Here is a 51,065-nt window from a genome sequence, read left to right as displayed (position 1 = left end):
AAGAGGAAGGAGTTGCTGTCGCTTTAGTTGATGTCGACCTCAGTTCATACTTGGCGAAATGACGAGGTCAATTTAGCCTGTGCATCTGCTTGGAGTGAAGGCTATTTTGCTTGGGTTTTAAGTAATATTCGCCCTTTAAGGCAGCCAGTAAAAATTTTAGCTAAACGTAAAATTTATCAAGTTGAGCTGGATTTACCATAAATAACGTTGATTTTATCAATGGAGTCGTTAAGCTAAGAATAGCTATTGCAATGGCGATTTTAGAACAGGAAAGTTTAGTTATGTCACGTGTTGCTCGTTATCATGCCGATCGTACCAATCAGAAGCTCTATTTTGCACGTCTAGCGTGTCAACAGGCAGAGCAGACCGATCATGTGCAGCAGGTACAAGCTTACCGTGAAGCAGCTGTATTTCATTTACATGGCGCAATGTTAGCGTTCTTACAAGAATTGGTACGTTATTACCGTTTAAATGATTTGCAACCCACCTTAAAATCTATTGAGGAACATATGGCGGCAAAAGGACAGGTTTCCCCTGAAGTGTCCGTTTTGCAGCAATTGGCAAAAGATGGTTTTGTTGCAGAGTTAAAACGAGCTTATCGTATGTGCCAATACGCCCCAGAACCAAAAGAACCGACTCCTGAAGAAGAAACTTCTTCTAACCTTATTATTAAAGTGACACAAGGGCCTCAGTCTTGGTTGCCAGATGTTAAAATCTTGCGTGAATGGCACCGAGAATTAAGTCATTTAATTGATGGTTTTCGTAACGAAATGGTCGAGTTCTAAAATTAAACTGCCTAGATGCTTGAAATTTAGACTAGGTGTGCCTATATAAATAAGACAAGAGATGCAAAGTGCAAGGGTGCTTTGCCACCATGTTGAAACATGGAGGAAGTATATGTCTATACAGCAATTGAAAGAGTTATTTGGAAATCAAGAAGCAGTGTTGGAATTAGTTCAACTCGAAGGTGGCGAACTCGCCTTGCGTAATGCAGGTTCTGAGAATGAACCCTTGGTTAAAATTCAATTTAGCGATGAAGTCAAAGCAATCTTGGGTGAGCAGACTCCAGTTGTTGCTCAGCATATGATTCAGGCTGCATTATTTGGACTGCTGGAAAAGCAGGTAAACGAGTGGCAGGCTGAGGTATTAGACGAACAGCCTAAATTCTTGAGTTAAAAAAAGCGTACTCTTGAGTACGCTTTTTATATGGGTTAATGAATTGTTGACTGATGAGCAAGCTCGATCTGATTTAAGATGTGGTGACTCATATTCTTTGCCATTTCTTCTTTTGCATAGAACACTTCGCCAATATTTTCATCACGGATAACCGCTGCTTCTTCTTTGCTTTCTGCGCAAATTAATACCTGAATCTGAGGATTTAATTGCTTGGCAATCGCCACGATACGGTGAATATCTAAAATATCCATAGGTGAGATTACCAAGAGTCGTGCATGCATGATATGTGCTTGAATTAAAACACTTGGTTCAGTAGCAACACCACTCACAGCAGCAATATTTGCGTTACGTAGTTTTTCTACGATTTCACGATTCTCTTCTGCAATAACGACCTTAATATTCTCATTAATTAAATTTTCAGTAATGCGTCGTCCTACACCGCCATATCCCACAATTACGACCTGATCACGTAAGTAAGCTTGATCAACTTCATCGGGTAACATTGCCAATGGGTCACCGCTACGTTCAAGCAGTCGAGCTAAGTGAGAGCGTTCACGAATCCAGCGTTGTACAGGTTCAATCGCTGAGAAGATGAAAGAGTTAAGCGTAATTGAAAATAAAGCGCCTGCTAGAATTAGATTCTGAGCTTCTAAGCTTAATAAGCCTAAAGAAACACCCAGTGTCGCTAAAATAAATGAAAACTCACCAATCTGTGCAAGGCTTGCCCCGACTGTTAAAGCTGTATTGATTGGATAGCGGAAGAATAAAACCAATGCCATTGCAGCAAGTGTCTTACCCACCATAATAATCGCGATAACAGCTAAAATATGGAGCGGACTCTCAACAAGAATATGTGGATCAAACAGCATACCCACAGAAACGAAAAATAAAATCGAGAAAATTTCACGTAGTGGGAGAGTCTCTTCTTCTGCACGATGGCTAAAGTCTGATTCTTTAACGACCATACCCGCAAAGAATGCGCCTAAAGCCATTGAAACCCCAAAGATGGCATAAGAACCGTAGGCAATCGAAACTGCAGCAGCGACGACAGTCAGCGTAAATAGCTCTCGTGACCCTAAACGAGCAACAAATTGCATAATAATAGGTACAACGCGCTTGCCTACAATGAGCATAAAGGCAATAAAGCCAATCACCTTTAATAAGGTGATTCCAAGGGTTAACCAGATATTACCGTCTGCACCTGCTGGCGCTTTTCCACCGAGTAAAACAGCTGTAGCCGGAAGAAGCACTAAAACTAGCACCATCACTAAATCTTCGACTAACAACCAACCCACAGCAATTTTGCCGTTGACTGAGTCTAAAAGACCTCGGTCTCCTAATGCTTTTAATAATACAACTGTACTCGCACACGATAGACTTAAGCCAAAAACAAGTGCAGACCCGAAACTCCATCCCCATAGCATTGAAACGCCAATACCAAGTAAGGTTGCAACAGCGATTTGTAAAATTGCGCCAGGCAAGGCAATACGACGAACCAGTAATAAGTCTTTTAATGAAAAGTGCATCCCTACACCAAACATCAGGAACATGACCCCGAGTTCTGCAAGCTGGTTGGCAAGGTGGATATCTGCTTCTATACCGGGTGTATTTGGGCTAATAATAATTCCGGCAATTAAATAGCCGATAAGAGGGGGGAGTCGTAATCGGGCTGCAATGTAGCCAAAAATGAGGGCAACGCCGAAACCAACAGCAAGTAAAATAATTAAATCTACGTCATGCGGCACTAAAAACTCCTTTTACGTGAGTTAGGCTAAAAACAAGCATAAAAAATGCCAAGGCGGAATGTAGAGAAAGTTTAACAAAAAGGTAGGTATAAAAAAAATGCAAAAAAAACGACTTCATAAAGAAGTCGTTTTTTTTCGAGGCTAAAATTATTTGATTTTAGCTTCTTTGAAAATCACGTGTTGACGGATTTTTGGATCAAATTTTTTGATTTCCATTTTTTCCGGCATAGTACGTTTGTTTTTAGTCGTGGTATAGAAGTAACCTGTACCAGCTGAAGAAACGAGGCGAATCTTATCACGCATTGCTCAGACTCCTTAGATCTTTTGACCTTGAGCACGAAGGTCTGCAACAACCTTTTCGATACCCAATTTGTCAATAATACGCATACCTTTAGTGGTTAAACGAAGACGTACAAAACGTTTTTCGCTTTCTAACCAGAAACGGTGGTGGTGCAGGTTCGGCTCGAACCGGCGCTTGGTTTTGTTGTTGGCGTGTGAGACGTTGTTACCAACGACTGGACGCTTGCCGGTAACTTGGCAAACCTTAGACATGGTGTAACTCCATTGATTCAGCCAACAGCAAATCTGTGGCCAGTCATACTAAATGTAAACGGATGAATTCATTCAAGGGGCGTTTTATACCAAAAATACGATTAAAAGACAAGCGAAATTGGTAAAAACGAGGCATGATTTAGTATAACAGATCATGCCTTGATCAGTTAGCGCAACAAGGTTTTCGAAATGAAACGATGAATAGGCTTATTGAACGGTGGAAGAATGTATTTAAGGCTATAAAGTTTTGGATTTGACATCATCGAACGCTCATGAGAAAGGCTAAAAAAGCCCTCTGGTCCGTGATATTTACCCATACCTGATGCGCCAATTCCGCCAAACGGTAAATCATCTTGTGCAACATGGGTAATCACCATGTTAATTCCGAAATGCCCTGAATGGGTGTGCTGTGCAATATAGTCAGCACGCGCTTGATCATAGTCAAAATAATACATCGCTAAAGGACGTGGACGACTATTAATGAATTCGATGACTTCTTCTATTTGGTCATATTCTAAAATCGGTAGAATAGGCCCGAAGATTTCATTTTGCATAATATCCATTGCGGTCGTCACGCCAGTGACTAAAGTCGGTGCAATTTTGCGGACATCATCTAAAATTTCATTTTGCGGATTAATTTCAACAATACGTGCGCCTTGATCACGGGCATTTTCGAGATAACCCTGAATGCGGTTGTACTGTTTATCATTAATAATAGAAGTGTAGTCTTGGTTGTTTCTGAAATGAGGATACATTCCTGCCACAATCAATTTAAAGTTTTCGATGAACTCGGCAGTTTTGCCTCGTGGTAAGAAAATATGATCTGGTGCAACACAAGTTTGTCCTGCATTCCACAATTTACCTACAGCAATACGTTGGGCAACATCTTTCATATCCATAGATGCATGCACAAGGGCAGGAGACTTTCCGCCTAACTCGAGAATTACTGGAACTAGGTTTTGAGCTGCGGCTGCCATCACTGTTTTACCAACAGAAGTTGAGCCTGTGAAAATCATTTTGTCAAAAGGCAAATGACTAAACGCATCTGAAATAACGCCACCACCATTTACCACAGCAACTAATTCTTGTGGGAATGCTTCTGCCAATGCACTTTCAAGGACTCGGCCAAAGTTTGGTGAGGCACTAGAAATTTTGATCATGGCATGGTTGCCCGCAGCTAGTGCACAGATCAGAGGTCCAACCGAAAGTAATAATGGGTAATTCCATGGTGTAATAATACCAATCACACCCATAGGTTGATATTGTACCCAACCTTTTGCTGGCTGATGTAATACACTGATATGGCGCTTTGATGGTTTCATCCATGCAGTCAGATGTTTACTGTAATATTTGATTTGTTCCAAACTCGTGAGTAGTTCGCCAATTTTTGTTTCCATAACTGCACGATTGCCATAATCAAGGTTAATTGCTTCGGCAATCTGATCTTGATATTTTACCAAGACTCTTTTAAGACGAGCTAAACGATCAATACGCTCTTTAGCAGTGGGTACCGGATGACGTAAATAAGCGAGCTTTTGTTGTTCAAGCAAATCATGTAAATGCTTAACATCATAAGGAAGCTGAGTCTCTGGATTTGTTTTTGTTTGACTGTTCATCGGTACTTACCAAATATACTGATATACTTATTTTTTAGAGTAAATACTCTAAATAGTCAAGTCGGTTTATGTGTTTAAGTCTTAACCATGTGAATTATTAAAGGTTATTAAAATGTCTCTACCTAAAGCTCTGAAGACAAAAGACCGGATTTTACAAATCAGTTTGCAGCTTTTTAACGAGCGAGGTGAACGGTCGGTTACAACCAATCATATTGCGGCGGAGTTAGGTATTAGTCCTGGAAACTTGTATTACCATTTCCGGAATAAGCATGAAATTATTAAAGAATTAATGTACCAATATCAGGTTGAGACTTTGGAAATGCTTTCGTTACCTGAAGACAGACCATTAACGACCAATGATAAAATCAACTATTTTCAGGTATTAAGTGGTCAACTTTGGAGTTACCGTTTTATCCATCGTGATGTCTATCATTTAGTTGAAAGTAACGAAGACTTTAAAAAGATTTATCCTCGTTTTGCGGGACAGGTCATGCAACAGGGGCAAAAGATTTATCAAGCCTTTGTCGATGCCGGCCTTATGAAAATGACACCATCTGAAATTGAAGCGCTCATTATTAACTTATGGATTGTATTAACAAACTGGACAAACTTTTTATATATGTCTGGTCACATTAGTGACAATAACCACTTAGAAGAAAAATGGGTTTGGCAGGCATTACGTCAAATGGTTTTCCTTGAAGGTCCTTATCTTATGGGGGAAAGCCGAGCAACTTACGAGCAGTTGCTTGATTCACTGGGGCCTTCTGATCTATTCGCCAGCTTGTCATCGTTAAAAGATGAATAGTTGTACTTGCCTATTTAGAGCGCTAGAATACTCGGCTTATTAAAAATTTGACTCAATTAAGTGATATTAACCAAATGAATATGACCACTGCCAATACAGCCCGTTTACTGATTACTTGTGAAGACAAGCCTGGGATCGTACAGGCCGTATCGAGCTTTTTGTACCACCAAGGTGCAAACATTACCGCGCTTGATCAGTATGCGACGGAAGCTCAGGGTGGACGTTATTTCATGCGTGTTGAGTTTGAACTTGACCATTTACAGTCACGTAAAGATGCATTAATTCAAACATTTGCTGCCAACGTTGCTGAGCGTTATGGCATGCAATGGCGTCTTGCTTTCGTAAACGAAATTAAAAAGGTTGGTATTTTAGTTTCTAAAGTCGACCATGCTTTACTTGAGTTATTGTGGCGTCATGCACGTGGGTCGTTACCTTGTGAAATTACACACGTGATTTCTAACCACGAAGATTTACGTGAATCCGTTGAGAACTTCGGTATTCCATTTACTGTAATTAAAGTAACTAAAGACAATAAAGCTGAAGCTTATGCACAAATTGATGAAATGATGCAGGGCAATGATTTATTGGTTCTTGCACGTTACATGCAGATTTTAAGCGAAGATTTTGTTGCGAAATGGGAAATGAAAATCATCAATATCCACCATTCTTTCTTGCCAGCTTTCGTGGGTGCTAATCCATACAAGCAAGCTTATGAAAAAGGTGTGAAGTTGATTGGTGCGACAGCTCACTATGTGACGGCTGATCTAGACCAAGGCCCAATTATTGAGCAAGATGTTGAGCGTGTAAGCCATGACTATAATGTTGAGCAATTACGTGAGCTAGGTGAAGATGTTGAGCGTAATGTATTGGCTCGAGCAGTAAAATGGCATTTAGAAGACCGTATTATTGTTGATGGTAACAAGACGGTTGTTTTTTAAATAACGCTTATTTTAAAAAAGCACGCTTCATGCGTGTTTTTTTTATATTAAAAAAAAATATTGAAATGATATAACATAACAAAATTGAATGAATTTATGGTAGGATTCGATCTCTTCATAGTGAAATTAGCCTAGCTATATAAGTTAGATTAAACATTTTGTGAACAAGAGATATGCATTCATGTAACTATGAGAAAACAAAAGCAAAGACACTCAACTGATACAAATTAGTGATATTGAGCAAATGTTTTTCTCAAAAAATAGTTGCAAATGAAAACACTTCTCATTTATTATTGTGGCACTTTATTGTTCTATCCGATGTTTGAAATCGTTTCTACAAATAGAAAGCTGAAATCATCATCCATTAGGTAATTAGATTCTTATGAGTCAATCTTCCGCAGCCTTAAACTCTCCCAATCCGATGAAAAAGAAAGTCATCACGGCACTAATTGCGGTTGCAATTGGTCATATCGGGGTCTTATGGGCGGTCAGCCATATTAAGCCTGCTGAATTAAAGCCAATCGAGAAGAAGCCTTTACAGGTACGTTTCGTAAAAATTCAAGAGCAACCAAAACCACTGCCTCCTAAACCGAAGGAACCACCTAAAAAGCCGGAACCTAAGAAAGAGGTAAAAGAAGTTAAAGTTGTTGAAAAGCCTGTGACACCACCTAAAAAAGTGGAAAAAATTCAACAGGTGAAAAAGGCTGAAACACCAAAAGAAACAGTAAAGACAGAACCTAAAGTTGAAACCAAAGTGGTGACAACGACGACAACAGTTACTGAGAAAGTTGTTGAAAAACCAAAACCAGTGGTACAAGAAGCGCCTAAAGCTCAACCTGCCCCAGATCCATCACCGAAACGCGTTTCAATTGGTGGTTCGGGTGTACAGTGGAGCCGCTCACCACGTTTAACAGTTTCTTCAAAAGATTTACAAGGCGAAGCACGCTCTGTCATGGTACTCATTGAAGCCGATGAAAAAGGCAAAATTATTAATGTGCGAGTGACTAGAAGTAGTGGTATTTCAAGTCTAGATGACAAAGTAGTCCGTGCTGTTCGCGGTGCGAAATTTAAACCTTATATGGAAAATGGTGTTGCTTATCCAATTAAAGCAGAGCAACCCTTTGATTTAACCCCTTAAATGAATTTGAGTCCCAACGGCTAACCTTAATCAGGAGTTCAATATGAACTTTTCAATCTATTGGCAACATGCAGATGCAGTGAGTAAAACCCTGTATTTCATCTTATTGGCAATGTCGATTGCTACCTGGACAGTTTTCATCTTACGTTTGATGGGGACTCGCCAGCTAAAGCAACAAGCTTATGCTCAACTTTCTCAGGCTATCACTTCGCTAAAAGCAAAGTTACAACCTTTGAGTTTTGAACAGCGTAAAGCGGTTGCAGAGCAGGCATTACTTCGTCAGATTTCTGCTGAAAAGGCCAATGCTGATAAAGGTATTTCTGTTTTAGGAACGATTGCTTCAATTGCACCATTCGTAGGTTTGTTTGGTACTGTTTGGGGTATTTTCCATGCGCTGGTTGCCGTAGGTAAAAGCGGACAAGCAGGTTTGGCTCAAGTGGCTACACCAGTAGGTGAAGCACTGATTATGACAGGTCTTGGTCTTGCAGTTGCGATTCCAGCGGTATTGGCTTATAACATTTGTGTACGTGCAAACCGTGGTCTTGCTCACGACTTACAAGACCAAGCGCACAGCTTGTTAATTGACACGATGTTGCAGCAAGACTCAACTGTAAAGTCTGATGTTAAAACTGCACAGCAAAGTTACGTTGGAGGTCAAGCTTAATGGCTTTTCAATTGGGTGAAGACCACGATAGTGGCATGAATGAGATGAATCTCATTCCGCTAATCGACATTATGTTGGTGTTAATGATCATCTTTTTGGTCACAGCAACAGTTGCCAACCCATCGATTCCATTAACGCTTCCTAAAACAACTGCTGAAATTATTGATCCACCACCAAAAGCAATTACGATTAGTATCAATGCAAATGGTGAAGTGGCTTGGGATACTCAAGTAATTAGCCTAGATGAGCTTCAAAAACGTTTTCAAGAAGCAGGTCAAGGCGATGTTAAACCAACAGTTCAACTTCGTGCTGATAAAGAGTCGAAGTACGATACTGTTGCTCAGGTAATGTCTCGCGCCAGTGAAGCCGGACTGAGCGATATTGCCTTTGTAAGTGAAAACTAAAATTTAGTTTACTCAATAAGAAAGCAACCAAACTGGTTGCTTTTTTATTGCTCTGATTTACTGATCTTTCATCAGATGCTGGAATTTACTATATAGCTTGAGCAGTTTTGGTGGAATCGCAAAGTTGCAATAACCTTGTGAAGGATTCTTTGCATAGTAATTCTGATGATATTCTTCTGCTGGATAGAATGTCGGAACAGGGGACAGCTCAGTCACAATATCAAGATCGTCATTTTTTAGAGTCTGAATCGTGTGTTCCGCTGCCTGCTTTTGCTCTTCATTATAATAGTAAATAACAGAGCGGTATTGTGTGCCGATATCATTACCTTGACGGTTTAAAGTCGTTGGATCATGAGTCGCAAAGAACACGTCGAGTAACTGGGAGTAAGTTACTTGCTCTTCATCAAAGTCGACTAAGATCACCTCAGCGTGCTGGGTGTCTCCTTGACATACTTGCTCGTAAGTAGGGTTAGTCGTGTGCCCACCTGCATAACCACTCGTTACTTTTTCTACACCGCGTATTTGTAAAAATACAGCTTCGACGCACCAAAAACAGCCGCCGCCAAATAATGCCTGTTGCATTGTTTTTCCCTCTATTTCCTGCCTATTACAATAGGGTTTATGTATTTAAAATACAAAGTAAAGCATGTATAAAAAAGTAAAGAAAAGTGCATTACTTATTTCATTTAGCTTTAGGTAAACCTTGTCGAACGATTTGAGAGAAGTGTTCACTACTCTGATCTGAGAGCTGTTCAAAATTTTCAGTTCTTGGGTTGATATGCGCAATTTGATACCACTGTTTTAAACTGATATTCTGATTAAGTGCTTTAAGGTCATATAAATAATTAGGTAAGTAACCCGAAGCGATTAGACGATAATCTTTAGGAAGTTCATAGGGGTTAATTGCTTGAACCATATCAAAAATTAAAGTTGTACAGTTACTCGTAAGTGTGTTGTACCACTCAGGCTTTTTGCGTAGCTCATCCGATTTCTTAAGATATTCTAAAAATAGCGCTTTTTGCTCGCTACGCGGCATATTGACTGGGAAATTATAAACCTGCTCTTTACGGATGTTGCTACGCGTATAGACAATATCTTTCTCATCAGAAGCAATTAAGCTCAGTTCATATTTTCTAAAAAAACCGCCAATTGCCGAAAACTCTTCAGTTTTTTCTTTACGAATCTCGATTGAGAAGACTAGTGGTTGTTGGTGTGCAAACTCAAAACTTACAAGTGTATGAGCAATTTGTGGTCCCATCCAGTAAGAAGTAATGATATTTACTCCATTTAACTGGTTGAGGTCAAAAGTGCGGGTTTCCCATCGCACATCATAGGTTCCGTCAGGATGCCAGTTGAAGTTACGAACATTGTGCAAAGTGATCACATCGCCGTGCTTTTCGTAACTCAGTATATTGGCAACTTCAGGGTTCCAGTCTCGATCTTGACGTGCAGTAATCGAAAAATACCAAACAAGAGAGCAGGCAAACGCTAAAAGATAAATCAGGATATCGGTACGGCGGCTAATAATATGACCTTCAACATATAAGCCAGCCATGCTGAGTGCAAAAGCAATCCAGATGCCAATGAGTATGCGGCTGCCTAACCAGCCAAAAGGTTGTTGGACCCAAAGCGCTACGCATACCCAAATGCTAGAGAACACAATAAACAGCGTGAATAAACTATGTAATAGCCCAAAAAGTAGAGCAATAATAAATTCACGTGTTCCGATATTGTGCATAGGCATCCATAAAATTATTTTTTATAAGTAGCAAACTCGAATGAAGTTCCTGATTTTTCATCAACATGCTGTTCACTTGCGGTTTTATGAAACTCACTCGGTATTGTTGGATAATGTGCATCACCTTGTACATCTAAGTCAACATGAGTGAGCTCAAGACGGTCTGCAATCGACAAGGTTTGCTTAAAGATTTCACCACCACCAATAATGAACAAAGCTTGTTTTTCGGTATTCTTTACATCTTCTAAAGCTGCATTTAAGGCATCTTCAATTGAATACGCAACTTTAACACCGTCAAACTGCCAGTTAATGTCACGGGTAATCACCCAATTCACACGGTTTGGTAGAGCACGGCCCATAGACTCAAGGGTTTTACGGCCCATCACGACCACGCCACCTTGTGTGATTTCTTTAAAATGTTTTAAGTCGGCAGAAATATGCCATGGCAACGCATTGCCTTTACCAATACAGTGGTTTTTGTCCATTGCCACAACTTGGACAACTTCTACATTTTGCCATGCCATAATCTTATTCTCTAAACCGTAATCTAATGAAATTTAAGCCTTTGTTATACTGCAACTGGTGCTTTAATTGCCGGATGTGACTCGTAACCTACAATCTCGATATCTTCAAATTTGAAATCAAATAAGTCAGTTATTTCTGGATTTAGTTTCAATTGGCATAACGGTAAAGGCTCACGTGTCAATTGAAGTTTAGCTTGTTCAAAATGGTTGGCATAAAGATGTGTATCACCACCAGTCCAGACAAAATCACCTACACCTAAACCGCACACTTGAGCAATCATATGGGTGAGTAGAGCATAACTCGCAATATTAAAAGGCACGCCTAAGAACACGTCAGCACTACGTTGATAAAGCTGGCATGACAACTTGTTGTCTTGTACGAAAAACTGGAAGAGCGTATGGCAAGGCGGTAAGGCAACTTGTCCAGCTTCATTTGGGTTCCAGCCAGAAACAATTAAACGGCGTGAATTTGGATTGGTTTTAATTTCATTAATTAACCATTTAATCTGGTCAAAACCATCTTGGTTATAAGAGCCGTCTGCATTTTTAGTTGCGCCGAAATTACGCCATTGATGACCATAGACTGGTCCAAGTTCATGCTCTGGACGGCCAAAGCGAGCAGTTTGTTCTGCTGTTGCCCATTCGTCCCAAATTGAAACTTTATTGTCTTTTAGGTATTGGACGTTAGTGTCGCCTTTTAAAAACCAAAGCAACTCAATCACAATCGAGCGGAAGTGAACTTTTTTGGTAGTGAGTAAAGGAAAACCTTTAGAGAGATCAAAACGCATTTGATGACCAAATACAGAACGGGTTCCTGTGCCTGTACGGTCGCCTTTGTCACCGCCATTATCAAGGATATGTTGTAGTAGGTCTAAATATGCACGCATAACACTCTCGAGTTCGGATTAATTCCATAATATAGAAAGGGGGAGATAGCTCAGAAGATAAATAATTACTCAATAGAGCTGCTTCATCATGAACCACTGAAGATGATACCTGTTGTAGCTCAAGATGAAAATCTAAAATTAGTTCTAAGATATTTTTGCTGAATGTGTTTAGTTAAATCTTTTAGCACGATTTTGATAAATCGAAACAAGAAAAAAGCCAACCAGTACAAAGCCTAAAGCTTGTATGAGATGAATCCATTTATGCTGAAAAGGGAGCAAATACATCAAAATAATAATGATCAAAATAGGATAGATTTTGATTAAAACTCCCAAGCTTGATTTGCCTGATGTGTTGTTTGAAAGTTTGGTATTCAAGTAATGCTCAATATGTAAACCAAATCCGAAAATAAGGCTGAGTATTGTATAAATAGGAGGTAAGGGCTGAACTTGATTAGCAGCATAAACTGCAACACAAACAACGATAATGAAGATAAGTTTGATGTGACGTGGTGCGTTGTACCAATAAGCCAACATATATTGAGCCTATTTATTAAAAAGTGATTGAGGTGAAAAAATAAAAGCAGCAAGTGCCATAAAAGCGATTCCTTGCACACCCCAGATCAGCAAGTTCGGCATTGTTTTAACAAAAATAAGTGCAAATAAAAGAGCGATAGGTATCCACGTCAGCAGGCGATAAAGTAGGCCAGTTGGATTTTTTTGAGCAAAATGCAATTTAAAATAGCGACAGATTAAAAAAATAACCCCAGTTCCTGTAAACATTAGAATGGTATCTAAAGGCAGTGGTTGGTACTGATATAACCCAATACAGATCAACAGTGTAATAATTAAAATTACTAATTTTTTAAATGTCGGGACTTGAGTGTTAAACCAGAATTCCAGCATGTCGTATCTTCATTTTTAGGAGAGTAAAAACTGTAGCATAAAAAAGAAAAGAGGAGCCGAAACTCCTCTGATTTATCATATTAACTGTTCTTTTGTGGGCCCCAGTCATAAATTTTCTTTTGGTAGGCATACCACATCATCCAAAGGCCAATTAATAGCATTGGAACGGTGAGGATCTGACCTTTAGTCATCCAGCCAAATAAAATGAAACCTTGGTCGGCATCTGGTTGACGGAAAAATTCCATTACGAAGCGTGCAACACCGTAGCCCATTAAAAATAGGGCAGAAACCGCCATGCGTGGACGTGGTTTTGAACTAAACCACCACAAGACAATAAATAGGATTAAGCCTTCACAAATTGCTTGATAAATTTGTGATGGATGGCGTACCAGTTGTAATGGATCAGTTGGGAAGATCATACCAAATGGATAATTTGGGTCGGTTACCGCACGACCGTATAGCTCTCCACCAATAAAGTTACCAAAGCGCCCAAACATTAAGCCAGTCGGTACACATGGGGCAATAAAGTCGAGGGTTTGGAACCATGTTTTTTGATATTTTTTACACCAAAATAACATCGCAATCATGACGCCTAAGAAGCCGCCATGGAAACTCATACCGCCTGTCCAGACTTGGAATAGCCAAATCGGATTTTCAAGGAATTTATCAAACTCATAGAAAAGGACGTAGCCGACACGACCGCCCAGAACGACACCTAAAGCACCGTAAAACACCAGATCGGAAACCATTTCTGATGTCCAGCCATCACGCTGTTTGGCACGGTAGGAAGCAAGCCCCCAAGCACATAAAAATGCCAATAAATACATGAGTCCATACCAATGGACTTGAAGAGGTCCTAGATGTATTGCGACCGGATCGATATTAGGATAGGTCAGCATTGCTGCTCCTTGATCTTACGTTTTGACAGATTGTAGCGGAATGATGTGAAAAATGTTGTACATTCAATGTGTAAAGATAGGGAATAAGAAAAGATGTGTATTGTGGCTTTAGCATGGCATGTTCTGGATGATATGCCCTTATGTCTTATGTCAAATCGGGATGAGTTCTATCATCGACCAACAGCATTGTTACATCAGTGGCAACATACACCGATTATTGCTGGGCAAGATTTACAGTCGGGTGGTACTTGGATGGGCGTTACACCTCAAGGCCGATGGGCTGTCTTGACCAATTTTCGTGATGGACGAGATCAGAAATCATATGAAACCTCTCGGGGGCATTTAGTTCAGGCTTTTTTAGAGTCAGATTTATTGCCGATTCGATTTGCTCAACAATTAGAACAGCAGCAACAGAACTTCGCTGGCTTTAACCTGTTTATGGGAAATGCTGATCAAGCGGTTTATATGAGTAACCGTGGTGAAGCCCCGCAAGTATTAGCCAATGGTGTTTATGTGGTTTCAAATGGTTTGATGTCTGAACATTGGGAAAAAACCAGACATTTAAGAACACGTTTTACGCAAGAGTTTTTGCCTATGCTTCAGCACCAGACGGAAGAGTTAACTTTGCAACATGCTGCATGGGATATTCTTGAAGATGAACGTAAGGTCACAACGGCATTATTACCCAATACGGGCATTCAGCCAGAAATGGAAGAGTTATTATCATCGACTTTTATTCAAAGCCCTGTGTATGGCACACGTTGTTCAAATTTTTTAAGAATGACCAATAACGAATGGCTTTGGTTGGAAAAGACCCAACAAGGCGAGCATAGTGGGCAAATTGTTCAGCAACAGGTTCTCTTAAATCGATGATAATAAAAATGCCGATCAATTGACCGGCATTTTTAATCATCTAAGAATTAACCCACGATCACACCGCCATCTTTACGGGTAATCACAACAGTTGCTGAGCGTGGACGCGCAGTTTTGTTGCTTGGATCTTTCTGGGTTGCTGGCCAGTTACTTTCTGGTGTCGAGTAACTTGCAGAATCTTCGCCAGGGTGTTGAACATTAATGAAAATTGCTTTGTAGTCAGGTGTCATCGCAATACCTGTAATCTCACATTGCTTAGGTCCCACCAAGAAACGGCGCAAAGTTGAGTCTGTAACTTTAGCACCGACTAAAGTTTGCTGACCATTTGAGGTAGTTGCAGGAGCACCATCTCCAATCTGGCCTGGTAGCGCAGCAAGCATCATACAGTTAGTGACATCAGTATATGCGCCATCATCTGTTTGAATCCAAAGTACGCCACGTGGGTCGAACCACATACCATCTGGAGATGACAAATCATTGTTGTCTGTTAAACCAGATAGGTTGATGTTTGAAGCCATAGATGCTTCTGCACCAAATAGGTAAATATCCCATTTGAAGGTTTCAGCAGTCGTTTTGTCATCAGTTTCTTTAAAACGGATAATATGACCGTTAACGTTACCCTTTTGCTCTTTAGTGCCGTTGTAGAGGTCTGTGTAGTTACGTGGGTTTGCAGCATCGGTCGCGTAATCTTTACCACGATTTGAGTTATTGGTTAGGGTGACATAGACCTCGCCGTTTACTGGGTTGACCGTACACCATTCTGGGCGGTCCATTTTTGTAGCACCGACTGCATCGGCGGCTAAACGTGCAAATGTGACAACGTCAGCTTGAGATTTAAATGGGTAGGTCGTGTTGCTTTCATTTAAGCCATTTTTGCCATAAGCAAGTTCAATCCATTGACCTGAACCATCGTTATTAAACTTGGCAACATACAATTTACCTGCGTTCATGTATTTGTCGCCAACTGCATAACCGCCATTTATATCTTTAGCATCCCACACTGCGGTAGAGACGAATTTATAGATGTACTCACCGCGAGAATCATCGCCCATATAAAATGCTAATGGTTGACCTACAACGGCACGGCAAGCACTGTCTTCATGTGCAAAACGACCAAGTGAAGTACGTTTAACTGGGTTTTGACGTCTATCAAATGGATCAATCTCGACCATCCATCCGAATGTATTTGGACCGTTGCGGTAGTCTTGGGTAGCTTGTGCAGCTTTTACGTCGGCATTCCAGCGGTCATATAAGTCTTGTGACTCTACTTGACCAATCGCAGTTTCCCAACCGTAACGAGAACTTGCACCTAAATAAATTTGTCGTCCTTGTTCATCAACGTTAGGGATTAACTCACCATTTTTATCTTTTTCATAAATGATTTTGCCCTCGGTATCTTTTTTAGGGGCACCTTTCTCATCTTTCTCATAACGATAGAGCTCATCTTTTTTAACACCTAACCCATAACGCTTTAATGCAATTTTTTCTGCATCTGTACGTGCATATTCATCGCTACCTGAACGTTGGAAATAACCAATAAAGTTTTCTTCCGTGGTTAAGTATGTGCCCCAAGGTGTATAACCATTACCGCAGTTATTATGGGTACCGCGAGTTTTACGTGCATTAGGGGAGAAGCGAGTTGCGAGTAAGCCAGAACCAGCTGCTGCACCTTCAAAATCCATCTCTGTTGATGCTGTAATACGACGGTTAAAAGCAGAACTTTTATCAATTGTTACTTGTTGAGTTATTGGGTCTTTTTTAATGTGAACAATAGAAACGCCATGCGCATTGGTTTCACGAATGACTTCATCTTCAGGACGACGTCCATCAACTCTTGTTGGACCTTTTGGGTGAAGGAAGGTCTGGTTGATATATTCGTGATTCATGACTAACAAACCTTCAGCTGAAACACTTTCGTCAAAGCGGTTTGTTGAAGTATTTAAGCCAAAATAATGCATACCATCATGGCAGTCGCCAGAGCGAAACTGGAAGCTTGGACCAGATGGAATATTATTGTCGTCCCAATCTCCAACTTTTGGATTGATTGAGTCACCTAAAGCATAGATAACATTCGCTTCATAACCTTCAGGTACAGTCACAATATCATTATGGTTTTTCGCAACTGCGGTAAAAGTTAATTTTTCTGGTTTTTTATTTGGGTCTACAGGTGTGGTTCCACCGTTGTTAGAACCTGAATCATCATCGCTATCATTACAGCCTGTTAATGTAGAGGCTAAAGTTAACGCTACAGCACCACTTGCTGCTTTAGTAATTAAACTACGGCGACTGATGTGTTGTTCTAAAATGTCACGAAAGTGGATGTTGTCAGAAGTATTATTGTCCAGTTCTTGGTCTTCATGATATGGCGACAGCTCTGTCATGGGGAATTCCTAAGTAAATAAAGAGATTGTTCTAAAATTCTTCATGAGCTTAGTTTGTGAATGTGACGAGGTGTTGACGTTTTGATGATAAGTTAATGAAAAGTTCTGTAATTTTTCATTTAATTTTCATAAAAAGTAAAAGTTGAATGTAAAAATATTAAAGCTGACCTTAGCCAGCTTTAATATTTAAAGAGGTTATGAAAAATTATTTAGTTGTGACTGAAGGGGCAATTGGGTCTGCTGTAATATAGCCGACGTTAGCACTATAACCATTGTTGTAATTTTGGTTAATTAATGCCTTAACATCCTCAGGTACACTACTACTGTCGCCTGGATGTTGGAAGTTGCTCATGATGTAAGTCCAACCGTTGATTGAATCTACAGCATGTAAACCTGTTGACTCTGCACCTGCAGGTGTAGAAAGCAGTCGTGTTAACTCTTTGGTATCTACATTGTATGCCCACAAGAAGTTGTTCACGTGGTTACCTGAGTCTTCACCAATGAATAATGTGCGTAAAGTTTCGGAGAACTTCAGATTGTCTGGGCTAGCAATTTTGTCTGGATTCGCTGTATTACCTAAACTATCTTTCGCAGCAAGATCTTCACCCATGAGTAGCATATATGAGTAAAGAGGAACCCACTCGCTATTGATTGCGCTACCTTCGTTGTCTGTAAAGCTATTACCTAACTTGTGTGCAAGCACGCCACCAGCAGTAATCTTTTTAGAGAACGCTACATTATGTTCCGCAACATAACCTTTACCGCCAATGACCATTGAATCTTGAATATTAGCTAAAGCAGAGTAAGCAACTTTATCTTTAATATTTACGTTAGTACCTTCCATCTTGGTGAACGCCATACTTGCACCTTTTAGTGCTGCATAACGATGTGTTTCCAAGAAAGCTGCTGCTTTTTCCATGCCTGGTTTAAGTTTGACCCAGAGCTGTTTCTTTGCCAAAGTGATTTCAGTATAGCTCGCATCATTTGGATTGGTTGTTAAACTTTCCATGATGTCAGTTGACTTAATCCCACCAGCAACTAAATCCTCAATTTCTTTACTTGTCGCATGGCCAAGTTTGATCCATTGAATGCTAGCAGTTGAGGTTTCAGTTAGAGTATTGATGTATTTAGCAACATATAGTGTCCCTGCTGATAAATCTTTTTCTTTATCTGCAACGAACATGAAGAAGCCACCGTTGGTGTAGTCATCTCCCATAAGTGCTGTACGGTTGTCTGGCATAACATGGATAAGTTCGTGAGAAATACGCCCTAAACAATAGTGCTTTTTAATGCTACCTGTACCATCAAGGTTAACCGTTACTTCTGGCAAATGACCGTAGTTATATGGATTTGCTTTAGTTTCGTCACCAAAGAAGTATTTACCAAGATATTTTGGATCTGTACCGCCAATGCCTTGATTGAATGCATCTGGCTCGTATTCTTCACTTGATAAGTGAGTGTTCCAAGGCGATAAACTTGCACCACAAGTGATCCATAAGCCATGAACAGGAGCAGTATCAACATTGAAGTATTTTTTAAGTTCTAAGTGACCTGTTTTTTGGTCTTGATCTAAAGTTAAAATGGCAATTGGTGAAGGTAATTGACCGTAAGTATCACCACCTGCTTGGTCTTTAGAGTTGTATTCAAATTGAACGACATGGAACACTGGGTTTGCTACGCCTTCAACTTTCGCACCTTCTAATTGAATTAGAGATGAACCATCTGGACAGTCTGAAAAGAATTGACGTTCTTTACCAGCAACTGACTTATCCATAATAGGATTGCCATTAACATCAAAATAACCACCCGCGATAATCGTCCCACCACCAAGTTTTGGTACGCTATCACCAGTTTTAAAGAAAGGTTTATAAGCGAGTTGGTATTCAGTACTGGTTGAATTTTCCCAATCAATTTTTAATTTAGAATTCACTACAGTTGTTGCACGGTCTGCCGCAGTTGTTGGCGCTGGCATTGCTGTGAATTTTGCATTTTTAAATTTGCTTGGTTGTGGTGTGGGAGTGACTACTGAGCTGTCATCACTATCATTACAACCTGCTAATGTTGCTGCCGTAGCCATCGCTCCTAATGGTAGAAAAGGAATCCCCGAAAACCATTTTAAAATTTCGCGACGCGTTGGTTGAGTAGAAGCAGTTGTCATAAGAAATCCGTAAATTTTGTGGGTATATTTGTTGAGTTGATTCTATGGACTGAAAATGACACTTTTCTTACATTTTTAAGTCACTTTGAAGACAGTTTATTGCTTTGTAGATTAAAAAGTGTTCTACATAAAAAAGCCTGAACTTGTAGGTCCAGGCTTTTCCTTAGAAATCATTTTATTCAGCAGAGTGGGCTTTTCTTTTCTCAAGAATTTTACCGAAGAGGAGGCCAAGTTCGAAAAGCAACCACATTGGAATTGCTAACATCACCATTGAAATTGCATCTGGCGGTGTAATAAACATCGCTACAAAAAAACATCCAACAATAATAAAACGTCTTTTTTCAGCAAGGCTTTTTGTATTTACCACACCGATTAAAATAAGGAGAAGCGTAGCGATTGGAATTTCAAAAGTCAGTCCAAATACTAAAAATAACTTTAAGCAGAAGCTTAGGTAGCTATTAATATCCGTCATCGGTGCAACAGTTTCAGGCGATACACTAATAAAGAAATGTAAAATTGCCGGAAGAGTAATGTAATATGCAAAAGCAACACCCGCATAAAACAAGACAATACTACCGATGAGTAATGGTAGTGCTAAATGACGTTCTTTTTGATACAGCGCTGGACGAACAAATGACCAGATTTCATACAGAATAAATGGCATTGCCAGCACAAGTGCGACAAATAAATTGAGTTTAAAAGGCGCCATGAATGTTGCAGTGACATCGGTTGCAATCATTGACGAGGAGGTTGGAAGTTGCAGCCTCAAAGGTTCGGATAGTAATTGGTAAGTATTATTTCTAAATGGTAATAAGCAAAAAAATAAAAATAAGGTTACTCCGACAATCCTAAATAAATGACGTCGTAAAACGACCAAATGGCTCATGATTGGCATTTGGTCTAAATTTTCCTGATTATTTACAGTGGTTGAAGGCAGTTGGTTCATACGGCAATCTTCAATTTAACAGGTGATGTCTCTGAAATATCAGTTGATGATGCTAAAGGCATAAATTTTCTAATGTATGGCACTTTATAATGGCCTGATATAGGAAGACATATCCGAATAGGTTGGGGCACTGATTTGGTTGCCTCAGCCTTATCTATATTTTCAGAAATATTCTGCTTTTGAATTTCTTCAAGCTGTTGTTGTACTTTACGTTCTAGTGCTTCAATGCGGTTGAGTTCTTCTTGCATTTCTTTTCGAAACTCAGAAAGACGCAACTCTTGATCAATCTCATTTTGCAAATTGGTAATATAACGTTTTAGGCGAACATACCAACGACCAGCAAAGCGTGCAGCTTCTGGAAGTTTATCTGGACCTAAAACTAAAATTGCAATAATTGCAAAACAGAGTAGCTCTGTCATTCCTACATCAAGCATGGTCGAAAACCTTTAGCTTTTTACTGATGTGCTGTCAGGTGTTTTGACTTGGGCATCAATTGTACGTGGAGTATTAAGAGCAGTGGTCTCATCTTCTTCACGAACTGATTTTTTAAAGTCTTTTACTGCACCGCCTACGTCTTTACCGATATTTTTTAATTTAGACGTACCGAATAATAAAATAACGACAATTGCAAAAATAACGACATGCCAAATAGATAAACCGGCCATGATCTTATACCTCTTTTCAGTTTGCTTTATATCAACAGGTTGCCATGACAGGAATGTGACATTTATATGTCATTTTTAAGACAATGAATGACTGTCAAAACCTAAAAAGTTCATTTTATAAACTGAATATCTTGTTTTTTTATTTATACATAGTTTGAAAAGAGTCACTTAAATTACTTGAAATGGAGAGTACATTTCATTTTGAAAAGGTGTAGCATAGCAAGCTGGTTTTGATGAGCAAGAGGAGAGAGCGTGGCGCTACTACTGCCAATATTGGCATTTATCACTGGACTTTTACTTGCTCAGACTTCTCTTTCAGAAACGTTAAAACCTGTTCTTTCAGCTTGGCTTTCCCGTTTATTGATTCCAATTGTTATTATTTACAACATGGTATTTTATCAGCCAGGTAGTTTGAGTTTAATGCTGTTTAGCTTCGGTTCAGCATTTCTTATTTTCTTTGCTTATTTAGCTTTATTTAAAGACAGATTGTTAGCGCTATGCGTAAGTTATACCAACATGGGGTGGCTTGGCTTTCCCTTTGCCATGGCTTTATTTGGCCCTGATGCTACGGCACCTATTGTTGCGCTATATATTGGAGTCTCTCTTTTTGGCAATGCATGGGCTGTTACGGCAGTCACCACTGCACCACAAAGTAAGCTCAACATATTAAAAAAGGTTTTAACTTCTCCACCGTGTATTTCAATATGTTGTGCACTTTTACTTAGGTCGTTAGGTGCTCAACATATCGAGCATCCTGCTATACATTGGGTATATGAAGTTGCCAAGTTTGTCATGACTTTTGCTGGTATGTGTGTGCTGGGAATGTGGCTACGCCGTACCCGAGTGCATTTAAAAGACTTAATTTACAGTACAAAAGCTCAAGCATTTAAAGTAGTGTGCGGGTTTATTCTTTGTGGCTTAACTTATAGATTTTTACCCATTCCAAATATCAGTCAGCAAATTGGAGTGATGTTTTTAATGTTCTGTCTGCCGCCAGCAGCCAATATTGTAGCGCTAGAAACACATTATCAAGGGACGGGAAGATCGGCGGCTTATATTGCCTCAGGGACGATTGTGAGTTGTATTTTTATTGCGATTTATGCGGTATTTTTGCATTTCCCACTATAATTAATTTAAAAATTTTTCCCCTATATCTGCTTGTGCGAAGGCGACATGGATGCCGCCAGTTAGACTGTGGTACATGAACGTACCATCAGTCTAACAAAAGATTTTTGCTTACTTTTTCATCTTTGAAAAGTAAGGTCTGCCTATACAAAGTTTAATATATTCTAACGCTGCATATTGTGGCCATGTGATCAGCTTACTTCTGTAAGCTCTCTCTAAATAACTGCATCGCTTGTCCACGATGACTAATCTTATTCTTATCTTCTTTAGACAACTCAGCGCTAGAAACTTGTAGTTCAGGCAACCAGAACAATGGGTCATAACCAAAGCCATTTTCACCACGTGGCGCTTCTAAAATTTCGCCGTGCCAAATACCTTGGAAAATTTGTGGTAAAGGATCTTCAGCATGAGTGACTAAAGCAAGTACGCACACAAACATACCTTCAATCACTTCACCATTTTTACGGTAGGGTAAAAGGTCATTTAATAATTTGGCATTGTTGGCTGCATCGTCACCATGTTCTCCAGCATAGCGTGCTGAATAAATACCAGGTGCGCCGCCTAAGACTGGTACACAAATACCAGAGTCGTCAGCCATAGCAGGTTTACCTGAAATTTTAGAGGCATGACGAGCTTTAATAATGGCATTTTCAATAAAGCTTAAACCATCTTCAATTGCATCAGGAATATTAAGGCGACCTTGAGGAATAATTTCTACTGGTAAATTAAGCTGTTCAAAAAGTTTTTCAAACTCTGCGACTTTACCTTTGTTATTGCTGGCAAGAACTAAACTGCCCTGATCAAACCAATGTGGGGTAGACATAATAAAACCAAACTTTATAGCTAATATCGAACGTGAGTTATGTTACGTGTTTTTTAAGAGGGGATATAGAGGGAAATAAATAGAATATAAAATGGGACAACCTAAACTAAAGCCACCTTGTAGAGCATACAAGGTGGCTTTAGTCGAGTAAGGTTTTTTACGGATGAACCGTTATTATTGTGCTTGAATCCATTTGTCTGCACGGTCACGCGCTGTACGGATTTGTTCTTGAGTTAAGTTCGCTGCTAGAGCAGTTTTCTTACCTTCAGATAGGCTAATCACTTTATTGTCGAGCATGCCATCACGAGTTGAAAGCTCATACCACTGGTAAGCACCAACGTAGTTTTTCTTTTGCTCTTCCATCATAGCAAGGTTATAGCTTGCACGGTTATCACCATTGCTTGCTGCTTTTTCAAAGTATTTACGAGCCATAGACTCATCTTTTTTAACACCAATACCATCGGCATACATGCGGCCTACGTTTAATTGTGCTGGTGATAAACCTTGATCAGCTGCTGCTTTAAACCATGCGAAAGCTTGTTTGTCATCTTTTGCTACATCTTTACCATATTGATAATGTGTACCAAGATAAAACTGTGCGCCTGCTTGACCAGCTTTTGCTGCTTTCTGAAGATCGTTAATCCCCATTGTTGAAAAACGTGCAGCCTGACTCGCAACCGATTGTGGCTGGGCGATATAATCTGCATGAGCCTGCATACTTAGCAGTCCTGCAAATAGTGTGCTAAATAATGTCTTTTTCATAGTGCACTCACTCGATAAATAGCGACTTCACCAAACAAATTCGGAACATGTTTGCTTAACAGGCTTCCCTGCTGATTTCCATTGACGGCGAGTCGATTAATAATTTGTATCTGATTTTCAGCACATAGTGCTTCGAAATCTTTAAATGTACATAAATGAATGTTGGGGGTGTTATACCACATATATGGTAGAGCATCCGATACAGGCATCATTCCTTTTAATGCAAGAAAAGAGCGAGTCTTCCAATGCGCAAAGTTTGGAAAAGTAATAATTGCCTGTTTACCCACACGCACCATGTCTCTTAATAAAACATCGGGTGCATCTACGGCTTGCAAAGCTTGTGCCATAACCACATAGTCGAAGGACTGGTCTGCAAAGCGGCTTAAGCCGAGATTCAAATCTTGTTGAATAATATTTAACCCGCGACTGACGGCAATTGCAATCTTTTCTTGATCAATTTCTAAACCATAAGCACGAATTTGATGCTTTTGGCTCATATGAGCGAGTAATTCACCGTCACCACACCCTAAATCGAGTACGCTTGAGCCGGGTTTAATCCACTTTTCTGCCAGTTGTTGATCAATACGCATTAGCTTGCCTCCAGTGATGTCGATTTTAAGTGTTCTTCACCGCCTAAGAAAGCGCGCATGGTTTTGACATACAGTGGAATCGGGAATAAGAACGAGTCATGTCCTTGTTCAGCATCAATGTCGAGATAACTTACTGGCTTATGATTGGTAATAAGTGCATCTACAATTTCTTGTGAGCGGCTTGGTGCAAAACGCCAGTCAGTTGTGAACGAGACAATCAAGAACTGGCATTTAGTTTTACCCATCGCTTCAGTTAAAGAATGACCGTACTCACGAGATGGGTCAAAATAATCTAAAGCTTTAGTCATGATGAGATAGGTATTGGCATCAAAGTTACGGCTGAACTGTTCACCTTGATAACGTAAATAGCTTTCGACTTGAAACTCGACATCAAAACCGTACATAAATTTGCCAGATTTTAAATCACGGCCAAATTTTTGTTTCATGGCTTCTTCTGAAAGATAGGTGATATGACCGACCATGCGAGCCAGAATTAGTCCGCGTTTCGGGTAACTATCATTTTCTAAATAACGGCCATGATGGAAATCTGGATCAGACAAGATTGACTGACGAGCAACCTCATTAAATGCAATATTCTGTGCTGAAAGCTTTGGTGCACTGGCAATAATCACACATTTTTGTAGGCGGTCAGGGTAGTCTACGGACCATTGTAGTGCTTGCATGCCTCCTAATGATCCACCAACCACTGCATACCAGACATTTACACCCAAACGGTCAGAAAGCATGGCCTGAGTTTTAACCCAGTCGCGTACCGTTACTAATGGGAAATCAGGTCCATAAGGGCGATTGTCATTTTCAGGATTTGGTGAGGTCGGGCCAGTTGAGCCATTACAACCACCAATATTATTTAGCGAAACTACAAAAAACTTATTTGTATCGATTGCCTTACCCGGGCCAATACAACTATCCCACCATCCAGCTTTTTTATCATCTTCATGGTGATAACCCGCTGCATGATGATGTCCGGAAAGAGCATGACAGATTAAAATTGCATTTGATTTATCAGCATTTAAAGTGCCGTAAGTTTCGACCATTAGTTCAAAACGTGGCAAAACACGATCACATTCAAGGTGTAATGGTTCTTCAAATTGGAACTTTTGCGGAGTGACTAACCCCACTGAATCAGCTGGAAAAGACACGGGAACATTTCGCCTTTTAAATCTTTCAGGAATAAAAAGAAAGGATACCAAGCTAGGTATCCTTTCCAAAGTCTTTTTTTTAATTAAACAGCGGCGGCAACAACCTGATCTGTACTTAAAACACCTTGATCTATCAAACGGTTGGTACACGCAATAATTGCTTCAATTGATGAGGTGACTGTATTGTCATGAACACCAGCACCAAATGAGCCTTTACCTGTACCTTTTACTTGAAGTTCAATTAAAGTTAAGGCTTTCGCATTTGCACCTGAACTAATACTACGTTCTTCATAGTTCAATACGTCAATTGGTAATTGAAGAGCATTTAAGAATGCAGAAATTGGCCCGTTACCTTCACCACGAAGTTGTTGTGTTTCACCTTCGACATCAATATCAAGTTCGATAATTTGAGTGCCATTAATGTCAGATAACTTGTAGTGTTTGACTGTGTAATGGTGGTTTTTCACATCAACATACGCGTCTTTAAATAAGGTCCAGATTTCTTTAGCGTTAATTTCTGTACCGTTCTCATCAGCATATTGTTGAACAACCTGACTGAATTCGATTTGCAAACGACGTGGTAATACAACGTTGTAGTTCGATTCTAATAAATAAGCGATACCACCTTTACCAGACTGACTATTTACACGAATTACAGCATCGTAGTCACGGCCCAAATCTTTCGGGTCGATTGGTAAGTAAGGCATATCCCAGATTTCTTCGTTTTTCTGGTACTCGAAGCCTTTTTTAATCGCATCTTGATGTGAACCAGAGAATGCAGTAAATACCAAATCACCTGCATATGGATGACGAGGGTGTACAGGTAAACCAGTACATTCTTCAACCGTTGCAATCACTTCATTAATATTAGAAAAATCTAACTCTGGTGCTACACCTTGGGTATACATGTTCAATGCAATAGCTGCAACGTCAACGTTACCTGTACGTTCACCATTACCGAACACACAGCCTTCAACACGGTCAGCACCAGCCATAATGGCAAGTTCTGATGCAGCAATACCACAGCCGCGGTCATTGTGGCAGTGAACAGAAATAATTACACCATCACGACGTGCCAAATTACGATGCATCCATTCAATTTGGTCTGCATAAACATTTGGTGTAGAAACTTCTACAGTCGCTGGCAAGTTTAAAATAACTTTATGATCTGGACGTGCATCCCAGATTTCTGTGACGGCATCACAGACATCTTTAGCGACTTCTAATTCAGTTGCAGAGAAACATTCTGGGCTGTATTGGAAAATCCAGTCTGTTTGAGGATATTGAGCCGCATACTCTTTAACTTTTTGAGCAGCATTAATTGCTAATTGTTTTGCGCCATCAACATCTACATTCAACACCTTTTGACGGAAGGTTGGAGAGTTCGAGTTATAAATATGTACAATCGCTCGTTTAGCACCTGCCAAAGATTCAAAAGTACGTTCAATTAAATGGTCACGTGCTTGAACCAAAACCTCAATGTATACGTCATCAGGAATATGATTTTCTTCGATTAACATGCGAGTAAAATCGAAGTCAATTTGAGATGCAGAAGGGAAACCGATTTCAATATGCTTAAAACCAATTTTCACAAGCATTTTGAACATTTTGAATTTTTGTTCCATGTTCATTGGTTCAAAAATTGCTTGGTTACCGTCACGTAAATCCGTACTCATCCAGATTGGCGCTTTTGTAATTTCGTTATTTGGCCATTGGCGATCTGGTAAATCCACACGCTGGTACATACGGCGGTATTTTTTGCTAGGGTCAGCCAACATCATGAGAAAACTCCTTGTCTCGTAGCGCGGTTGCTCTGGATATATTTAAAAGGCAACGTCTCTACTTAATATATGGTATCTAATTTAGAAAAATTAAAGGGAATTTCAAAGTGCTGCTTTAAAAAGCAGACAAAATTTTTATACGCGCGCTTGGCGCAGCATCAGGAGTTGCAGATGATGTCTTGCTTGAGTAGGCGGGGCAAACAAGTAATTCGTTTTCATCTCTAGACCATGAAATAATAAGTTTGGTGGTTTGCAGGTAATCTTGTTATTTAGATATATCACATCTAAAGAATGATTACACCTTGTGCAAAATTCTTATCATAATTTTAGTTAAGTTGTTTAGAAAATAATTTTCTAATTTTGCGCTGTTTTGTTTTTTGTGGGAAATAATTTTCATATTTTTGCCTTATTAAGGTAAAAAAGATTATCTGCTCTTAAAAAGGCAAAAATAAATATAGTTACAGTTCTGACCACATACGGATTAAATTATGATAAATATTGGTCAGCTTCATGACTTCTGAATAGTTATCGCCGTGTGATTTACGTAGTTCTCGAATGCTCTCATCAAGATTAAATAAAAGATGACGTTTACTATCGTCACGGACCAAACTTTGTACCCAGAAAAAAGAAGCAAAACGAGTACCTGTGGTAATGCTACTGACTTCGTGCAGGCTAGTAGACGGGTAGAGCACGACATCACCTGCCGGTAATTTAACTTCGTGATAACCATAAGTGTCTTCAATCACTAGGTCACCACCTTCATATTCATCTGGTTCACTTAAAAATAATGTGCAAGATAAATCAGTGCGTAGCTGTTCAGAAGTTCCACGGATAAGGCGAATCGAGTTATCTACATGGAAACCAAAGCTTTCATGTTCATCATAACGATTAAAAAGTGGTGGAATAATTTTGTGGGGTAGGGCTGCGGCCTGAAACACTGGATTTTGCCAAATTGCTTTGATGACAAGATCACTTAAATGATGAGTAAGGGGATCTTGTTCTGAGAGTTGCTGATTTCTTTTCACAGAAGCAGACAAGGTGCCGGCAGTCACTTTCCCACCTACCCAATTGGCATCTTCCATGAGCTTACGAAACTCGGCAACTTGCTCTTTGCTTAAAACATTGGGGATATGATGAATCACGGCAAACACCTTTTAAGATATATTCTATTTGTAAAAATAGCCTCATGATGAGGCTATTTTATAGGAAACTAAATGAAATCCATAAAAATATTATGGGATTTAGGATTAATATTTAAAGTTAATTGCTAACACTGCGTTACGACCTTCACCCTCATTTGCATAATGAGCTGCATGGGCACTAGTAAAGTAACGTTTGTCAGAAATATTATTAACATTTAATTGTAGATCTACATTTTCATCAACTTTGTACTGAACCATTGCATTGTAAATAGTGAATGCAGGTAAGATTTTGGTTGAAGTCAATGCGGTATTTGGATTTGTGTTTGCATACACTTGGTCACGGTATTGTGCACCTGCACCTACGGTTAGTTTTGGTAGAACTTTATAAGTGGTCCATAAGCTTGCACTATTTTTTGCAACGAATGGTAGAGGTTTGCCTTCTTGAGCAACAGCATTGTAGGCAGCTTTTTCAACTTCACTATCAAGATAGCTATAACCTACAGCCATTTCCCATTTATCGGTAATATGACCAGTTAAACCAAGCTCAAAACCATCAACTTTACTTTCACCAGCATTAGTTGTGGTGTTTGCATCAACTGCAATACGCGTATTTTGCTTTTCGGTACGGAAAATTGCGGCTGTAACATTCGCGCGATTTTCCCAAAGGCTCCATTTTGTTCCCACTTCGTAAGTACGAGCTTTTTCTGGATCTAAAGCCTGATTCGATGCAGACAGGCCATCAATATCAGCATCCATACCTACTGGGTTAGCAGCGGTAGCATAGCTTGCATAAATACTGCCATGTTCAGTTGGACGGAATACTACGCCAGCTTGATACGAGAAGAAATCAGAGTCATTGGTATACACAGTTCCAGCAGGCGTAGTAGTGTTACCACTTATGTAGTCCTTATTGAACTTTAACTCTGAATCGAATTTATCCCAACGCGCACCTAAATTGAGCAACCAGTATTTATTGAATTCAGTGCTATCTAAAGCATAAATTGATACTGTTTCATTGGTTGATGTTCTTTGTTTTGGATTCGTTGTTAATGAACCTAACCATGAGGCATTCCCAGATGGATTTGTTAAACTGGTACACCACCCATCATTATTTTTACACGTATTATCAAAGCCAGTTGTCGTTGTTCCCTTATAACCAGGGTAGATGATGTTATATGAGCCACGTTCAGTCTCTTCACGACTATATTCAGCACCTACATTAAAACTATGTGTAAGCTGACCAGTTTGAAGTTTCCCGGCTAAAGATAGTTGATCTGTGAACGCTTCTGTTTCACGAATAGATTGTGTAACACGGCGCCAAACTTGATTTTTATAAATGTTGCTCTTAGAGTCATCTGGGTTAGTGTAGATATAGTCTGCTTTAGAGCGGCTATAGCTTGCTGTGTTACTAAGTGTTAGATCATCATTAAAGTCATGTTCTAACTTCAATGAGCCAATATGGTTTTCGCGTTTGTCGAAATCACGCGCTTTCCAACCATAATATGCTCCTTGCTTAACAGCGACAGGCTTACCATCTCCTTTTTCTGCACCAGCAGGAACATTTGATTTCGGTGTACCATCATTATTAACAAGGTTTGGGTTATTGAATGGAATACCTGAATCAGGTTCATCATTACTTTTTAAGAAGTAATAGCTTAATGTAGCTCGGTTTGCAGAACCTAAGCCGAGCGCTAGGCTCGGTGCAATACCAACACGAGCGTATTCGGCTCCATTACTTTGACCAGGTTTGTCATTTTCATGGCCCATAACAACAACACGGCCAGCAACACCATTGCCAAAGTCTTTGTTGGCATCAAGCTGAATATGACGGTAGTTGTCTGTACCACCCGCAACAGATCCTTGATAAACATTACCTTCATGGGCAATTTTTGGAATAAGGTTAATGCTGCCACCAATCCCGCTTCCCCCAGTTAAAGCAGAGCTTGAGCCCTTGATGACTTCAACTTGTTCAATCGCAAACATGTCACGAGTTTGAGCTGTTGCATTACGAACACCATCAACATAAATAGAAGATTGGCCGTTATAACCACGAATATAAGGAATATCTGTATATGGAACGCCGCCTTCACCAGCACCAAGTGTAATACCTGGTTCATTGCGTAGAGCTTCGAGTAGGGTATTTGAATTCGTTTCTTGAAGTAGCTTTTGGGAAAGAATTGACACCGATTTTGGCGTATCTTTTAGCGGAGCTACAAATTTCGCGTTCGCAGACTGATCTATTTTCAATGATTCTGCTTGATTTGCTTCAGCATGCACATTAATAGTTTTTAATACTTCAACTTGTTCTTGTGCGATAGCAGCGGTTGCTATCACAGAGAGAGAAGAAGCAATTGCAGACGATACAATTTTCTTGCGGGTTTTGATGAAAGACATAATTTCAGGACTTTAAATCATAAAGGTTATGCGAATAATAATAATTCTTATTTATATGTACAGTTTGTGTTAATTGGATTTGTCGATAGAATTGTGAAGGAAATGTGAAAGGTTGGATGGGTTTTAGTATTAAAAAATAGCTAATTATTTGATTGTGTTTAATTGTTTTAAAAAGCGATAAATTTATGAAAAATGATTGTAAATTTAGATTTATAAAGAATAACTAAAAAATTAGTTTTACTTAAGTACTTATGAAAAATATTTAAAGAATCATAAAATTACTGTGAAATTTACTAGAATAATGTCCTTCACTTACATGAAGTGATCGGTTAATTTTGTATATCTTGAAAGTTGTCATATAATACAGCACTTTTTTAAAAACTGTTCCTACTAACTAATTTTTATCGAGGAAGCCATGCAAGTAACGACTGAAGCGGTTTCGGGCGTTGCCCGTCGTTTAAATGTGTCTGTACCGACGAGCCGTATTAACGAGCAATTTGAAGCTCGTTTGAAGCGCACTGCCAAAACTGTGAAGATCAACGGCTTCCGTCCAGGTAAAGTACCTGAAAACGTTGTTCGTCGCGAATACGGTGCAAGCATTTATCAAGAAGTTGTAAATGACATCATTCGTGATAGCGTTTTTGAAGCAATTCAACAAGAAAAAATCAATGCGGTAGGTATGCCGAACATTGAGAAAGTTGAACATAAAGAAGACGCTTTAGTTTTTGAAGCAACTGTAGAAGTTTATCCAGAAATTGAAGTAAAAGCATTTGACGGCTTAGAAGTTGAACGTAAATCAGCTGAAATCAAAGACGCTGACGTTGACGCTATGATCGAAAACTTGCAAAAACAACGTCAAACTTGGGCTGTAACCAAGGGTATGGCGAAAAAAGACATGCAAGTGACTTTTGACTTTGAAGGCACTATCGATGGTGAGAAGTTTGAAGGCGGTTCTGCTGAAGACTTTAAACTTGTGTTAGGTTCAGGTCGTATGATCCCTGGCTTCGAAGATGGCATCATTGGCATGAAAGCTGGTGAAGAGAAAGTAATTGACGTTACTTTCCCTGAAGATTACCAAGCTGAAAACTTGGCTGGTAAAGCAGCTCAGTTCAAAATCACTGTGAAGCAAGTTGAAAAATCTAAACTTCCAGAAATTGATGCTGAATTCTTAAAAATCTTCGGTGTAACTGAAGAAGAAGGCGTTGAGAAGTTAAAAGCTGACGTTCGTAAGAATATGGAACGTGAAGTTCGCAATGGTTTACGTAACCAAGTTAAACAAGCTGCTTTTGATGCTCTTGTTGCTGCGAATGAAGTTGAAGTTCCAACTGCAATGGTTGCTCAAGAAATTGACCGTCAACGTCAACAAATGGTTCAACAGTTCACTCAACAATTTGGTGGTGCAGGCGCGCAATCTTTTGACAAGAGCATGCTTCCTGACGAATTGTTCAAAGAACAAGCAGAGCGTTCTGTTAAGCTTGGCGTATTGGTAAGCAAAGTTTTAGCTGATGCTAAACTTGAAGTTGACCAAGCTCGCGTTGATGCTTACATTGATGACATGGCTTCTTCTTACGAAGATCCAACTGAAGTGATCGAATACTTCAAAAATGATGCTCAACAACGTGCTCAAATCGAAGCAGTTGTATTAGAAGATCAAGTTGTTGATCACATCTTAGCTGGTGCTAAAGTGACTGACAAAGCTGTATCTTATGATGACTTATTGAAAGAACAGCAAGCTCGCCGTATGGGCTAATCTTTTGAGAAGTCAGAAAAAGGCGCCTGAGGCGCCTTTTTTGTTTTTCTTTATGTGGTCAATTAGAGTGCGGCATTAAGTACTTAGGTATAAATAATATAATATTTCAGTGCGAACCTTTTGCAATTTGAGAAATTATCCCGCATATTGTTGCCATAGGTTAAGTCACAAAAAATTTAGGAATAAATAACGTATGTATGTTCCAACAATTGAAAATGCTTTAGTTCCTGTTGTGGTTGAACAATCTTCTCGCGGCGAACGTTCTTTTGATATTTATTCACGACTTTTACGTGAGCGCGTCATTTTTTTGACAGGTGAAGTTGAAGATAACATGGCAAATCTGATTGTTGCCCAAATGTTGTTTTTAGAAGCTGAAAATCCTGATAAAGATATCCACCTTTATATCAACTCTCCAGGTGGATCTGTGACAGCGGGCATGGCCATTTATGACACAATGCAGTTTATTAAGCCTGATGTCGTGACATATTGTATGGGTCAAGCTGCTTCAATGGGTGCATTCTTGTTAAATGCGGGCGCCAAAGGCAAACGCTATTGTTTAGAAAATGCCCGTGTCATGATTCATCAACCATTGGGTGGTTTCCGTGGTCAAGCATCGGATATTGAAATCCATGCGCGTGAAATCCTCTTTATTAAAGAACGTTTGAACCGCTTAATGGCAGAGCACAGTGGTCAAGACTATGAAACCGTTGCTCGTGATACTGACCGCGATAACTTTATGACAGCCCAAGCTGCTAAAGAATATGGTCTGGTTGATCAGGTGTTAAGTAAGCGTCCATAAGGACCTTATTATATAAATAACTTGAGATGTTGAAAAAGGTCTCCATTTAGTTATTTATGCAGTGCATCTTGCCCTAATATTTAAGATTCTATTTGTGGAGTGAATATGTCCGAACATCCTCAAGGACAAAAACATTGTTCATTTTGCGGTAAAACGCAGTCTGAAGTCGGGAAACTGATTGCAGGTGAGGACGCATATATTTGTAATGAATGTGTGGATGTCTGCTTAGACCTTGTACAAACCAGCCAACAGGTTGAAGCAGGTGACTGGGCGAGTAAGGCATTGCCAAAACCACATGAAATACGTGCTGCGCTTGATCAATATGTTATTGGTCAAGATCTTGCCAAAAAGACATTATCTGTTGCGGTTTATAACCATTATAAGCGCTTAAAAGTTGGTCATAATGGCCATGTGTCTAAAGAAGTAGAAATTGCTAAAAGTAATATCTTACTGATTGGACCTACTGGCTCAGGTAAAACTTTACTTGCGCAAACATTAGCTCGCCTTTTAGATGTTCCATTTGCGATGGCAGATGCAACAACATTAACCGAAGCTGGTTATGTGGGTGAGGATGTTGAAAATATTGTGCAAAAGCTTTTGCAAAAAGCAGACTACGATGTAGAGAAGGCTCAGAAGGGCATTATCTATATTGATGAGATTGATAAGATTACTCGTAAATCTGAAAATCCATCAATTACGCGTGATGTGTCTGGTGAAGGTGTACAACAAGCATTATTAAAAATGATTGAAGGTACAGTTGCTTCGATTCCGCCTCAAGGTGGTCGTAAGCATCCACAGCAAGAGTTTATCCAAATTGACACCTCAAATATCTTATTTATTTGTGGTGGTGCATTTTCTGGTTTGGAAAAAATTGTACAACAGCGTCAAGAGAAAGGCGGTATTGGTTTTACAGCTGACGTTAAAAACAAAGATGAAACCAAAAAGCTTGCTGAATTGTTCCGTCAGGTTGAGCCAACTGACTTAGTGAAATTTGGTTTAATTCCTGAATTCATTGGTCGTTTACCAGTGATTGCGACACTTGAAGAGCTAGACGAAGAAGCTTTAATGCAAATTTTGACTGAGCCAAAAAATGCATTAACTCGCCAGTATCAATATCTTTTCACTATGGAAAATGTTGATCTAATCTTTGAAGACTCTGCATTGCGTGCTGTTGCTAAAAAAGCGCTTGAACGTAATACAGGAGCGCGTGGTCTACGTTCTATTATGGAAAACGTACTGCTTGAAACTATGTATGATTTACCAAGTCGTACAGATGTTGGAACAGTCATTATTAATGAAGCAGTTATTAATGGTGAAGCAGAACCTGTTTATCAGGCTGAACGTCAGCCTAAAGAAGCTGCAACGCATGAAAGTGTTGCTAAGGCAGATTTAAAGGTTATTGATTCGAAGTCTGCATAGATTTCATTCATCTAAAAAGCATGAATCGCGTTAGTGATTCATGCTTTTTTTGTTTTCAATTTATATGGGTAGTGTTAATCTTAAAAATACAAAATACGCATAGTTTTGCGGTGTAAAAAATAAATCAAAAACAAAACGCTTTGAGGGATGCCATGCGTTATTTAATCGTATCTTTGTGCTGTGCCGGACTATTTGTGGGCTGTCAAAGTTCATCTCATTTAGAAAAAAATCCGAGTGAATTGATCGCGACTCTACCTAAAGTTGATGTTGAAAAAGAACCTGGTTTATTAGATCAATATCATTTAGGCGGTTTTACTGTAGGAGGGTGGGTCAACCAAAAATTGGGTCAGACTTTTGCTCCAATTAAACCACAAAATGAACAGGCAGCTGTAGTTTATCTATATCGACCAGACACAAAATGGAATCGTCAGGAAATCGCAGCGATTAATCTCTTTGTGAATGGTAAGCGCATTCCGAGTCTATTACATAATCATTATTACTGGATTGAGTTGCCAGCAGGAACATATCGCCTTTCTGCGAGTCGCCCTTTACTTGGTATCCATTTTCAAGAACCAAAATATATTGATATCACTGTTGAGGCGGGAACGTCTTATTATTTGAAATATGATGAAGAAAATAAAATGGACCGAAGTGAACATACTGGTCCATTTATGTTAATGCAAGACAATATTGGACGTAGAGAGATAGCATTTACCGAGTTGAAATCTTCTAGCTATAATTTTGTGGCTGAAGATGCTTCAGGAAAGATCCGTCATAAACCACAAGAATTAAAGCCAGCCAAATATGATGAAAAATCAGATGTACATCTGATTAAACCATTTAAATTATGGAATCCTTTAACTTGGTAATAGCCTAAAAAAGATAAAGAAAAGTTAAGACTTTTCTTTATCTTTCATCAACGGTGCAAGAATTTTAAGCATCTCTTCTTGCATATGATCTCGTGCTTTAGGGTCATTAAATGTTTGCTGTCCCAACTCCATCATATATTCTGAAATTTGCCCCATAATCTGTACGTTTTTGCGCGTAATTGATTGGCCTTCTGGGGTTTTTAAAAATTTCAGATTAGCCTGAATTTCCTCTTCAGTATAAGTCTTAAGATAAATATCCTGTAAGGCTTGGGCGGTTTTTGGATTGCTAATGAGCTGATTGCTCGAATCTTTTAGGAGTAAACCTAACTTCTTCGCGGCCTCTTTTTCTTTTGGACCTAAAGTTTTGATACCCGTGATATTACTAACGATCTGTTCTGCCTGTTGATCATAATAAGGTGTTAATTCATTAATTGATTCTTTAAGCAGGTAATCAATTTGGCTCATTTGCATGAGTTCTTTAACTGAACTTAATTTGGCAGGAGAGGCAAATAAGCTTGTGGTAATACAGCTTAGGCAGAGGCTGATTGAGAGATTTTTAAGAATAGGGCGAATAGTCATGAAATGACCTATATTCAATATTTGGCGAGAGGGTGCTTTCATTAATAGCACAGATTGACGAAGTAATTGTTACAATTCTTTTCAGATTTTAAAATAAAAAAAGAATGCATAAAAAAAGCACCGAATTCGGTGCTTTTCTTGATTAGCCAGCTGCTGCATCGACTACTGGAATTTTTCCAATTTTCGCTTGCCAGATTTTTGGAGCTACTGCGTGAATTGAAGTACCGTTTACATCAACTGCAACAGAAACAGGCATATCTTCAACTACGAATTTGTAGATGGCTTCCATACCTAAGTCTGCAAACGCAACAACTTCAGCTTCGCGAACAGCTTTAGATACGAGGTAAGCCGCACCACCAACTGCCATTAAGTAAGTTGCTTTGTTGTCTTTGATTGCTTCAATTGCTGTAGGACCACGGTCAGCTTTACCGATCATACCGAATAGGCCAGTATGTTCTAATACTTTACGTGTGAATTTATCCATACGTGTTGCAGTTGTAGGGCCAGCAGGACCAACGACTTCATCACCCACTGGATCAACAGGGCCAACGTAGTAAATAAACTTACCTTTAAGATCAACTGGTAATTCTTCACCATTATCGATCATTTCAACCATACGTTTGTGCGCAGCATCACGACCTGTGTACATTGTTCCGCTAAGAAGTAATGTGTCACCCGGTTTCCAAGAGTCCATTTCTTCTTGAGTAATGGTATCAAGGTTTACGCGTTTAGACTGTGAAGAGTCCCAAGTTACAGATGGGTAGTCTTCAAGTTTTGGTGCTTGAATATGAGCTACACCTGTACCATCAAGCTGGAAGTGAGCATGACGAGTAGCAGCACAGTTAGGAATCATACCTACTGGTTTACCAGCAGCATGACATGGGTAATCTTTAATCTTAATATCAAGAACAGTCGTTAAACCACCGAGACCTTGTGCACCAATACCAAGTGCATTTACTTTTTCAAAGATTTCTATACGAAGCTCTTCGATTTTGTTCTCTGGTCCACGGCGAAGTAATTCATCCATATTGATTTCTTCCATGAGTGCTTCTTTAGCAAGCATCATGGCTTTTTCAGCAGTACCACCAATACCAATACCGAGCATACCAGGAGGACACCAGCCTGCACCCATAGTTGGAACGGTTTTAAGTACCCAGTCAACAATCGAGTCAGATGGGTTAAGCATCGCAAGTTTAGATTTGTTTTCTGAACCGCCACCTTTAGCAGCAACAGTAATATCTACTTTGTTACCCGGAACGAGTTTGTAGTGAATTACAGCAGGGGTATTATCTTTTGTATTTTTACGACCAAATGCAGGGTCAGCAAGTACAGATGCACGAAGAACGTTGCTGTTTTCAAGGTAACCTTGGCGAACACCTTCATTTACTGCATCGTCTAAGCTCATCGTTAAATCAAATTTAACATCTAAGCCCACTTCAAGGAAAACGTTAACAATACCAGTATCTTGGCAAATTGGACGATGACCTTCCGCACACATGCGAGAGTTAATTAGAATCTGTGCAATTGCATCCTTTGCGGCTTTGTTTTCTTCGCGATCATAAGCACGGCTCATCGCTTGGATAAAGTCTTGCGGGTGATAGTACGAAATAAACTGTAGGGCGTCCTTGATCGATGTAATCAAGTCATCTTGTTTGATAATCGTTGTCATACCAGAAAATCTCTTGAGCGGGCTGTTAGCTAGCGGGCTAAATTATATGACAAAAAGAGGGTGTTGTGGGAGATTGGTTGATCTTTTGACCGAAAGTCGCATAAGAAGATATTGATGTGATTTAAATGCCAGAAATCGGAAAATTATTTATTTTTGAATGACTAAAATAAAAAAAGCCATTTGAGCGGATATCAAATGGCGAGAGGTAGTAAAGGTGAATTTATTAATTATTTGGCAGTGGCTTGCTGTTCTGCCTGAATTGCCGTTAATGCAATGGTAAAGACGATGTCATCTACCAAGGCTCCACGAGATAAGTCATTGACTGGTTTGTTGAGGCCTTGCAGCATTGGTCCAACGCTCACAACATTTGCAGCACGCTGTACTGCTTTGTAAGTGGTATTACCCGTATTTAAATCTGGGAAGATAAATACATTCGCACGGCCAGCAACGCGTGAGTCAGGTGCCTTTTGACGCCCCACACTTTCAACTGAAGCTGCATCGTATTGAAGTGGACCATCAATCAGTAAGTCAGGACGACGTTGTTGAGCAATTTGAGTTGCTTGCTGTACTTTTTCAACATCAGCACCTGTTCCGGAAGTACCGGTTGAGTAGCTGATCATGGCAATACGCGGGTCAATTCCAAAGGCTTTCGCTGAGTCAGCCGACTGAATTGCAATTTCAGCAAGTTGTTCTGCTGTCGGGTCTGGATTAATCGCACAGTCACCATATACATAAACTTCATCTGGTAAAAGCATAAAGAATATAGATGAAACTAGTGAATATTCAGGTGCTGTCTTGATGAGTTGGAATGCTGGGCGGACCGTATTTGCTGTGGTGTGTACCGCACCTGAAACTAAACCGTCGACTTGATCTAAGGCTAACATCATGGTGCCAAGCACTACGGTATCTTGAAGTTGTTCTTTCGCTTGCAGCTCGTTGAGTTTACCTTTACGTAGCTCAACCATTGGTACAACGTATTGATCACGAATACTATCAGGGTCGACAATTGCCAATTCAGCAGGTAATTCAATACCGCGTGCTTTTGCAACATCGTGCACAGCATCTGGTTTAGCCAGCAAAATACAGTCGGCAATGCCACGTGCCTGACAAATTGCCGCAGCTTGAATGGTGCGTGGTTCATCACCTTCAGGTAGCACAATCCGTTTTTTCGCTGCAATCGATTTTTGCACCAGTTCATGACGGAAAGCTGATGGCGACAGGCGAGGGGTAGCAGCATTGTTGCTGTGCTGTTTAAGCCATTCAACATCAATATGACTTGAAACAAATCGAGTCACTTGCTCTGCACGTTCAGTATCGTCAGTTGGAATCTCATTGCCAAAATTAGATAAACGCTGTGCAGTTTCAAGTGTGTTTAAACGGGTATGTAAAATCGGTAACCCTTGTTTAATTGCACTTTGGCAAAACTCTAAAAGTTCTGGTGCTGGTGCTTCTCGTTCAGTCAGTACCAAACCTGCAAGAGGAATACCATTGCTGGTTGCCAAACTACTTGCAAGTAAAACATCGGTACGCTCAGATGCGCTAATAATTAACTCGCCTGCAATAAACTTATTCAGTTCATATTCAATGCTTGAAGCAATTAAACTCGAATGCAAAATTCGACGTGTTTTAGCTTCACCTTGATGTACCCATTGCCCATCAATGACATTTGCAATATCGAGAGTTCTCGGTACGCTTAGCGTGTTACTAAAAGGAACAAGTCCAATAATTGGTAAGTCACTAGAGCCGAAATAACGATTATATTTTTGCAGTTCGGTCGTAAATTTTGCGATTTCTTCAGTCGGTCGTAACGATGGATCAAACGCAACAGGAATTTGTGCTGTTTCTTCAGTTAATCCACGGGTACGCATAAACAGTACACCAGCAGTACGATTTGATGTTGCTCCACCAAACTGACGTAAATGAGCATCTACTTTTTCTGCTGCTTTTTTCGGGTTTTGAATATCTGCTGTGCTGACCAGCACGACTTCTGCATCAAGTGCTTGAGCAAGACTTGCGTTGAGTTCACTGGCAAAGTGGTCTTGTCCGTTAGGTAATAAGCCTTCCACAATAATGACATCATGGTCTGCTGCAACACTACGATGAAGGCTAACAGCTTCTTCAAGTAATTCATCTACTTCCCCAGCGGCAATAAGCTGAGTTAATTTTTCATGCGAAATAGATTGAACAGTTTTACTTTGAAATAAATGACCAAATAATGAAGTGGTTCGGTCAAGATGTTCTTGGTCTTCTTGAGAAAATGGTTTTAAAAAGCCTGCTTTAATCCCGTTACAATCAAGTGCGTAAATCATGCCTAAGCAGGCAGAGGTTAAACCAACCCCTTCGCCTGTAGGAATCAATAAAATTGTATTCATATAAACCTATAAATAAACGAATATCGAGTTTTCGCTAAGCTCTAATTAGGCAAGGCTTGCTACAGATGCTGTATTTTCTGCTGCTTCAACAACTTGACGAGTTTCTTTGGCAATACGGCCTTCCTCGTCTGTAGGAATGACCCAAATTTGAGGTCCTGTTCCATTGTCGATTCGTCCTTCAGTGCCACGTTTTAGGTTGTTGTTTTGATCTTTATCAAGCTGCAAACCAAAATGAGGTAAATAAGCTAAGGTTTTTTCACGAATATAAGCTGAGTTTTCGCCAATACCGCCTGTGAAGATTAGACCGTCCAAAGTCGGTAAGCCACAGCTTAATGCAGCCAGTGATTTTGCAAGGCGATAGCTAAACACTTCAATTGCAAGACTAGCATCTTCATTACCATTTTCAGCAGCTTCAATCACTGTACGCATGTCGTTAGACAGTTGAGATAAACCTAGTAAGCCACTTTCATTATTTAAAACTTTATCAATTTTTGCTAAATCCCAACCGAGGTTTTTCGCAAGGAAGCTATGTAAGCTTGGATCAACGTCACCACTACGCGTTCCCATCACTACGCCTTCAAGTGGAGTAAGGCCCATAGACGTGTCAACACTTTGTCCATTCCACACTGCGCAAGTTGAACTGCCGTTTCCTAGATGCGCTGTTAACCATCCACCTTTTTTCAGGTTACCTGCCAGCTCACTCGCTTTGTCAGACACATAGGCGTGACTTGTACCATGGAAGCCATAACGGCGGACATTGTGGTCAGTATATAAAAACTTAGGAATTGCATAACGATATGCATGCGGTGGCATGGTTTGATGGAATGCAGTGTCGAATACGGCAACTTGAGGTAATTCAGGAAATAGACGTACGGTTGCGTCAATACCAATTAAATGTGCTGGGTTATGAAGTGGGGCTAAAGGTGTCGCAGCACGAATACGTTCAATAATTTCAGGAGTGAGTAATTCTGCTTTGGTTAAACTACCCCCGTGTACAACACGATGTCCGATTGCTTGCGGTTTGTAGTTGGCAAGACGTGCAAGTAAAGTTTCTAAAGCTTTGGCATGATCAGCATAAGGGATTGAAAGTTCAAGTGGTTCACCACCTACTGTAATTCCCTTAATACGAGCATCAGCTGCCCCCAAGTTTTCTGCTAAACCGTAAATACGATCTTCACGACGCTCTGAAACCAGTGCGTATTTAATTGATGAAGAGCCGCAATTGATAACTAATACTGATGTAGCCACGTTGAAATACCCAAGTCCTGATTTAAAATAGTTTTCCTAACTTCCTGTTCAACATGTATTATTTTTCGATACAGATTGAACGGGTTGTCATGTTTTAACATGTGTTGTTTTTCTGTCCAAGATAGACTTTAGCCCATTAGACTTAAGCACTATCGACCATCAAATTATTTGTAACTAACATTTGTCCAGTATAAAGCTTAACCACTGTATTCCTTGTTTTTTTATACGTGTAGAAACGAGTTTTTTGTATATATTTATGAAAGGTAAATTTCTATTTAATGTATTTTTCAAATATTTGGTATAAATTTTTTAAGAAAAAAGAAGTGGTGTTATTTTAATCAAACTAGAGGGGAGTATTACAAATAATATACGTAAATAAAATTAAATTTTAATCGTTTATATATAGGTTAAAATATATAAATCATAAACATTTTTAATATAAAACTTAGTATAAAAAAGCCAGTATTAATACATTTATAAGAATATTTTACTGCTTTGATATTATGAGAATTTTCTCATAGTTGTTAGAGATTAATATACCAGTAAATATAGTCAAAAATAAAACCAGCCTCTTGTTTAAAACTTAAACATAATTTGTATTTAATAGCCATGCTCAGGTATTACCGTAAAATTGACTAGGGCTTGCATGTCGCTTTTTGCCTTAATAATATTGTTCCTTCCCCTTATCAAATGATGATGAAATATATCATTTGGTCTATTTTTATGTTCCGGCTTATCCGGTTGTACAGGAGCGTCCAGCATGGACTTGCCGAATCCAGTATTGGCAAAAGTGACCGAGCGTGTAATCGCACGTAGTCAAAAAACTCGTTCTGCATATTTACAACGTATTGAACATGCACAAGGCAAATTTCCTGCTCGTGGAGCACTTTCATGTGCCAATCTGGCTCATGGTTTTGCCAGTATGGACGATAATGAAAAATTAATTATTAAAGTAGGCCGTGAACCAAATATTGGCATCGTATCTTCATATAACGAAATGCTTTCGGCCCATGCACCTTATAAAACATTTCCAGATTTAATTAAAACAGCCGCTCGTGAGAATGGCGGCGTGGCACAGTTTGCAGGTGGTGTTCCTGCGATGTGTGACGGTATTACCCAAGGTAATGCTGGCATGGAACTGTCATTGTTCTCTCGTGAAACCATTGCGATGAGTACAGCGATTGCATTGTCACATAACATGTTTGACGCAGCACTGTGTCTAGGTGTTTGCGACAAGATTGTGCCGGGCCTACTGATTGGTGCTTTGCAGTTTGGTTATTTGCCTACTATTTTTGTGCCAGCCGGCCCAATGACCAGTGGGTTATCTAACGATGAGAAAGCTAAAATTCGTCAGCAATTTGCGACGGGTCAGGTTGGCCGAGATGCTTTGCTAGAAGCTGAGTCAGCTGCTTATCACGGACAAGGGACTTGTACTTTTTACGGTACAGCCAATAGTAACCAGATGCTGATGGAAGTCATGGGCTTGCATTTGCCAAGTGCCGCATTTGTTCATCCTCATACACCATTACGTGATGCACTCACTGCAGAAGCTGCGATTCGTGTACTTGATTTGACAGTTGAGCGCGGAAACTATACGCCGATTGGTCATGTGATTGATGAAAAAGCCATTATCAATGGCATCGTGGCGTTACTCGCTACCGGTGGTTCAACCAACCATACTTTGCATTTGATTGCGATTGCTCGCGCTGCTGGCATCTTGATTGACTGGGATGACTTTGATGAGTTATCGGCTGTTGTTCCATTACTCGCAAAAATCTATCCAAATGGTAAGGCTGATGTAAACCATTTCCAAGCTGCGGGTGGGGTCGCTTTCCTCATTCGTAACTTACTTGAAGCTGGTCTGTTGCATAACGATGTAACGACAGTAGCTGGTAAAGGTTTGCAACATTACACCAAAGAACCAAAACTGATTGACGGTAAGCTCACTTGGGTTGACGGTGTGGTTCAAAGCCTTGATGACAAAGTTCTACGTAGCATTGATGCGCCGTTTCAACCAGATGGTGGCTTGCGTTTAATGCAAGGTCGCCTTGGCCGTGGTGTGATCAAGATTTCTGCTGTTGCGCAAGAACACCGTAAAGTTAAAGCTCCAGCAATTGTGTTTGATTCTCAAGAAGCAGTGCAAGCTGCATTTGATCGTGGTGAATTACACCGAGACTTTATTGCGGTTGTTCGTTTCCAAGGTGCGCGTGCGAATGGTATGCCTGAATTGCATCGTTTAACTCCTGTGTTGGGTGTTTTACAAGATCAAGGTTTCCACGTTGCTTTAGTCACTGATGGGCGTATGTCTGGTGCTTCAGGTAAAGTTCCTGCGGTGATTCATTTATCTCCAGAGGCCTTACTAAATGGGCCGATTGCTAAAGTGCAAACAGGCGATATGTTAATCATTGATGCTGAGGCTGGCGTACTCGATGTTGAAATAGATGACGATGTATGGCAGTCACGCCCTGTTGCACAGCCAGAACATCAGGCAGAAAACGAAGTTGGCTTTGGCCGTGAATTATTTGGTGTTTTCCGTGCTGCTGCTGCGCCAGCTGAACATGGAGCATCTGTGTTTGGTGCATTGGTTGGTGAAAATTCACCAGAGCAGATTTGAATCAAAGGAACTGAAAAATAATGATTAAAATTGAAGATATCGTCAAATTAGGCCCAGTTATCCCTGTATTGGCATTTGATTCTGCTGAGCAAGGTGAGGATGTATCACGTGCTTTACATGCAGGTGGCGTGAAAGTTCTCGAGATTACGTTACGTACCACTGCAGGTCTTGCTGCTATTGAGCGTGCTAGCCAGTTGGCCGATGACATTGTGGTGGGTGTAGGTACGATTACCAAACCAGAACACTGTGCTCAAGCCAAAAAAGCAGGTGCTCAATTTGGGGTATCTCCTGGTTTGACTAAAGATCTGCATTTGGCTGCGCAAGATGCTGGCTTACCTCTATTGCCGGGTGTGATGACACCAAGTGACCTAATTCAAGCGATTGAATTGGGTTATGACATTGTGAAGTTCTTTCCAGCTCAACAGGCAGGTGGTGTTGAGATGCTAAAAGCATTTTATGGTCCATTTCCAAACTTGCGCTTTTGTCCGACTGGTGGAATTACGGCAGAGTCAGCGCCAGATTTCTTAAAACAACCTAACGTGGTTTGTGTAGGTGGTTCATGGTTAACACCTAAAGCTACAGTAGCTGCCCAAGACTGGTCTGAAATTACTCGCTTGGCACAAATTGCGAGTCAGTTGAGAGCTTTGTAAATGTAGACAATATTTATAAAAAATGAAGTGCATTTTATGTGCTTTAAAGGCTGTATTGATGTGACCAGTTTTTGCTGGTCACACCTAAATATAAAAATTTAATGTCTTAACAGTAGGAATTACTGTGGTTGAAGACCCTTGTTTAGGCAGTGTGCCTAAATAATTATTCCAAGGAGAAGTGTCCCATGGAGACGGTTCAGGGTGGCATGTTACTGATCTACACTGTAATCGCGATTATTGCTTTAGTGGTCATGATCGCGAAGTTTAGAATTTATCCATTTTTAGTTCTCATTATTGTTTCACTCGGTTTAGCCTTGGCTGTTGGCATGCCAATGGGTGATATTGTTAAGTCTTATGAAGCCGGTACAGGTAAAACCTTAGGTCACCTCGCGATTGTAATCGCACTAGGAACAATGCTCGGTAAAATGATGGCCGAGTCTGGTGGCGCAGAGCGAATAGCAATTACCCTAATTAAATGGTTTGGTGAGAAAAATATTCACTGGGCCATGATGTTTATTGCCCTTATTGTTGGCCTTCCCGTATTTTTCGAAGTAGGTTTCGTTCTACTCATTCCAATTGCATTCAACATTGCCAAGCGAACAGGTAAATCCTTACTGGTTGTTGGCTTGCCAATGGTTGCCGGTTTGTCGGTTGTGCATGGCTTAATTCCACCACATCCAGCAGCACTGTTGGCAGTACAGGCTTATCATGCTGATATTGGTAAAACAATTGCTTATAGTCTGATCGTTGGTGTGCCAACGGCTATTGTTGCTGGACCACTGTATGCACTGTGGATCAACAAATACGTCAAATTGCCTGAGAATAACCCGTTAGCGAAGCAGTTTATTGAAGCAGATACGAATAGAACTCGTGAGCTACCAAGTTTTGGGATTACCTTATTCACAATCATGCTGCCTGTCGTATTAATGTTGGTTGGAAGCTGGGCTGATCTGTTCTTTGCACCACAGACTTTCGCAAATGATTTACTGCGTTTCATTGGTACTTCTGATATCGCATTACTCATTGCCGTGCTGGTCAGCTTTATTACCTTTGGTACGATGCAGGGCTTTAACCGTGAACAAATTGAAAAATTCTGTGGTGGGTGTTTAGCTTCTATTGCTGGGATTATGTTGATTGTAGGTGCTGGTGGTGGTTTTGGCGGCATTTTGCGTGACACCGGTATTTCTAATGAGATTGTTTCTACAGCGTTGAAGGCAAACCTGTCGCCGTTATTGTTGGGCTGGTTTGTTGCAGCATTAATTCGTTTGGCAACAGGATCGGCAACGGTGGCTATGGCTACAGCGTGTAGCATTGTTGCTCCAATTGCAGCTACGGCGGGTGTTGCTGTTAGACCAGAACTTTTAGTACTTGCCACAGGTTCGGGTTCATTAGTTTTCTCACATGTAAATGACGCAGGATTCTGGTTAATCAAAGAATATTTCGGTATGACAGTAGGGCAGACACTCAAGACTTGGTCTGTATTAGAAACGATCATTTCAGTGTTGGGTTTATCTTTCACGCTACTGCTTAGCACTATTTTATAATTAAAGGTGGGTAATCCATGATTGTGATTGCAATGGGTGTCTGTGGAACAGGTAAAACCCTAATTGGTGAGTTGTTATCAGAGCGTTTGGCTTGTGAGTTCCTTGATGGCGATACGCTTCATTCAGCTGCAAATAAAAGTAAGATGAGTCAAGGCATTCCCTTAACTGATGAAGACCGCTTGCCATGGTTACAAGCAATTCGTCAGGTCATTGAAACCAAACAAAGAGACGGTGAAACAGCTGTATTTACATGCTCCTCTTTAAAACGCATGTATCGCGATATTTTAAGAGGGCAGGACCAAAATGTTAAGTTTGTCTACTTAAAAGGTTCTTATGAGTTATTACAGCAACGACTTGCAGAAAGATCAGGTCATTTTTTTGACCCAGCGTTGCTACAAACACAGCTAGACACATTAGAGGAACCTGATGTGAATGAAGCAATTGCTATTGATATTGCTCTCACACCAGAACAGATCATTGAACAAGTCATCCAGAAGCTAGGGGTGACTGATAGTGTGTGTCGGGGGTAAATTCATCTAGAAAGATTACCAACGCTTTAAGATATTCACCTTGTGGTTTACGGTTCAAGCAAGGTGAGTACGGATAATAATAGTGATATTGACCTGAATAAAACCTGATTACAGTGGCGAGTTCGGGAATATATAAAAGACATACGAATAATAAGGTATTAAGAAGAATGAATCAGTTAAATAATCTACAGCTTAAATTCCCAGTAGTGGACAGTATTCCTGAAAGTGTGCGTCTGCCCTCCCAAATTCATCAGCGTGTCTCACTCGTGGATGGTGAGTTGAAGCTATGGGCTGGTGCAACCAAGAAAACATTATCTCCAATCTGGATTCAGCAGCCTGACGGTAGCCTAGAGCAAGTTGAACTTGGTAGTTATCCGGTCATGGGCGAAAAAGAAAGCGATGAAGCACTAGAGGCAGCGGTAAGGGCTTACAACAATGGTCGTGGCGAATGGCCTATGATGAAGGTTGGTGAGCGCATTGCCTGTATGCAAAAATTTATTCAGCGCATGGTGGAACAGCGAGATCTAATTATTAAGCTGATCATGTGGGAAATTGGCAAAAGCTTGGCGGATTCAGAGAAAGAATTTGACCGTACGATTACCTACATGCGTCAAACGATTGATGCCCTGAAAGATTTGGATAATGCCAACTCCCGCTTTGTAATTGCTGAAGGTACGATTGGACAAATCCGTCGTACTCCATTAGGTGTCGTGTTGTGTATGGGACCATACAACTACCCACTGAACGAAACCTTTGCGACTCTGATCCCAGCCATGCTGATGGGTAATACCATCATTTTTAAACCACCTCAATTTGGGACATTGTTGTTTGAACCGTTACTAGAAGCGTTCCGTGATTCATTTCCAAAAGGTGTGATCAATACCATTTATGCACCAGGTTCTCTAGTGGTACCCCATCTACTGGCATCTGGGCAAATTAATGTACTGGCACTGATTGGTTCTAGTAAAGTAGCTGATCATTTGAAGAAGCAACATCCTAAATCTCACCGTCTGCGTGCGATTTTGGGGCTAGATGCGAAGAATGCCGCTATTATTCTGCCAGATGCCGACTTGGATCTAACAGTGAAAGAGTGTCTGCTGGGTGCATTGTCGTTTAATGGTCAGCGTTGTACCGCACTCAAAATGTTGATGGTACATCGTTCAATAGCAGATGAATTTGTTAACCGCTTAACGGCTGAGCTGGCCAAACTTAAAGTGGGTATGCCTTGGGAAAAAGGTGTGTTTATTACTCCGTTACCAGGTATGCACCGTACGACCTACATGACTGAAGTCATTGAAGATGCTGTAGCTAAAGGGGCAAAAGTAGTTAATCCGGAAGGCGGTGAATTCTGCAAAACGATGTTCTATCCAGCTGTAGTTTATCCAGTGAGTGAGGGAATGAGGCTGTATCGCGAAGAACAGTTTGGTCCAGTGATACCAGTCTCTGTTTACGATGACATTGAAACTGTGCTGGACTATGTCACTACTTCTGATCATGGTCAGCAGGTGAGTATTTTTGGTAGCGACCCTGAGCAAATTGGTCACTTGGTTGATCCGCTGGTTCATCAGGTTTGTCGTGTGAACATCAACTGTCAATGTCAGCGTGGCCCTGATGTGTTCCCGTTCGGTGGTCGTAAAGATTCTGCGGAAGGTACACTGTCTGTGCATGATGCTCTGCGAGCGTTCTCTATCCGTTCCATGATTGCTGCTAAGCAGACAGATGACAGTAAGGGCATGTTGGCCTCTATGGTATCTGAGCACTATTCTAAATTTGTGAATACGGACTTTATTTTCTAATAAATATAAAAATAAAAAGCCAGCCTTCGGGCTGGCTTTTTTATAGTGACTTATAACTTGAATAATAAAAAACGCCTGAAATTGATCAGGCGTTTTTATTTGAACTCATAGATTTAATTATTGGCGAATTTGTCCGTCACCTAACACAATCCATTTTTGTGAAGTTAAGCCTTCTAAACCAACTGGGCCGCGGGCATGGATTTTATCGGTGGAGATACCAATTTCAGCGCCTAAACCATATTCGAAACCATCCGCAAAACGAGTTGATGCATTAATCACAACTGAGCTTGAATCTACACGAGCCAAGAACTGACGAGCTAAAGTGTAGTTTTCAGTCACAATTGCATCAGTGTGATGTGAACCATATTTGTTGATATGGTCAATTGCTTCATCAATCCCGCTCACCACTTTAACTGCAAGAATTGGCCCTAAATATTCGGTGTACCAATCTTCTTCTGTTGCAGGTTTTACAGAGGCACCCAAAATACGGCGTGTTTCTGGACAGCCACGTAACTCAACTTGTTTTTCAGCATACAGTTCAGCAATGTGCGGTAAGAAAACGTCTGCAATTTTCTCATCAACCAACAGCGTTTCCATCGCATTACAAACACCGTAACGATGTGTTTTTGCATTTAAAGTAATTGGTAATGCTTTTTGCAAATCTGCTTGTGCTTCAACAAATACATGACAGTTACCATCAAGATGTTTAATCACCGGAATACGCGCTTCGTTGGTTACGCGCTCAATCAAGCTTTTACCGCCACGTGGAACAATGACATCTACATATTCAGCCATGGTGATGAGATGACCAACAGCTGCACGGTCAGAAGTTTCAATGACTTGTACTGAATGCTCAGGTAAACCGGCAACTTTTAAACCATGCTTAATTGCTTCTGCGATTGCTTTATTTGACTCGAGTGCTTCTGAACCACCACGTAAAATAATGGCATTACCTGATTTAATCGCTAAAGATGCAGCTTCAAGTGTTACGTTTGGACGTGATTCATAAATCATACCAACAACACCTAAAGGTACACGCATTTTTCCAATTTGAATGCCTGTGGGGCGATATGCAAGATCAGTAATTTCTCCAATTGGATCGACAAGCGCGATCACATCTTTTAAACCTTGCAACATCCCTTTAAAGCGTGCGGGCGTAAGCTCAAGACGATCAAGTAAGGCACTGTCGAGCTGATTGCTACGACCTTTATCCATGTCGATTTGATTCGCCGCCAAGATTGCTGCCTGATTATTTTCCAAAGCAGTATAAATAGCAGAGAGTGCATGATTTTTTAGTGAGGTAGAAGCACTTGTTAAGACGCGTGAGGCCTCGCGTGCTTGTTGCCCAACTTTTTGCATATATTGTTCAATTGAATCTTGCATAGCATTTTTTAATCATTTACCAATGAGTAAGATAGTAGCAGTCAAATGCGGAACAATGAATGGCTTTTTTTCAAAAATGTGACCGCCATAAAAAAACATTTAAATATTTTGCAAACTATTAGCGACTTAAACAAGATGAGCGGTCATTTCAGCGATTGCGTATATTTCAGACAATTGTTTAGAATGTTATTGTGCAATACAAACTAATACAAAATTTAAAGTTTTGTGCATAAAAGATTACGTGTTCAAGAAGGAACTCTTGCAGCATAAAAAAATTACAGCAAGGAGGAAGCAAGGATATGAATTCCATTATTCAAATGGATTCGGAGATCAACCAAGCTTATGCCGGTTTTGGCTTTTTCGATATCTACCATAGAGATAGTTTTAAACAACCTGCTCGTACAACATGGATTGACGGTTGGAAAATTGAATATATGGCAATTGCCGATCCTAAAACGATTCACAAAACGCCGATTGTGATTGTTGGTGGTGCTTTCCAGAATTTTAATTCTTATAAATATTGTGTTGAACAATTGTTTGAAAGTGGTCCGGTTATTTTAATTGACTTACCTTCAATGGGTGCAAATCAGCAAATTACCAATCGCGACACAGGAGTGTCTGCTGGTACTTTAGAACTTCCTGATTTATCTGAAATGTTAGGACGTTGGTTAGATATCGTTGGAATACAAAAAGTTTCTGTAATGGGAATGTCTTTAGGTTCCGTGATTGCCTCTTGTTTTGCTCATCACCGTCCTGACCTGATGGATCGTATGATCTTGATGGGAGTTATGCAGAAGACTCGTAAAAGTTGGCGAATGATTTTGGAAGAGTCACTCAAACTCATGCAAGAAAACCGCATGGAAGAGTTTGGGCAAGCTGTGATTTTGTATTTAGTTAATCATGCAAAATTAGATAAAACTCGTATGTCACCAACCGCTAAAAAGTTATTTTTTAGACAAATGGCCGAGTTTACGGGGACTGAGCGAGAACGTTATGAAATTAACTGTAATCGTCTTTTGCGTTTAACAGATGTACCTATTCCAGAGTGCAAAAC

Annotated in this window: 47 protein-coding genes and 2 pseudogenes (1 of these 49 cut by a window edge); 20 read left to right on the top strand and 29 right to left on the bottom strand. The window is 40.1% G+C overall.

All coding sequences use genetic code 11. From position 1 onward, the window contains the following. From J536_RS07185 to J536_RS07175, 3 genes and pseudogenes are all read left to right on the top strand, one after another. Positions 1-201 (top strand): annotated as a pseudogene (locus tag J536_RS07185) (ASCH domain-containing protein); the annotation flags it as partial. Positions 202-281: 80 nt separating this feature from the next. Beyond that, on the top strand, positions 282-785 hold the full coding sequence (locus J536_RS07180; RefSeq protein ID WP_005066079.1) for a DUF6586 family protein: 504 nt from the start codon (positions 282-284) through the stop codon (positions 783-785). A gap of 112 nt (positions 786-897) precedes the next feature. Next, the gene (locus J536_RS07175; RefSeq protein WP_002114792.1) at positions 898-1,176 is read left to right on the top strand and encodes a hypothetical protein; all 279 of its coding nucleotides are present in this window, start codon (positions 898-900) and stop codon (positions 1,174-1,176) included. 35 nt (positions 1,177-1,211) lie between these two features. Here J536_RS07175 and J536_RS07170 read toward each other — a convergent pair whose 3' ends face one another. The 4 genes from J536_RS07170 to J536_RS07155 form a co-directional block, all read right to left on the bottom strand. After that, positions 1,212-2,921 (bottom strand): cation:proton antiporter, encoded by a 1,710-nt coding sequence (locus tag J536_RS07170; RefSeq protein ID WP_032005156.1) that lies wholly within the window; start codon positions 2,919-2,921, stop codon positions 1,212-1,214. A 147-nt stretch (positions 2,922-3,068) separates the two neighbouring features. Next, the gene (gene rpmG / locus J536_RS07165) at positions 3,069-3,224 is read right to left on the bottom strand and encodes a 50S ribosomal protein L33 (protein ID WP_001205031.1); all 156 of its coding nucleotides are present in this window, start codon (positions 3,222-3,224) and stop codon (positions 3,069-3,071) included. Positions 3,225-3,236: 12 nt separating this feature from the next. Continuing rightward, positions 3,237-3,473, bottom strand: coding sequence for a 50S ribosomal protein L28 (gene rpmB / locus J536_RS07160; RefSeq protein ID WP_000048256.1), 237 nt, complete (start codon positions 3,471-3,473; stop codon positions 3,237-3,239). A 167-nt stretch (positions 3,474-3,640) separates the two neighbouring features. Further along, a complete protein-coding gene (locus J536_RS07155; protein ID WP_017385706.1) occupies positions 3,641-5,089 on the bottom strand; it encodes a coniferyl aldehyde dehydrogenase in 1,449 nt (482 codons plus the stop codon). Between the two features lie 112 nt (positions 5,090-5,201). On the opposite strand from J536_RS07155, the gene J536_RS0104230 reads away from it, so the two are divergent. From J536_RS0104230 to J536_RS07135, 5 genes are all read left to right on the top strand, one after another. Then, entirely contained in the window at positions 5,202-5,894 is a 693-nt protein-coding gene (locus J536_RS0104230; RefSeq protein ID WP_002114968.1) for a TetR/AcrR family transcriptional regulator, read from the top strand. 74 nt (positions 5,895-5,968) lie between these two features. Further along, entirely contained in the window at positions 5,969-6,832 is an 864-nt protein-coding gene (gene purU / locus J536_RS07150) for a formyltetrahydrofolate deformylase (RefSeq protein ID WP_005066088.1), read from the top strand. A gap of 382 nt (positions 6,833-7,214) precedes the next feature. Then, entirely contained in the window at positions 7,215-7,970 is a 756-nt protein-coding gene (locus J536_RS07145; RefSeq protein ID WP_016144264.1) for an energy transducer TonB, read from the top strand. A 43-nt stretch (positions 7,971-8,013) separates the two neighbouring features. Further along, complete coding sequence (locus tag J536_RS07140) at positions 8,014-8,634, top strand: MotA/TolQ/ExbB proton channel family protein (protein ID WP_001011664.1); 621 nt, start codon at positions 8,014-8,016, stop codon at positions 8,632-8,634. Then, on the top strand, positions 8,634-9,038 hold the full coding sequence (locus J536_RS07135; RefSeq protein ID WP_000885432.1) for an ExbD/TolR family protein: 405 nt from the start codon (positions 8,634-8,636) through the stop codon (positions 9,036-9,038). Before J536_RS07140 ends, J536_RS07135 begins: the two co-directional genes overlap by 1 nt. A 57-nt stretch (positions 9,039-9,095) precedes the next feature. Here J536_RS07135 and msrA read toward each other — a convergent pair whose 3' ends face one another. The 7 genes and pseudogenes from msrA to lgt all read right to left on the bottom strand — a co-directional run bounded on the left by msrA (position 9,096) and on the right by lgt (position 13,989). Then, a complete protein-coding gene (gene msrA, locus J536_RS07130) occupies positions 9,096-9,620 on the bottom strand; it encodes a peptide-methionine (S)-S-oxide reductase MsrA (protein WP_004794799.1) in 525 nt (174 codons plus the stop codon). 100 nt (positions 9,621-9,720) lie between these two features. After that, entirely contained in the window at positions 9,721-10,776 is a 1,056-nt protein-coding gene (locus J536_RS07125) for a DUF4105 domain-containing protein (RefSeq protein ID WP_032056245.1), read from the bottom strand. Between the two features lie 14 nt (positions 10,777-10,790). After that, positions 10,791-11,300, bottom strand: coding sequence for a dihydrofolate reductase (locus J536_RS07120; RefSeq protein WP_032056244.1), 510 nt, complete (start codon positions 11,298-11,300; stop codon positions 10,791-10,793). Between the two features lie 44 nt (positions 11,301-11,344). Beyond that, positions 11,345-12,187, bottom strand: a complete 843-nt coding sequence (gene thyA, locus J536_RS07115; RefSeq protein WP_017482022.1) for a thymidylate synthase — start codon at positions 12,185-12,187, stop codon at positions 11,345-11,347. Between the two features lie 146 nt (positions 12,188-12,333). Further along, positions 12,334-12,721, bottom strand: a pseudogene (locus J536_RS07110) (hypothetical protein); the annotation flags it as partial. A 9-nt stretch (positions 12,722-12,730) separates the two neighbouring features. After that, positions 12,731-13,090: a hypothetical protein gene (locus J536_RS07105; RefSeq protein WP_002115133.1), complete on the bottom strand. Its 360-nt coding sequence runs from the start codon at positions 13,088-13,090 to the stop codon at positions 12,731-12,733. An 80-nt stretch (positions 13,091-13,170) separates the two neighbouring features. Further along, the gene (gene lgt, locus J536_RS07100) at positions 13,171-13,989 is read right to left on the bottom strand and encodes a prolipoprotein diacylglyceryl transferase (protein ID WP_005066098.1); all 819 of its coding nucleotides are present in this window, start codon (positions 13,987-13,989) and stop codon (positions 13,171-13,173) included. A 93-nt stretch (positions 13,990-14,082) separates the two neighbouring features. Here lgt and J536_RS07095 point away from each other — a divergent pair, with 93 nt between their 5' ends. After that, positions 14,083-14,862: an NRDE family protein gene (locus J536_RS07095; RefSeq protein WP_002114777.1), complete on the top strand. Its 780-nt coding sequence runs from the start codon at positions 14,083-14,085 to the stop codon at positions 14,860-14,862. A gap of 47 nt (positions 14,863-14,909) precedes the next feature. Here the strand turns inward: J536_RS07095 and J536_RS07090 are convergent, their stop codons facing one another. From J536_RS07090 to J536_RS07070, 5 genes are all read right to left on the bottom strand, one after another. Then, positions 14,910-17,243 carry a PhoX family protein gene (locus J536_RS07090; protein WP_032062486.1) on the bottom strand — a complete coding sequence of 778 codons (2,334 nt, stop codon included), beginning with the start codon at positions 17,241-17,243 and terminating at the stop codon, positions 14,910-14,912. A 205-nt stretch (positions 17,244-17,448) separates the two neighbouring features. Continuing rightward, positions 17,449-19,401: a PhoX family protein gene (locus J536_RS07085; protein ID WP_017482025.1), complete on the bottom strand. Its 1,953-nt coding sequence runs from the start codon at positions 19,399-19,401 to the stop codon at positions 17,449-17,451. Between the two features lie 175 nt (positions 19,402-19,576). Continuing rightward, complete coding sequence (tatC, locus tag J536_RS07080) at positions 19,577-20,347, bottom strand: twin-arginine translocase subunit TatC (protein ID WP_017398798.1); 771 nt, start codon at positions 20,345-20,347, stop codon at positions 19,577-19,579. Continuing rightward, positions 20,344-20,781, bottom strand: a complete 438-nt coding sequence (gene tatB, locus J536_RS07075) for a Sec-independent protein translocase protein TatB (protein WP_002114889.1) — start codon at positions 20,779-20,781, stop codon at positions 20,344-20,346. The genes tatC and tatB overlap by 4 nt, the downstream gene beginning before the upstream one ends. A gap of 12 nt (positions 20,782-20,793) precedes the next feature. Next, complete coding sequence (locus J536_RS07070; RefSeq protein ID WP_002114991.1) at positions 20,794-21,012, bottom strand: Sec-independent protein translocase subunit TatA; 219 nt, start codon at positions 21,010-21,012, stop codon at positions 20,794-20,796. Positions 21,013-21,264: 252 nt separating this feature from the next. Here J536_RS07070 and J536_RS07065 point away from each other — a divergent pair, with 252 nt between their 5' ends. Next, the gene (locus tag J536_RS07065; protein WP_017482026.1) at positions 21,265-22,140 is read left to right on the top strand and encodes an AEC family transporter; all 876 of its coding nucleotides are present in this window, start codon (positions 21,265-21,267) and stop codon (positions 22,138-22,140) included. 193 nt (positions 22,141-22,333) lie between these two features. Here the strand turns inward: J536_RS07065 and rdgB are convergent, their stop codons facing one another. The 7 genes from rdgB to J536_RS07030 form a co-directional block, all read right to left on the bottom strand. Continuing rightward, positions 22,334-22,960, bottom strand: coding sequence for an RdgB/HAM1 family non-canonical purine NTP pyrophosphatase (gene rdgB, locus J536_RS07060; RefSeq protein ID WP_017482027.1), 627 nt, complete (start codon positions 22,958-22,960; stop codon positions 22,334-22,336). Between the two features lie 174 nt (positions 22,961-23,134). Continuing rightward, complete coding sequence (locus J536_RS07055; protein ID WP_005804213.1) at positions 23,135-23,722, bottom strand: tetratricopeptide repeat protein; 588 nt, start codon at positions 23,720-23,722, stop codon at positions 23,135-23,137. Beyond that, a complete protein-coding gene (metW, locus tag J536_RS07050) occupies positions 23,719-24,312 on the bottom strand; it encodes a methionine biosynthesis protein MetW (protein WP_001217230.1) in 594 nt (197 codons plus the stop codon). Before metW ends, J536_RS07055 begins: the two co-directional genes overlap by 4 nt. Then, entirely contained in the window at positions 24,312-25,472 is a 1,161-nt protein-coding gene (metX, locus tag J536_RS07045; protein ID WP_017482028.1) for a homoserine O-succinyltransferase MetX, read from the bottom strand. Before metX ends, metW begins: the two co-directional genes overlap by 1 nt. A gap of 83 nt (positions 25,473-25,555) precedes the next feature. After that, on the bottom strand, positions 25,556-27,253 hold the full coding sequence (gene leuA, locus J536_RS07040; protein ID WP_005066113.1) for a 2-isopropylmalate synthase: 1,698 nt from the start codon (positions 27,251-27,253) through the stop codon (positions 25,556-25,558). A 458-nt stretch (positions 27,254-27,711) separates the two neighbouring features. Beyond that, positions 27,712-28,395 (bottom strand): Fe2+-dependent dioxygenase, encoded by a 684-nt coding sequence (locus J536_RS07035; RefSeq protein WP_002114934.1) that lies wholly within the window; start codon positions 28,393-28,395, stop codon positions 27,712-27,714. Between the two features lie 105 nt (positions 28,396-28,500). Then, the gene (locus J536_RS07030; protein WP_032062485.1) at positions 28,501-30,789 is read right to left on the bottom strand and encodes a TonB-dependent receptor; all 2,289 of its coding nucleotides are present in this window, start codon (positions 30,787-30,789) and stop codon (positions 28,501-28,503) included. A 415-nt stretch (positions 30,790-31,204) separates the two neighbouring features. Between J536_RS07030 and tig the strand changes: the two genes are divergently transcribed. From tig to J536_RS07010, 4 genes are all read left to right on the top strand, one after another. After that, on the top strand, positions 31,205-32,539 hold the full coding sequence (gene tig / locus J536_RS07025; protein ID WP_005079155.1) for a trigger factor: 1,335 nt from the start codon (positions 31,205-31,207) through the stop codon (positions 32,537-32,539). Between the two features lie 193 nt (positions 32,540-32,732). Further along, a complete protein-coding gene (clpP, locus tag J536_RS07020; RefSeq protein WP_002114870.1) occupies positions 32,733-33,338 on the top strand; it encodes an ATP-dependent Clp endopeptidase proteolytic subunit ClpP in 606 nt (201 codons plus the stop codon). Between the two features lie 105 nt (positions 33,339-33,443). Beyond that, positions 33,444-34,757 (top strand): ATP-dependent Clp protease ATP-binding subunit ClpX, encoded by a 1,314-nt coding sequence (clpX, locus tag J536_RS07015; protein WP_002114726.1) that lies wholly within the window; start codon positions 33,444-33,446, stop codon positions 34,755-34,757. 152 nt (positions 34,758-34,909) lie between these two features. After that, positions 34,910-35,626, top strand: a complete 717-nt coding sequence (locus J536_RS07010; protein WP_032062484.1) for a DUF2846 domain-containing protein — start codon at positions 34,910-34,912, stop codon at positions 35,624-35,626. A gap of 24 nt (positions 35,627-35,650) precedes the next feature. On the opposite strand, the gene J536_RS07005 is transcribed toward J536_RS07010, so the two are convergent. The 5 genes from J536_RS07005 to J536_RS24950 all read right to left on the bottom strand — a co-directional run bounded on the left by J536_RS07005 (position 35,651) and on the right by J536_RS24950 (position 41,595). Further along, positions 35,651-36,205, bottom strand: a complete 555-nt coding sequence (locus J536_RS07005; protein ID WP_004794750.1) for a DUF2059 domain-containing protein — start codon at positions 36,203-36,205, stop codon at positions 35,651-35,653. A 142-nt stretch (positions 36,206-36,347) separates the two neighbouring features. Beyond that, positions 36,348-37,874, bottom strand: a complete 1,527-nt coding sequence (locus J536_RS07000) for a fumarate hydratase (RefSeq protein ID WP_002115045.1) — start codon at positions 37,872-37,874, stop codon at positions 36,348-36,350. 227 nt (positions 37,875-38,101) lie between these two features. Continuing rightward, on the bottom strand, positions 38,102-40,246 hold the full coding sequence (gene pta, locus J536_RS06995) for a phosphate acetyltransferase (RefSeq protein ID WP_017482030.1): 2,145 nt from the start codon (positions 40,244-40,246) through the stop codon (positions 38,102-38,104). A gap of 45 nt (positions 40,247-40,291) precedes the next feature. After that, entirely contained in the window at positions 40,292-41,494 is a 1,203-nt protein-coding gene (locus J536_RS06990) for an acetate/propionate family kinase (protein WP_005066132.1), read from the bottom strand. Next, positions 41,476-41,595 carry a hypothetical protein gene (locus J536_RS24950; protein ID WP_005804223.1) on the bottom strand — a complete coding sequence of 40 codons (120 nt, stop codon included), beginning with the start codon at positions 41,593-41,595 and terminating at the stop codon, positions 41,476-41,478. The genes J536_RS06990 and J536_RS24950 overlap by 19 nt, the downstream gene beginning before the upstream one ends. A gap of 659 nt (positions 41,596-42,254) precedes the next feature. Here J536_RS24950 and edd point away from each other — a divergent pair. The 5 genes from edd to J536_RS06965 all read left to right on the top strand — a co-directional run bounded on the left by edd (position 42,255) and on the right by J536_RS06965 (position 48,628). After that, positions 42,255-44,108, top strand: coding sequence for a phosphogluconate dehydratase (gene edd, locus J536_RS06985; RefSeq protein WP_032062482.1), 1,854 nt, complete (start codon positions 42,255-42,257; stop codon positions 44,106-44,108). A gap of 20 nt (positions 44,109-44,128) precedes the next feature. Beyond that, positions 44,129-44,758 carry a bifunctional 4-hydroxy-2-oxoglutarate aldolase/2-dehydro-3-deoxy-phosphogluconate aldolase gene (gene eda / locus J536_RS06980; protein WP_032062480.1) on the top strand — a complete coding sequence of 210 codons (630 nt, stop codon included), beginning with the start codon at positions 44,129-44,131 and terminating at the stop codon, positions 44,756-44,758. 185 nt (positions 44,759-44,943) lie between these two features. Beyond that, positions 44,944-46,302, top strand: a complete 1,359-nt coding sequence (locus J536_RS06975) for a gluconate:H+ symporter (protein ID WP_002115035.1) — start codon at positions 44,944-44,946, stop codon at positions 46,300-46,302. Between the two features lie 17 nt (positions 46,303-46,319). Then, on the top strand, positions 46,320-46,832 hold the full coding sequence (locus tag J536_RS06970; protein ID WP_009390752.1) for a gluconokinase: 513 nt from the start codon (positions 46,320-46,322) through the stop codon (positions 46,830-46,832). Positions 46,833-46,999: 167 nt separating this feature from the next. After that, on the top strand, positions 47,000-48,628 hold the full coding sequence (locus J536_RS06965) for an NADP-dependent glyceraldehyde-3-phosphate dehydrogenase (protein WP_032062479.1): 1,629 nt from the start codon (positions 47,000-47,002) through the stop codon (positions 48,626-48,628). A 117-nt stretch (positions 48,629-48,745) separates the two neighbouring features. On the opposite strand, the gene J536_RS06960 is transcribed toward J536_RS06965, so the two are convergent. Next, on the bottom strand, positions 48,746-50,011 hold the full coding sequence (locus J536_RS06960) for a glutamate-5-semialdehyde dehydrogenase (RefSeq protein ID WP_005066156.1): 1,266 nt from the start codon (positions 50,009-50,011) through the stop codon (positions 48,746-48,748). Between the two features lie 299 nt (positions 50,012-50,310). Between J536_RS06960 and J536_RS06955 the strand changes: the two genes are divergently transcribed. Beyond that, positions 50,311-51,065, top strand: the 5' portion of a protein-coding gene (locus tag J536_RS06955; protein WP_032062477.1) for an alpha/beta fold hydrolase. It continues 559 nt past the right edge of the window; 755 of the gene's 1,314 nt are visible here — the first part of the coding sequence; its start codon is at positions 50,311-50,313; its stop codon lies off the right edge, out of view.

This window comes from Acinetobacter sp. 809848 (assembly GCF_000581275.1).
In the GTDB taxonomy this organism is placed as follows: Bacteria; Pseudomonadota; Gammaproteobacteria; order Pseudomonadales; family Moraxellaceae; genus Acinetobacter; species Acinetobacter pittii.
The sequence above is the reverse complement of the archived record's forward strand: the minus strand, read 5'-3'. Positions and strand labels throughout refer to the sequence as shown.

What these genes read in the sequence shown, in the direction of transcription:
- lgt (WP_005066098.1), bottom strand. Translation starts at nt 13,989, where the DNA reads ATGCTGACCTATCCTAATATCGATCCGGTCGCAATACATCTAGGACCT.
- J536_RS06960 (WP_005066156.1), bottom strand. Translation starts at nt 50,011, where the DNA reads ATGCAAGATTCAATTGAACAATATATGCAAAAAGTTGGGCAACAAGCA.
- msrA (WP_004794799.1), bottom strand. Translation starts at nt 9,620, where the DNA reads ATGCAACAGGCATTATTTGGCGGCGGCTGTTTTTGGTGCGTCGAAGCT.
- J536_RS07140 (WP_001011664.1), top strand. Translation starts at nt 8,014, where the DNA reads ATGAACTTTTCAATCTATTGGCAACATGCAGATGCAGTGAGTAAAACC.
- J536_RS07095 (WP_002114777.1), top strand. Translation starts at nt 14,083, where the DNA reads ATGTGTATTGTGGCTTTAGCATGGCATGTTCTGGATGATATGCCCTTA.
- J536_RS07155 (WP_017385706.1), bottom strand. Translation starts at nt 5,089, where the DNA reads ATGAACAGTCAAACAAAAACAAATCCAGAGACTCAGCTTCCTTATGAT.
- J536_RS07000 (WP_002115045.1), bottom strand. Translation starts at nt 37,874, where the DNA reads ATGACAACGATTATCAAACAAGATGACTTGATTACATCGATCAAGGAC.
- J536_RS07135 (WP_000885432.1), top strand. Translation starts at nt 8,634, where the DNA reads ATGGCTTTTCAATTGGGTGAAGACCACGATAGTGGCATGAATGAGATG.
- J536_RS07145 (WP_016144264.1), top strand. Translation starts at nt 7,215, where the DNA reads ATGAGTCAATCTTCCGCAGCCTTAAACTCTCCCAATCCGATGAAAAAG.
- rpmB (WP_000048256.1), bottom strand. Translation starts at nt 3,473, where the DNA reads ATGTCTAAGGTTTGCCAAGTTACCGGCAAGCGTCCAGTCGTTGGTAAC.
- rdgB (WP_017482027.1), bottom strand. Translation starts at nt 22,960, where the DNA reads ATGTCTACCCCACATTGGTTTGATCAGGGCAGTTTAGTTCTTGCCAGC.
- clpX (WP_002114726.1), top strand. Translation starts at nt 33,444, where the DNA reads ATGTCCGAACATCCTCAAGGACAAAAACATTGTTCATTTTGCGGTAAA.
- rpmG (WP_001205031.1), bottom strand. Translation starts at nt 3,224, where the DNA reads ATGCGTGATAAGATTCGCCTCGTTTCTTCAGCTGGTACAGGTTACTTC.
- purU (WP_005066088.1), top strand. Translation starts at nt 5,969, where the DNA reads ATGAATATGACCACTGCCAATACAGCCCGTTTACTGATTACTTGTGAA.
- metW (WP_001217230.1), bottom strand. Translation starts at nt 24,312, where the DNA reads ATGCGTATTGATCAACAACTGGCAGAAAAGTGGATTAAACCCGGCTCA.
- tig (WP_005079155.1), top strand. Translation starts at nt 31,205, where the DNA reads ATGCAAGTAACGACTGAAGCGGTTTCGGGCGTTGCCCGTCGTTTAAAT.
- J536_RS07180 (WP_005066079.1), top strand. Translation starts at nt 282, where the DNA reads ATGTCACGTGTTGCTCGTTATCATGCCGATCGTACCAATCAGAAGCTC.
- J536_RS0104230 (WP_002114968.1), top strand. Translation starts at nt 5,202, where the DNA reads ATGTCTCTACCTAAAGCTCTGAAGACAAAAGACCGGATTTTACAAATC.
- J536_RS07010 (WP_032062484.1), top strand. Translation starts at nt 34,910, where the DNA reads ATGCGTTATTTAATCGTATCTTTGTGCTGTGCCGGACTATTTGTGGGC.
- J536_RS07105 (WP_002115133.1), bottom strand. Translation starts at nt 13,090, where the DNA reads ATGCTGGAATTCTGGTTTAACACTCAAGTCCCGACATTTAAAAAATTA.
- J536_RS06975 (WP_002115035.1), top strand. Translation starts at nt 44,944, where the DNA reads ATGGAGACGGTTCAGGGTGGCATGTTACTGATCTACACTGTAATCGCG.
- eda (WP_032062480.1), top strand. Translation starts at nt 44,129, where the DNA reads ATGATTAAAATTGAAGATATCGTCAAATTAGGCCCAGTTATCCCTGTA.
- J536_RS07055 (WP_005804213.1), bottom strand. Translation starts at nt 23,722, where the DNA reads ATGAAAAAGACATTATTTAGCACACTATTTGCAGGACTGCTAAGTATG.
- J536_RS24950 (WP_005804223.1), bottom strand. Translation starts at nt 41,595, where the DNA reads ATGTTAAAACATGACAACCCGTTCAATCTGTATCGAAAAATAATACAT.
- J536_RS07085 (WP_017482025.1), bottom strand. Translation starts at nt 19,401, where the DNA reads ATGACAACTGCTTCTACTCAACCAACGCGTCGCGAAATTTTAAAATGG.
- clpP (WP_002114870.1), top strand. Translation starts at nt 32,733, where the DNA reads ATGTATGTTCCAACAATTGAAAATGCTTTAGTTCCTGTTGTGGTTGAA.
- thyA (WP_017482022.1), bottom strand. Translation starts at nt 12,187, where the DNA reads ATGCGTGCATATTTAGACCTACTACAACATATCCTTGATAATGGCGGT.
- J536_RS06970 (WP_009390752.1), top strand. Translation starts at nt 46,320, where the DNA reads ATGATTGTGATTGCAATGGGTGTCTGTGGAACAGGTAAAACCCTAATT.
- J536_RS06965 (WP_032062479.1), top strand. Translation starts at nt 47,000, where the DNA reads ATGAATCAGTTAAATAATCTACAGCTTAAATTCCCAGTAGTGGACAGT.
- J536_RS07030 (WP_032062485.1), bottom strand. Translation starts at nt 30,789, where the DNA reads ATGTCTTTCATCAAAACCCGCAAGAAAATTGTATCGTCTGCAATTGCT.
- J536_RS07125 (WP_032056245.1), bottom strand. Translation starts at nt 10,776, where the DNA reads ATGCACAATATCGGAACACGTGAATTTATTATTGCTCTACTTTTTGGG.
- J536_RS07090 (WP_032062486.1), bottom strand. Translation starts at nt 17,243, where the DNA reads ATGACAGAGCTGTCGCCATATCATGAAGACCAAGAACTGGACAATAAT.
- tatC (WP_017398798.1), bottom strand. Translation starts at nt 20,347, where the DNA reads ATGAACCAACTGCCTTCAACCACTGTAAATAATCAGGAAAATTTAGAC.
- J536_RS07175 (WP_002114792.1), top strand. Translation starts at nt 898, where the DNA reads ATGTCTATACAGCAATTGAAAGAGTTATTTGGAAATCAAGAAGCAGTG.
- J536_RS07005 (WP_004794750.1), bottom strand. Translation starts at nt 36,205, where the DNA reads ATGACTATTCGCCCTATTCTTAAAAATCTCTCAATCAGCCTCTGCCTA.
- pta (WP_017482030.1), bottom strand. Translation starts at nt 40,246, where the DNA reads ATGAATACAATTTTATTGATTCCTACAGGCGAAGGGGTTGGTTTAACC.
- J536_RS07120 (WP_032056244.1), bottom strand. Translation starts at nt 11,300, where the DNA reads ATGGCATGGCAAAATGTAGAAGTTGTCCAAGTTGTGGCAATGGACAAA.
- edd (WP_032062482.1), top strand. Translation starts at nt 42,255, where the DNA reads ATGGACTTGCCGAATCCAGTATTGGCAAAAGTGACCGAGCGTGTAATC.
- tatB (WP_002114889.1), bottom strand. Translation starts at nt 20,781, where the DNA reads ATGCTTGATGTAGGAATGACAGAGCTACTCTGTTTTGCAATTATTGCA.
- leuA (WP_005066113.1), bottom strand. Translation starts at nt 27,253, where the DNA reads ATGATGTTGGCTGACCCTAGCAAAAAATACCGCCGTATGTACCAGCGT.
- J536_RS07070 (WP_002114991.1), bottom strand. Translation starts at nt 21,012, where the DNA reads ATGGCCGGTTTATCTATTTGGCATGTCGTTATTTTTGCAATTGTCGTT.